Origin of the sequence: Janthinobacterium sp. BJB401, from assembly GCF_013372745.1 — a bacterium.
Taxonomy (GTDB): domain Bacteria; phylum Pseudomonadota; class Gammaproteobacteria; order Burkholderiales; family Burkholderiaceae_D; genus Janthinobacterium; species Janthinobacterium rivuli.
Genome location: NZ_JABXFH010000040.1, coordinates 1 through 57,413, shown reverse-complemented (window position 1 = coordinate 57,413; position 57,413 = coordinate 1). Strand labels below are relative to the sequence as shown.

Here is a 57,413-nt window from a genome sequence, read left to right as displayed (position 1 = left end):
GGCCAGCGGCGAGGTGGTGCCGGAATCGCCGGCAAGCTGCTGCGTGGAACCGCCGCCGCCACCGCCGCAGCCCGTCAGGAGTGCCGCGGCCGAGCCGGCCAATACTGCCAATAATGTTTTCATTCAAAGTCCTTTTTATCCGGCAGCGGTGCGTGCCGTCAACGCGGCCTGATTATAGGAGTATTAATAAGGGGAAAATCTCACCAAATCTATCGCTGAATTGATTTTGATCAAGTCGCGACAATGCGCTGAAATGGTTTGATGGACTGCAGGGGAAATGTGATGTAGCTGCTACGCATTGCGCCGACTGTGCGGCGCAATGGCTAATTCTTGGCTGATTTTATTGTTTTACATAGCGCATATCGAGCACATAAGCACCGTCTTTTTCCATTACGGTAAACAATTCGTTACCGCGCAGGTAAAAGCCACCCTTGCCACTTACTGCCGTTTGTATGCCGGTATCCGGAATGTCCGTGGTGTTGCCATTGCCATCATTGATGTGCCAATGAGGTTTGCCATTCAGCATCACGGTGGTGACGGCCGGACCCGTAATCTGGACGGTGTGGGCTGGAAGCGACGATACGACCTTGTCGATGCGGATGTCCGAAGCCGGGCTGTCCGCCGTCAGCTTGAGCTGAATATTACCTGCGCCATCTGGCGTCGCGGTAATCTTTTCACTCGTGGTTTCCGTAAATTGCACGGGACCGCTGCAATCGGAAGTGGCGAAGGTTTCGCCGTAGGTCGACATTTCCAAAGCGCCACTGCCATCGCCTTTGAGGGCGACGACGAGGCGCTGGCGGTATTGGTCGTCACAAGCGGGTTGCCAAGTGCCAACATAAGCGGCCAGTGCCGGCGGAGGCGGGGGCGCGACCACCACTGGCGGAACGGGAACGGCTACATCACCGCTGGCGCCATTCGCACCGCTATTCGCACCGCTATTGCCATCGCTGCCACCACCGCAGCCGGTCAATGCCACCGTGCCCGATACCATTAATAATGCCAGTACTTTTTTCATGCGTTATTCCTATCAATCTTCAACCGGCTGAAAGCGTGCCGTATGCGCGGCGATATTATAAAGTACATGAGCATCTTATTTTTTTGAAATCTGAAATGGGCCGCAATAAATGGGCCGCAATACTTGGATTGAAAGTGCGGCCATTGAATGGCGGGGAGGAGAAACAGGCGGGTGCCGCGCATGGTAATGCGTGAGGCAGGTATGGAGATGGCAGATTATGAAACGCGTGCCGGCGCCTGAACATGGCGCCGGCCGAAGCCGGAAATGTCCGGCTTAAAACTCTTCCCAGTCATCACCTGCCGGCGCCTTGGCGGGCGCGTGCTGTGTTGCTTGCGGCTTGGCAACATTCAGGCGCTTGGCTGGCGTCGGTGTTTTGGGCGTCGCGGCGCGCGGCGCGGCCGGTGCTGCTGCCAGCGCTGGCTGGCGCGCTTGCTCGCCCAGCTTGAAGACGCTGACCACGTCGGCCAGATGGCTGGCCTGGTCTTGCAGGCTTTCGGCGGCCGCTGCTGCTTCCTCGACGAGGGCCGCGTTTTGCTGCGTCACGCCATCCATTTGCGCCAGCGCCTGGTTGACCTGGGCGATGCCGTCGCTTTGCTCGGTGGTGGCGACGCTGATGTCGGCCATGATGGCGGTGACCTTGCGCACGCTGTCGACCACTTGCTCCATGGTGGCGCCCGCCTCATCGACGAGCTTGCTGCCGGTGGCCACCTTGCCCACGGAATCGTCGATCAGCAGCTTGATTTCCTTGGCCGCCGCGGCCGAGCGTTGTGCCAGGTTGCGTACTTCCGTGGCGACGACGGCGAAACCGCGGCCCTGTTCGCCCGCGCGCGCCGCTTCCACGGCCGCGTTCAGCGCCAGGATATTCGTCTGGAAGGCGATGCCGTCGATGACGCTGATGATGTCGACGATCTTGTTGGACGAGTCGTTAATCGACGTCATCGTTGCTATCACCTTGCCGACCACTTCGCCGCTCTTTTGCGCCACGCTGGAGGCGGAAGCGGCCAGTTGATTGGCCTGGCGCGCATGGTCGGCGTTTTCCTTGACGGTGCCCGTCAGTTCTTCCACCGAGGCGGCCGTTTCTTCCAGCGAGCTGGCTTGCTGTTCCGTGCGGGCCGACAGGTCGTTATTGCCTTGCGCAATTTCCGCGCTGGCACGGGCCACATTGTCGGCACTGGCCTGCACTTGCAGCAGCACGGCGTGGATCTTTTCCACGAAGGCGTTGAAACCCTTGCCGATGACGGCCAGTTCATCCGTGCCCTTGACTTCCAGCTTGACGCGCAGGTCGGCGTCGCCGCTGGACAGGTCCGTCATGGTGCGGCCCAGGGTGCGCAGGGGACGCGTCAGCTGGTTGACGACGAGGATCAAAATTCCGGCCGTGGCCGCCGCGCACAGCAGGGCGACGATCAGGGTGTAAATCATCAGATCGCGCGCCGAGGCGGTGGCCACGCTTTTCGGGAAATTCAGTTCCACGCTCCACGGCGCGATGTCGGGGTGGATCTGCAGCGGCTGCAGCAAGTGGATGTAGCCCTTGTCGTCCTCGTATTCATACGCCTGGCCCTGGCGCACCTTTTCCAGGCCGGCGGCCGGCACGTCGTCCGCCTTCTTGCCCAGCCGTTCAGGCGCGGGATGGCTGGCGTACAGGCCGCCGTTCGAGATCAGGGCCAGCTTGCCGCCTTCGATCACTTTCAGGTCTGCCAGGATTTTCGCCAGGCGTGTGAGCATGAAGTCGGCGCTGGCCGTGCCCTTGAAGCTGCCGTCGATCATGATGGGCGCCACCAGCGAGGCCATCAGCACATCCTTGCCATCGACGGGGTAGATGTACGGTTCCGTAAAGTAAGTCTTGCCCGTGCGCTTGGGCACGTCATACCAGTCGTTGGCGCCCGGTTTCGGGTCGAAGACGATGGGTTCGACTTGCAGCTTGCCGCCGGCACCGCGTGTCCAGTAGGGCATGAAGCGGCCGCTGGCGTCGTAGTTCGGCTTCTGGTTGGCGAAATCCGCATCCTTGCCGTCGAGCGCGTTCGGCTCCCACGTCACGGCCGAGCCCAGCAAGTCTTCCGAGCTGGTCAACGTCGCCTTGGTCAGTTCATTGATCTGCTCGCGCTGCAGGGGCAGGCTGGCGCTTTTGGTGCCGCGCATGGCGCCGGCCAGGCTGGACACGCTGGACAGGTTGCTGGCGATGCGCGCCTGCAGCGCACCGGCCACTTCGCGCGCCGACGTGCGCGCCAGTTCCAGTGCGGCCGCTTCGGCGCTGGCGCTGCTCTTGTAGCCGATCACCGCCGCCGTGACGCCGAGGCTGAGGATGGCGAGCGCGGTGGCGGCGACGCAGATTTTACTGTTCAGTGATAGTTGCATGAGGCTGTTCCTTGATGGGGATAGATATCGGTATCTCGGGCGTCGCGGGTAGCGCGCCTAGAACGTTTTGCTGACGGCCAGCACGAAGGTGGCCGCGGCCGGGTTCGAGGTGTTGAACTGGCCGGCTGCATTCGGGATGCCCAGGGTGTAATGGTCGTAGGCGTCGCTGGCGCCCCAGGCGCGCGTGACGGCGCCGCTGGCGCTCCAGCCGCCGTCGAAGGCCCGGGTGACACCGATCTTGGCGTCGCGCCAGTTCCATATCGCATTGCCCGTGCCCGCCACCCGGCCGTTGCCGGCGTGCAGGTTCAAGGTCCAGGCATTTCCCAGGTCGACATTCGCGCCCACGTCCAGGTAGCCCGTGCCGCGCGCATTGGTGATGCCGAAAAAGTCGCGCGTGACGGTATGGTTGTACTTGGCGTACAGCATGCGGTAGGTCAGGCCCAGCGACAGTTCGCCATAGTCGTATTTCACGCCCGTGGCGCGGTAGATGGCGCCCGGATATTTGTAATAGTAGGCCAGCACGCTGTAACCGAGTTCGCCCAGCGTGCCGCCGTAGCCACCGTACAAGTCCCATTCGATCGTCGCATCCTGAATGTAGCGGTCGCTGACGGTGGACGCCCACGTGCCCAGCGACCAGCCGCTCGGGTGCGCGTAGTCGGCACCCGCCTGCAGGGCCGGCTTGCCCCAGGTCTGGCGAAAACCGCGCGAAATGTATTGCGAAGTGAGGCTGGCATTGGCGCTGAAGGTGGCGGCAGGGCTGTCCGTGGTCTGGGCCTGCACGGGCAGGGCGGCTGCCAGCAGGAAGGCGCAGCCCAGCAACGATGAGGCGGGAAAATGGTGGTTCGATGGCATGGCAGTCAGCTCCGTATTTGCTGGCAGCGGCCGTTCAGGCGCGTTGCCCTGATGGTTGCAATAAAAATGCGGAATGGACTTTTATGGAGGCAAGGCAGCTTGCGGGCATGTTCGCCTGACCATGCACACATTCTCACCAAACGTAACTGAAAGGATAGGGGCTGCGGCTAGTGGAAGTCAACAAAGTTGCGCGACGGAAAGCATAAGTTGTTGTTTCCTGGCACTTTTTCATGCGCCTGTCATATTGCTGGTGCGCCACGGCTGGCTGAATGTTGCAAGCTGGCCAGCAGGTCGGGCAGGGCCACATGCAAGGCTTGCAGGTCGCCAGCATTTAGATCTGCCTGCATTTCCACCAGGCCCGAGGGCTGGCCCCAGACGACCTGTGCGCTGAGCCGGGCGCCGGCGTCGAGGCCCGTGACGCTGACCAGCAGGGCGACTTCTTCCGGGGCATCCTCGGGCACGTCCTCAAGCAGGCAGGAAATGCCGAAATGATAATCCTGGAAGGCGCTGGCCGTGCCGCTGGAAAAGGCGAAGACGGAAGCGAGCGCCTGTGGCGCAGCGGCCGCAAGTGACGGCAGGGCGGCGCGAAACAGGGGCAGCAAGTCGTTTTCCAGCTGGTGTACCAGCGGATGAGTGTGGCTGAGGACGGTCATGGGCGGATGAAAGGAGTGGCGGCGCGCGATGGTAGCAGTTTTCGCCGCCGCCGGGGCCGTCGTCAGGCGGCGTAGCGGCTGGCCATGCTGGCGATGGTGTTTTTCATCTGGTCGCGCAGGGCAGCGGGCGCCAGCACTTCCACGCCATCGCCCAGGCCCAGCAACCACCATTGCAGTTCGCGCGTGCTGGGCACGGTGGCGGTCAGGTGCAGCGAGCCATCGGCGCGTTCCTGCAATTGCTGGTCCGCGCTCAGCGGCGTCTCGTACAGGTGCTCGCCGCTGCGACGGGCAAACACGGCTTCGAGCAGCAGCGGTTCGCCATCGCGGATGCCCATGGCACCCGAAGCAATATATGCATCGATGTCGAAGCCCGGCTGCGCACGCGCGGAAAGGTAAAGCATTTCCGCCTGCTGCACGCGGTGCAGGACCAGGGTGCGCACGTCGTTGTAGTCGGCGAACAGGCAGACCAGGTAGAGCAACTGGCCGCGCTGCACGATGGCCAGCGGATGGACGGCGTCATAGCTGACGGGATTGTCGTTGTCGCGCTTCTTGTAGCTCAGCTTGAGCTGGCGGTTCTGCATCAGCGCTTCATACACGGTGCGCTGGCAAGCTTCGTCGATGTCGGGCGCCAGCAGCCGCTGCATGGGGGCGATGACGCGTATCTTGCCCAGCCAGGCTGACGCGCTGGCGCGCTCGCTGGCCGCGTTCAGGGTCTGGCGCGCCGCGCTGAAATACGGCTGCATGCTGTCGAGCGTGGATGGCGGCAAGGCATGGCGCATGTGCTGTTCCATCAGGGCCAGGGTCAGCGCGGCCGGCGTCGACAGGCCCGGCATGTCCATGCGCGCCGCATTTTCCATCCAGCACCAGCCAAACGGCTTGCTGTCGACTGGATTGGTCAGCGGGAAAATCTCGGCTAGGTCGAGCAAGTCGCGCTGGATGGTGCGGATGCCGATGGCAAAGTCGATGGCCTTGAGCTTGTCGTGCAATTCGGCGACGGTGATGGTGCGTGGCGCCGGCGGTATCAGGCGCAGCATTTGCCATTGGCGCATGATGGTGGAAGGGCGGGGCGCGTGTTCAGACATGGTGGTTCCGTTCTCTTCAGTGGCAGGATGTGTACTGATAAGTACACAAGTTAACGAATGGTAACATTGATTCGATGGCAATTACAGGGCGTCCAGCATGGCTGCCCTGACGCAATTGCGCCCCGCGTGCTTGGCCTGGTATAGCAGGCGGTCGGCGGCATTGACCAGGGCGGGGGCGCCGGGCGCCGGGCTGCCGGGCGTACACGCGAGCGAGGCGACGCCGAAGCTGGCCGTCGTCCCGATGTGCTGTGCCAGGCCGTCGCGCAGGCGTTCGGCCAGGCGCACGCCGCCAGCCAGGTCCGTTTCAGGCAGGATCAGCAGGAATTCCTCGCCGCCGTGGCGCACCACGCTGTCGATGCCACGGCGCGTGGCGTTGCCGAGCAGGGCGGCAAAGTTGCGCAGCGCGGCATCGCCCGCAGCATGGCCGTGGGCGTCGTTGATGCGTTTGAAGTGGTCAAGATCGCACAGGATGGCCGTCAGGCACAGGCCATGGCGTTGTGAGCGCGCAAGCTCGGCGCCCAGCAAGTGCTCGTCGAGGTAGCGGCGGTTGTAGCAGCCGGTCAGGTGGTCGCGCACGGCCTGTTCGGCGAGGATGGCGTGTTGCAGGACGTGCGCGCGGCGCTGGCGCTGCTGGCCATGGCTGGCGCACAGGCCGGTCAGGTTGAGCAGCAGCAAGGTGGCGGCGTTGCCGGCTTGAAAGTCATCCTGCAGGCCGAGCCAGGCCAGGCTCGCCACGATGGCCAGGCCGGCGCCGGCCAGCAGGTGCCGCGTGACGCCGGCATAGGGCGCGACGAGCAGGATGCAAAAGGCGGTCGCGTGCCAGCTCGCGTCGGCTTCGCGCAGTGCATAGCAGAGCAGGAACACGAGCAGGTCCAGCGCCAGCAGCGCGGTGCCGGAGGCGGCGCTGCCAGGCTGTGCAGCGGGTGCGCGCAAGGCCCGCAGCAGCATGGCGAGGATAAGCAGGCAGCAGGCCAGGCCCAGCGGCCAGCCGGCGGGCGGCAGCAGCGCGATAGCAAGGATGGCGCTGGCGCCGGCATGCAGCGCCAGCAAGGGAAGCGGCGCCGGCTTGCGGAGATCGTCAGTTGCATGGTGCAAATGCATGGAAACCTGTCGGATAGCGAATCGGGATCCCATTCTTGCCCGGCCCTGCGACAAGCCGCGACGCATTGCCCACCATGCTGCGTATTGGATTGGTCCTACCAGTGGCCCTTATTCGTCGCTGGTGACGCGCGTGCGCACGAAATCGATGTGGCCTTGCATGGCCGTGCGCGCCTCTTCGGGCTGGCTGGCGCAGATCGCTACGCACAGGGTGCGGTGCTGCGACAGCAGTTGCAGCGAGGTGGCCTCGTCCTGCTGGCGCAAGCCCGTGCCATTGATGGTGATGTGTTCGCGCAGCATGCCGATGATGCTGGTGTGCAAATGCAAAAACATGGTGTTGTGCGACGCCTGCGCGATGACTTCATGCAGGCGGGCATCGGCCTGCGCCTCGCCGTGCTTGTCGTCGCTGGCGCGCGCCTGTTCCAGCTCGGCCAGCAAGGCCATGATCTGCGCGCGCTCGCCGCCGCTGGCCCGCTGCGCCGCAAAGTAGGCCGTCGCCCCTTCCAGCACGCGGCGAAATTCCAGGATGTCGTCGCGCAGGGCGGGGTGGTCGGCCACCAGCTGGCTCCACGGCGACGCCATGCCGGTGCGCAATTGATCCGTCACAAATACACCGGCGCCGCGCCGGCTGCGCACCAGGCCCCGCGCCGCCAGCCGCTGCACGGCTTCGCGCACGGTATTGCGCGAAACCGCATATTGCTGCGCCAGCAGGCGTTCGGCCGGCAGTTGCGCGCCCGCCGGCAAGCTGCCGTCCAGCAGTGCCGTTTCCAGCCTGCGCATCACCATCTCGACCCTGCCCCGCGTTTGCATGCCTGTCGCCATCGCTGTCTTCCGGTGTTGTTTTAAAGTGGTCCGAGCAATTTGAAGTGGCTCGCGGAAGCTGGAATTATGCGTGAACCGGTCATTCTTAACAACACACAGCGGCGCCGCAGCAACACACAGAGCGCCGGGGAGACACACTCATGCAGCCAGACCCGCGCCAGCCACGCCGCTATCCACCCGCACCGCTCCAGGTGTACCTGTTCGCCACTTGCCTGGTCGACCTGTTCGTGCCGCAGGCGGGACTCGACGCTGTGCGCCTGCTGGAGCGGGAAGGCTTGCTGGTGCACTATCCGCGCGGCCAGAGCTGCTGCGGCCAGCCCGCCTACAGCAGCGGCAACCCGGAACAGGCGCGTGCCGTGGCCCGCGCCCAGCTCGACCTGTTTGCGCAGCCGTGGCCCGTGATCGTGCCGTCCGGTTCCTGCGCCGGCATGATGCGCCACCACTGGCCGCAGCTGTTCCACGACGACCCCGTCGCCTGCCCCAAGGCGCTTGAACTGGCCGAACGCGTGTATGAGCTGAGCGAATTTCTCGTCTGCGTGCTGAAACTTGACCTGGCCGGCCTGGCTGCCGCCGGGCAGGCCGATGAAAACGTGGTGCTGCACACCTCGTGCGGGGCGCGCCGCGAGATGGGCACGCGCCTGCACGGCGTGGCCCTGGTCGACGCCTTGCCCGGCGTGACGCGCATCGAACACCAGCGCGAATCGGAATGCTGCGGCTTTGGCGGCACGTTTTCACTGAAACACCCCGATATTTCCGGCGCCATGGTCAGCGACAAGATCGCCTCGGCCTGCGCCACGGGCTGCGACCGGCTCGTCTCGGCCGACTGCGGCTGCCTGCTCAATATCGGCCACGCCGCGCAGCACCAGGGCGCGCCGCTGCCCGTCGAACATATGGCCAGCTTCCTGTGGCGCCGTACGGGAGGCGCGGCATGAGCGCGATCCTGACCGCCCGCGAACGCATGCTGGGGCGCCTGCGCGCCGCGGCCCCCACCGCGCCCGAGACGGTGGACGTCATCGATACGGCCATCGACCAGCACTATCTGGCGCGCCGCGCACAAGCACCGCAGTCACCGCGCCAGCAGCTCGACGCCATGCAGACAGCCTTGCGCGCCGCGCATGCGGAAGTCGACTGCGTCGGTGTAGACACCTGGCCGGCCCTGCTGGCGCTGCGCCTCGGTCAACACGGCGTGCGCCGTTTGCTGCTCGATACCGGCAGCGCCGAAGGGCATGCCCTGCGCGCTGCCTTGCCAGCCGAGGTGGAAGCGTTGTCCTTTGACCGTCCGCTGGTGCAGTGGAAGGGTGAGTTGTTTGACACCGTCGACGCGGGGTTCACCGTCGCCCGTTCCGGCATCGCCGCCACGGGCACCCTCGTCATCGCGCCTGACGCAGCCACGCCGCGCACGGTGTCGCTGGCGCCGCCGCTGCATATCTGCCTCGTGTATGCCAGCACTGTGCATGCGGACTTGCACGCTGCGGCGCGCGCCGAGCGCTGGTGCGATGGCATGCCGGCCAACCTGGTGCTGGTGTCCGGTCCCTCGAAAACGTCCGACATCCAGCAGACGCTGGCCTATGGCGCGCACGGTCCGCGCTGGCTGTGGGTGCTGATTATCGATGATTTATCTGCCCATGCAGGAGGCCAGCCATGAACGCCAAGCCCCTGCAATTCGTCAAGCCGGCCGACTTCCATGCGCGCGCCCGCGCCGCGCTGGACGACCCGAAACTGCGCCAGAGTTTTCGCGGCGCCATGGATTTTTTACAGGACAAGCGTAGCGCCCAGTTCCCCGATGGCGACGAACTGGAACGCCTGCGCGACCTCGGCGCAGCCGTGCGCCGACACGCGCTGGCGCACCTGCCCGATTTGCTGGTGCAGCTGGAAGACAGGCTGACGGCGGCCGGCGTGCAGGTGCACTGGGCCGAGGATGGCGAGCAGGCCAACGCCATCATCCACGCCATCGCGCAGCGTAATCAGGCGACACGCTTCATCAAGGGCAAGTCGATGGCCAGCGAGGAAATCGAGCTCAATCACTACCTGGAAGCGCGCGGCATGACGTGTTTGGAATCAGACATGGGCGAGTACATCGTGCAACTGGCCGGCGAAAAACCGTCGCACATCGTCATGCCGGCCATTCACAAGACCAAGGCAGACATCGCCGGCCTGTTCGCCGAGCACATTCCCGATGCGCCCTACACGGAAGACGTCGACAGCCTGATCCAGACGGGGCGGCGCGCCCTGCGCCAGGCCTTTGTCGAGGCGGACATCGGCCTGTCGGGCGTGAACTTCGCGGCGGCCGACACGGGCACCCTGTGGCTGGTGGAAAACGAAGGCAATGGCCGGCTGACGACCTCCGTGCCGGAGGTGCACATCGCCATCATGGGCATGGAAAAAGTCGTGGCCAAGCTCGAACATATCGTGCCGCTGGCCAGCCTATTGACGCGCTCGGCCACGGGCCAGGCCATCACCACGTATTTCAACCTGATTTCCGGCCCGCGCCGCGCCGGTGAGCTGGATGGCCCGCGCGAAGTGCACCTGGTCTTGCTCGACAACGGCCGCAGCCAGGCCTATGCCGACGAGCAGCTGCGCGCCACCCTGCAATGCATACGCTGCGGCGCCTGCATGAACCACTGTCCCGTCTACACGCGCATCGGCGGTCACGCCTACGGCACCACCTATCCGGGACCGATCGGCAAGATCATCTCGCCCCACTTGCTGGGACTGGCTGCGACGGCGGACCTGGCCACCGCGTCGAGCCTGTGCGGCGCCTGCGGCGAAGTGTGCCCCGTGCGCATTCCGATTCCGCAGCTACTGGTGCGCCTGCGCACGGAGGCGAACCGCAATCCGAACGAGGAAGTGGCGCATCCGCTGCGCGGCCAGGGCGCCAAATTCAGCCGCGGCGAAAGCCTGATCTGGCGCTTCTGGAGCGGCGCCTTCGCGCGTCCCGTCAGCTACCGGCTGTTCCGCTGGGCCGCCACGCGGCTGCGGATGCTGACGCCGCGCGCGCAGCTGGGCTGGACGCAGCACCGCAAGCCCTTGACGCCGGCGCCGCGCAGCCTGGCCGACTTGCTCAATGCACGAGGGCAGGAAGAATAGCGCCGCTCCGCCATACCGCAAAAAACACGCTACACACAATTACATCAAAAGCCGTTTTTTCAATCAACCCGCATCCACCGGAGGAGACCCGACATGCAAACCTGGACCCAACTTTATACACCGCTCGGCAGCTTGTGGCTGTCGTCGCTGGCGGCAGCCATTCCCATCATTTTTTTCTTCATCGCCCTGGCGGCGCTGCGCATCAAGGGGCACGTGGCGGCCGCCGTCACCCTGGCGCTGGCGCTGGCCGTCGCCATCTTCGCTTACGGCATGCCCGTGCCGCAGGCGCTGGCGGCGGCCGGCTACGGCTTTGCATACGGCTTGTGGCCGATCGCCTGGATCATCGTCACGGCCGTCTTCCTGTATAAAATCGTCGTGAAAACAGGGCAGATCGAGATCATCCGCGCCTCCGTGCTGTCGGTCACGGACGACCAGCGTTTGCAGGTGCTCTTGATCGGCTTTGCCTTCGGCGCCTTCCTGGAAGGGGCGGCCGGTTTCGGCGCGCCCGTGGCCATCACGTCGGCCCTGCTGGTGGGCCTGGGCTTCAACCCCCTGTATGCGGCGGGCCTGTGCCTGATCGCCAACACGGCGCCCGTGGCCTTTGGCGCCATGGGCATTCCCATCATCGTGGCGGGCCAGGTAACGGGCATCGATCCGTTCCTGATCGGCGCCATGGCGGGCCGCCAGTTGCCGCTGCTGTCGCTGGCCGTGCCGTTCTGGCTGGTCTTCATGATGGATGGTGTGCGCGGCGTGCGCGAAGTGTGGCCGGCCGCCCTGGTGACGGGCGCCAGCTTCGCCGTCACCCAGTACTTCACGTCGAACCATATCGGCCCTGAACTGCCGGACATCACCTCGGCCCTCGTTAGCCTGGTGTCGCTGACCCTGTTCCTGAAAGTGTGGCAGCCGAAGAATGCCAAGGTGGTCAACGCCGTCGGCGGCGGCGCCGCTGCGCTGTCCGGTTTTGGTGGCGGCGTGGGCAATGCGGACTTGCGCGGCAGCGGCAGCCGCGCCGCCTCGCCCTACACCCTGGCGCAAACGGCGCGCGCCTGGGCGCCTTTCGGCTTGCTGACGGCCATCGTCACCGTCTGGAGCCTGCCCGGCTTCAAGTCCCTGTTCGTCGCCGGCGGCGCGTTGGCCAGCCTGGTCGTCAAGATCCACGTGCCTTACCTCGATAAACTGGTGATCAAGACCATGCCCATCGTGGCGGAGCCGAAGGCGTATGACGCCGTCTTCAAGCTCGATTTGCTGTCGGCCGTGGGTACGGCGATCTTGCTGACGGCCGTGCTGTCGATGTGGATGCTGCGCATGAAGCCGCGCGATGGCCTCAAGGCCTTCGTCGAAACGGTGGTGGAATTGCGCCGTCCCGTGCTGTCGATCGGCCTGGTGCTGGCATTTGCCTTCGTCGCCAATTACTCGGGCATGTCGTCCACCCTGGCCCTGCTGCTGGCCGGCAGCGGCGCCGCCTTCCCGTTCTTCTCGCCGTTCCTGGGCTGGCTGGGTGTGTTCCTGACGGGCTCCGACACGTCGTCGAACGCCTTGTTCTGCTCCCTGCAAAACACCACGGCCCACCAGATCGGCGTGTCCGACACCTTGCTGGTGGCGGCCAATACGACGGGCGGCGTGACGGGCAAGATGATTTCGCCCCAGTCGATCGCCGTCGCCTGCGCCGCCACTGGCCTGGTGGGCAAGGAATCGGACCTGTTCCGCTTTACCCTGAAGCACAGCCTGCTGTTTGCCGTGATCATTGGCATCATCACCATGCTGCAGGCGTACGTGTTCACGGGCATGATCCCGCATTGAGTGGTCCGTAGAAGTACGTAGTAAAACTAGATGAATTGATAGTAAAACGTGCAGAGGGTCATGAAAATGACCTGATGCACTGCAGCATATCGAGGATGGCCCGGCGCAATGCCGGGTCCGCAGCGATGCCGTCGGCATCGAGGCCCGAGCCCAGCAGGGGCAGGCTGATGCAGGCCTCGTCGATCAGCCGCGCCGACATGGTGCGCACCGTTTCGCGCAGCGCCGCCTGTGCATGCGTGGCGCGCGGCGAGGCGTTCAGCATCACCAGCGGCTTGTCGATGAACGATTCATTTCCCACCATCCAGTCCAGCGCATTTTTCATGGGGCCGCTCACGCCGTGCGCATACTCGGGACTGGCCAGCATCAGCACGTCGGCCGCGATGATCGCGTCGCGCAGGCCCGTCACGGCAGGCAAGCTGTCGGCGTCGAGGTCAGGATTGAACAGCGGTAATTGCCCGAGTCCCGGATAAATGCGGATGTCGAATGGCGCTGGCGCAAGCGTGGCGATGGCGCGCAACAGGGCGGTGTTCAGCGAGGCGGCGCGCAGGCTGCCGGCGATGGCGAGGATGGTGATGGGCGTGTGCATCCCGCCTGTATAGCCCATCCTGTGCTCAAGCGCAAGGCGAGCAGGATGGCGCTATCGATGTTGCTACAGCCGTTGAGCGACTGGGGACTGCGGCAATACTGCGTCAATCTTAACGGCTCAGACCGCTCATCCAGCTAGGCTGTGGATTGGCACGGGCCAGTTCGCGCATGCGGTATTCCAGGTCGTAACGGTCGGTCGATTCGGCCAGATACGCTTCTTCGTAAGCGCGTTCGCGGCGGTCGCTGCTTTGGTTCAGCCAGGCGCCGACGCGTTTGGCGGCGTGGACCAGGGTGGCGACGATATTGCTGTTTTGCGTGGTGTGGTAAGTAAATGCGGTAGACATGGCAGACTCCTTATGTGGCGTGCCGCGTTGTGCTGCACTGCAATATAAGTATAGCGGTTTCAAGTTATAAGGCTACTTTTGATTTCGAATGTCAGCTATTCAATTATCGAATAATTTATGTGAAACCTGCGCAATCCGGGGCCTTTCGGGCATAATGCGGCCGCAGCAAGGTAGTTTTACTACGCGCTCGACCTTGCGAAGATGTTGCTTTCAAACACGAGCGCTGCCGCTGCCTGGCGGCGTCCATGCAAACGATGGGCCAGGGCAGGGCACGACAATCTTGGATAGAACAATGGAGAAAGTATGGAACACGTAAAGCAGGGGCTGGACGCATCGCGCGCACAGGCCGGCACGCAAAACAATACAGGCGCCCTGATCATTGTCACGGTGCTGTTTTTCATGTGGGGGCTGCTGACCTCGCTCAATGATGTGCTGATCCCCCATCTGCGTTCGATCTACACCCTGACCTATGTCCAGGCGATGCTGGTGCAGTTCTGCTTCTTTGGCGCTTACGCCATCGTCTCGCTGCCGGCCGGCATGCTGATCAAGAAAATCGGCTACCAGCGCGGCGTCGTCGCCGGCCTGCTGATCGCGGCCGCCGGCTGCGCCATGTTCTACCCGGCGTCCACCGGCAGCTATGCGCTGTTCCTCTTGTCCTTCTTCATCCTGGCGGCCGGCATCACCGTGCTGCAGGTGGCGGCCAACCCGTACGTGACGGAACTGGGCGACCCGCAGACGGCGTCGAGCCGCTTGACCCTGACGCAAGCGTTTAACGCGCTGGGCACCACCGTGGCGCCTGCGCTGGGCGGCATGCTGATTTTGTCGGGCACCGTGCTGACGGTGCAGCAGTTCGACCTGCTGCCGGCCGCCGAGCAACTGGCTTACCGCGCCAAGGAAGCGGCCTCCGTGCAAGGCCCGTATCTGGTGCTGGCCGCCACCCTGGTGATCCTCGCCGTGCTGTTCGCGCTGGCAAAATTGCCGAAGATTTCGCATGCCGATGATGCTGCCGCCCTGGCGCAGGATGGCCATAAAGTCTCGATCTGGTCGCACCGCCACCTGGTGCTGGGCGCGCTGGCCATCTTCCTGTACGTGGGCGGTGAAGTCAGCATCGGCAGCTTCCTGATCAACTTCCTGGGCGAGAGCCATATCGCGGGCCTGAGCCACGCCGACGCCGCCTATTTCGTCAGCTATTACTGGGGTGGCGCCATGCTGGGCCGCTTCGTCGGCTTTGCCGTGATGCGCTACGTCAGCCCGGGCAAGACCCTGGCCTTCAACGCCGCCGTCGTCATCGCGCTGATCCTCGTCGCCGTGTTCTCCAGCGGTCACACGGCCATGTGGGCATTGATCGCCGTCGGCCTGTTCAACTCCATCATGTTCCCGACCATCTTCAGCATGGCCTTGAACAAGCTGGGCGCGCAAACGGGACAAGGTTCGGGCATCCTGTGCATGGCCATCGTCGGCGGCGCCATCGTGCCGTTCATCCAGGGCTTCCTGGCCGACCACATCAACCTGCAACTGTCCTTCCTCGTGCCGGCCGTGTGCTACACCTTCATTCTGTACTTCGGCTGGAAGTACGCCAGCATGTACAACGACGACGCCAAGTAAGCAAGGTGGCGTGATCAAGCAAAAGGGTGGCCTCGGCCACCCTTTTTTACGTCAGTGCGCGAACGGCGTACCGAGCACGTCCTGGCATACCTCGAGCCAGGCGCGCGCCGCATGCGACAGATAACGCCCGCTCCAGATATGCGCCACCTGCCATGCCACTTCCGGCTCGACGATGCGCACCGCCTCCAGCGGCTCGCCTGCCAGGCGATGGATGAAGGGCTCGGGCAGCAGGGCCACGCCCAGGCCCGCCGAGGCCATCGCCACCAGCCAGTCCCACTGGCCGCTCTGGGCCGCGATGGTCGGCGCGAAGCCCGCTTGCGCGAAATGCTGGCGCAGGCTGCGCGTGAGGGCGAAATCATCTTTTAACAGCACCAGCGGCAAGTCGGCCAGCGCCTTGAAGGGCAAGGTCGTGCGGTTTTTCTGGAAGGTGCCCGGTTCGGCCAGGGCCCAGATCGGGTAGCTGGCCACTTCCACGGCCACGAGATCGAGTTCCGGGTCGGCAGGCAGCACCGTCATGCCGATTTCCAGCTCGCCGGCCGCCACCTGGCGTTCGATCTGCTGGCCCGTGTCTTCCTGCAGGGTCAGGCTGATATGCGGATGGCGCGCGCGGAACGCTTTTAATACGGGTGTGAACAGCACATTGATCATGGGCGGGATGCCGACCGTCAGGCTGCCGCGCTGCAAGGTTTGCGTGTCGCGCACTTCCAGGGTCAGCTGGCGCATGTTCGCCAGCATTTCCTGGCCGTGCTGGTAGACGATGCGGCCCGTATCCGTCAGGGTCAGCTTGCGCCCGTCGCGCACCAGCAGCTGCGCGCCCACTTCATCTTCCAGCTGGCGCACCATCTTGCTGATGGTCGACTGGGTCAGGTGCAGCGATTCGGCCGCCTGCGTAAAGCTCGACAGGCGCACGGTTTCGACGAAATAGCGCAGGGAACGGATATCCAAGAGGAGGCTCGGCGTTGGCAAAGCATGAAAATATCGACTGGATATGACGAAATTAATTCATGCCATGCATGTAGACAGGATTTTATACTGAATCCACTTATGGGGCTGGTGTATGACAGCCATCCAGTTTGAGAATATGAAGAAGATCAGGAGCATCAGATGTACGAAGACCGTATCCGCCACCCAGGCTTGCTCGGCAAAATCATGAGCGCCGATGAGGCAGCCAAATTGTTCCACAACGGCATGCGTGTCGGCATGAGCGGTTTTACCCGTGCCGGCGATGCCAAGGCTTTGCCGCGCGCGCTGGCCGAGCGCGCCCTGCAAGACCCGCTGAGCCTGACCCTGATCACGGGCGCGTCGCTGGGCAATGGCAGCGACGGCCTGATGGCCGAAGCGGGCGTGCTGGCGCGCCGCATGCCGTTCCAGGTCGACCCTGTGCTGCGCGGCAAGATCAACAACGGTGAAGTCATGTTCATCGACCAGCATCTGTCGGAAACGGCGGAGCAACTGCGCTCGGGCAACCTGGCCGCCGTCGATATCGCCGTCATCGAAGCAACAGCCATCACGGCCGCTGGCGCCATCATCCCGACCATGTCGGTGGGTAACTCCGCCGCCTTTGCCCAGCAGGCCACGCAGGTGATCATCGAGATCAACCTGTCCACGCCGCTGGCGCTGGAAGGCTTGCACGACATCTATATTCCGCAAAATTTGCCGGGGCGCGAACCGATTCCCCTCACGCGCGTGGACCAGCGCCTGGGCAGCACGGCGATTGCCATCGACCCGGCCCGCATCGCCGCCATCGTCATCACGGACAGCCCCGACAGCCCGTCGAACGCCTTGCCGCCCGACGAAGAAACGCAAGCCATTGCCGGCCACGTGATCGCCTTCCTGGAGGGCGAAGTGGCGGCCGGACGCATGGGGCCGGAATTGCTGCCCCTGCAGGCGGGCATCGGCACCATCGCCAACGCCGTGCTGCATGGCCTGATCGGCTCGCCTTTCCGCAATATGATCATGTATTCGGAAGTGTTGCAGGACAGCGCCATTGAGCTGCTCGATTCGGGCCAGCTGGCGTTCGCCTCGGCCTCGTCGATCACCCTGTCGGCCGCCGTGCATCAAAAGCTGATGGACAATATCGACCATTACCGCTCAAAAATCGTGCTGCGCCCGCAAGAGATCAGCAATCATCCGGAAATCGTGCGCCGCCTGGGCATCATCGCCCTGAATACGGCGCTGGAATTCGATATCTACGGCAACGTCAATTCCACGCATGTGTGCGGCACACACATGATGAACGGCATCGGCGGCTCGGGCGACTTCGCGCGCAATGGGCAAGTGTCGATGTTCGTGTCGAAATCGGCGGCCAAGGGCGGACGCATTTCCAGCGTCGTGCCGATGGTCTCGCATGTGGACCATACGGAGCATGACGTCGACGTGCTGGTGACGGAATGGGGTTTTGCCGACTTGCGTGGCCTGGCGCCGCGCGAACGGGCGCCGCTGATCATCGAGCGCTGCACCCATCCCGCTTACCGCGCGCAGCTGCGTGCCTATTACGACGCGGCATGCCAGCGCGGCGGCCACACGCCGCACATCCTGGAACAGGCGCTGTCGTGGCATACGCGCTATCAGGAAACGCAGAGCATGCTGGCAGCGCAGTAACTCTTCGTCAGCGCAAAGACAGGGCAGGGCGGTGCGGCACCGCGCCTGCCTTTACTTTTTCTCAGTACATGTGCAGCGCCTTGGCGCCCAGGCCCAGCAAAGCAAACGTGGTGGTGGCCTGTATGCCCATGAACCACAGGAAATGGGTGTGCATGTGCTTGCGGATGTCGCCCAGTTCCGTGCGCAGGGCGTGGCAGTCGCCGCGCAAGTCGCCGCGAAATTGCGTCAGGTCGGCACGCAGCAGCTGTGATTCGTCGTGCAATTCCGTGCGTACCTTATCGAGGCCGTCGCCAAGACGCTGTTCCAGCGTCTTGAACCATTGCCGGTCATGTTCCCGATCCGTTTCCAGTTTTGTCAGGCGCGCTTCCATGCGTACAGCATTGTTCGCGCTTTGCTGTTTGTCAAGCCGGTCCGTGGCATAGGCTTCGTTCATCTCGCACTCCTTCGCGTGCCAGCCGCGCTGCATCGGCGCAGGCGGCTTCACTTCACTGTCCGCTTTTTTGACGGGTGCAGTTTGCGCTGGATCAAACGTCAGGAGAGCGGCGCAAAGCGCAGGCGGATGCCTGTCGTGACGACGGCCAGCAAGTCGTCGATATGTGCGTTCATTTCCGGGTGCGGCGTCCATGGGTCGCCCGCATCCATGACGATGCGCAGCGACACGAGGCCGTGCAGCGATTGCCAGAAGATTTGCGTCATCGTGTGCAGTGCCGGCGGATCCTGGCGTACCTGGCCCGCTTGCGCCAGTTCGGTAAACAGGTGCAGCGCATAGGCGTACGGGTCTTGCTCGATATTGCCGTGCTCCACTTCGACGGCGTCGACTTCCGCGTGCGGACGCAGCTCCATGAAGATCAGCGAATACTCGTCGGGATGCTGGAAGCCGTACTCGATGTAGGCGCGGCCGATCAGGCTGATGCGTTCCCATGGGTCCATGCTGGTGGCGCAGGCCGTGCGCATGGCGCGCACCAGTTCCAGCAAATCCTTGTCCATGGCCTGGGCGATCAGGGTGGCCTTGTCGCGGAACAGGGCGTACACGACGGTGGTGGAAAAGCCGGCCGCCTCGGCCACCTTGCGGATGGAGACGGCGCGCGCGCCACCCTTCTTGATGAGATCTTTGACGACGTCGATGATGTGCTCGCGCCGCGCCTGCGCCTCGCGTAACTTTCTTTCCTGGATGTTAGTTAACTTCTTGTCCACGACTCTTTCCTGGCGACTCTATGAAAGCAAGAATTATAGGGGGGCGGCCCGGCGCTAATGTGTCAGCGGCTGTTACAAAGCAGTTTTTTGTCCGGTAGATGCAACAGCTCACCGATTTTTCGTGCTTTTGCCCGGCACTTTTCCATCGATGCCCCGGATTGGTGCATAAATCACCAGACCAGGCTTTGCGAACGGTGCCAAAGGGCGGAAAATAGCGGGATAGCTTACACTGCGTTTTTTAGCGCGACGGCGGAGCCCACGAGGCAACGCCGTAACACTTACATTCGGACGGGATCATTACATGACCATTAAAATCAGCCAGAACTTCGACTCGGGCGCCATCGACGTGGTGAGCGCCAACAGTGCCGGCGCCATCGACCTGAACTTGCGCAAGGATAGCCACGCCGACATCCACCAGTGGTTCCACTTCCGCCTGCAGGGCGCGCGGGGCCAGGCATGCACGATGCGCTTCCTGAACGCGGGCCAGGCCACCTATCCTGCCGGCTATGAAGACTACCAGGCCGTGGCCAGCTACGACAGCGAAAACTGGTTCCGCGTACCGACGGCGTTCGATGGCCAGGTCATGACGATCTCGCACACGCCTGAACTCGACAGCGTGTACTACGCCTACTTCGAGCCGTATTCGTGGGAACGCCATTTGCGCCTGCTGGGTGAAGTGGCCGAGCATCCGCTGGCGCGCGTGTCCGACCTGGGCAGCACGGTCGACGGCCGCGACATGAACATGGTTACCATCGGCAACCCGCAGGCGGAAAAGAAAATCTGGGTCATCGCACGCCAGCATCCGGGCGAATCGATGGCCGAATGGTTCGTCGAAGGCCTGATCGACTCGCTGCTCGACGACGCCAATCCGATCGCGCGCAAACTGTTGCAGCGCGCCGTGTTCCACATCGTGCCGAACATGAATCCGGACGGCTCCATCCGCGGCAACCTGCGCACGAATGCGGCAGGCGCCAACCTGAACCGCGAATGGATGACGCCTTCGCTGGAGTCCAGCCCGGAAGTGCTGTGCGTGAAAAACAAGATCCACGAAACGGGCGTCGACATGTTCTTCGACATCCACGGCGATGAAGCGCTGCCGTACAACTTTGTGGCCGGCAATGAAATGCTGGAAAACTTCACCCCGGCGCAAGCGGCGCACCAGAAAGCCTTCATCGAGCGCTACAAGCAGGCCAGCCCCGACTTCCAGGACAAGTTCGGCTACGCGGCCAGCAAGTACAAGTCGGACATGCTGACCCTGGCGTCGAAATACATCGGCCACCACTTCGGCTGCCTGGCGCTGACCCTGGAAATGCCGTTCAAGGAAAACGCCGACTTGCCGGATCCAGCCGTCGGCTGGAACGGCGCGCGCAGCGCGGCCCTGGGCGCGGCCATGCTGCAGCCTATCCTGCTGTCGCTGGATTGAACGGCGTTGTTCATGGGTATCGAGATCGAGCGTAAATTTTTGCTGGCCGGCGACGCCTGGCGCGGCCTGGGCCAGCCGGTCCTGCTGCGCCAGGGCTATCTGTCGTCCGCGCGCGAGCGCGTGGTGCGCGTGCGCATCGAGGGCGGGCAAGCGATGCTGACCATCAAGGGCGCGAACGTGGGTGCAACACGCGGCGAGTGGGAGTATCCGATTCCGCTGGCCGACGCGGCCGAACTGCTCGACGGCCTGTGCGAACAGCCGCTGATCGAAAAGTATCGCCACCGCATCGAACACGCGGGCATGGTGTGGGAAGTCGACGAGTTCCTGGGCGCCAATGCGGGCCTGGTGGTGGCCGAGATCGAACTGGCCTCGGAAGACCAGGCCTTCGAAAAACCGGAGTGGATCGGCGCGGAAGTGTCGGGCGATGTTCGCTATTACAACGCGAATCTGATTCGCCATCCGTTTTCACAGTGGTGATGGTGTTGTAAATGACGTTGCAATGAAAAAGGCGGAACCGAGGTTCCGCCTTTTTTATGCGCCAACGCTGTTGTCGGATTACGCCGTGCCGGCTAATCCGACCTACGGCTTATGACAGCAGCGTAGGTCGGATTAGCGCGCAGCGCGTAATCCGACAAGCCTGCATTAATGGAAGTGCTCTGTACCTTGCGGCGTATCTTCCGGCATTTCCGCATGCGCCAGCTCGCCGACAGGATCGGCAAACAGGGGCGCGCCGCAATCGTCGCAGTATTCACCGACAAAACGTTCCGCGTGGCGCTTGATCTGCGTCACGCCGGCGGCGTTCAGGTGCTCGATGATTTCATCGACGGGCGTCTTTTGCTTGTCCAGCGCGGCGATGCCGACCTGGATCAGGCCTTCGATCGGCGTGCCATCCTCGTCTTCCTGGCCGTACAAAGGCCAGACGATGCCGTAGATGACGTCCGGCGCCTGGCGCAGGGTGAAGGCGATGCGGTACTCGTCCACCTGGCCATCGGCCGCCTCCTCGCCGAAGCCGGCGATGACGGCGCGCAGCTCCGACGGCTCGATGGCCAGCGTATGCGTCAGGTAGTGCACGGCGGCGCGCACGGAGACGGGGCGTATCAGCTTGTCCGCTTCGCGGCAGGCCACGTAGTACGCTTCCGGCAGCAGCAATTCCAGGCCGCAGCCAGGCAGCAGGCGGGCGAACGTCGGCGTCGCCTGCGTGCGCCATTGTTCCAGGGCGGCGCTGCGTTCGGCGATGAAGTCGAGCTGGCTCGAAGGCGTCTGCCAGCGGAACAGCGGCGCGCCCGCAGGGGCCACCACGGCCACCAGCAGGTAGCGCGTGTCGGCCAGGAAGGGCGCCGTTTCCGCTTCTTTGCCTGACGGCTTGACGGCCGTGCCTTTCAGCGCGGCCAGTGCCAGCTTCTGCGTCTTGGCATAGGTCTCGACGTGGCTGCGCGGCAGCTGGTCGATCGAGTAGAGCGTTGGCGCCATGGCCATCTTCGTGCCATCGGCCAGCAGGTGGGCGGCGAAATGCGCCGACAGTACACCGTGCGCGTCGCCGGCCATGGGGCCGGAGGCGATGGAAAAGCGCGTCCACGCGAGGATGGGCACGGCGACGAGCAGGGCGTCGTAGCGCACGTCTTCATGCGTGACGACGGTCGATTCGCTGACGGCTTCAACGCAGTCCATCAGCACGTCATAGGCGTTCAAGTCATCCTTGAACAGGCTGCCCAGGGTGTTGTCGATGGTGTCCTGGTGGCCGGTTTTGAGTAATTTCTGGAGCTGCGTATCCAGGCTGTGTTCCCAGGACCGCTCTTCGAGACGGCTGGCTGCCTGTACGATCGCCTGGGCAAAGGTGACCAGGCGCTGGCTGTCGGCAGTCAGTTTATGGGATGAATCTTTGGAAGGACGACGCATAGCGGGATAAGAGTCTCGGAAAGTGAAAAAAATGGATCAGTCAAACAATGATAAACCCTTATAACCGTATTGTAGAGGATTCAGCCGCACGCAATACGTAAGCTGTCCTTAGATCATGCCAATAGTCGAAATTTCAAGTCGGAACGGGATGCAGGGACGAAAAAAAGCGCCGGTCGGAACCGGCGCTTTGATCTTGCCTCACAGCTGGGCTGATTACTCGGCCAGCAATTGACGCAGCACGAATGGCAGGATACCGCCATGCTTGTAGTAATCGACTTCGATCGGCGTATCGATGCGCAGCAGGACTTTGACTTCCTGGCTGCTGCCGTCAGCGCGGTGGATCACCAGGGTAGCCAGTTGCTGTGGCTTGATTTCGCCTTCGAGGCCTTTCAGGTCGAAGGTTTCCTTGCCGGTGATGCCCAGGGTTTGCACGCTGTCGTCGCCGATGAATTGCAGCGGCAACACGCCCATGCCCACCAGGTTCGAGCGGTGAATACGCTCGAACGAACGGGTGATCACGGCTTTCACACCCAGCAGCTGGGTGCCCTTGGCTGCCCAGTCGCGCGACGAGCCCGTACCGTACTCTTCGCCGCCGAAGACCATGGTTGGCGTGCCTTCAGCAACATATTTCATTGCTGCGTCGTAGATCGACATTTCTTCGCCGGAAGGCTGGTGGATCGTGATGCCGCCTTCGACCGCCGAACCGTCTGCTTTGGCAGGGATCATGCGGTTTTTGATGCGCACGTTGGCGAACGTGCCGCGCATCATGATTTCATGGTTGCCGCGACGCGAGCCGTAGGAGTTGAAGTCCGCTTTCAGGACGCCGTTTTCCTTCAGCCATTTGCCTGCAGGACCGTTTTCCTGGATCGAGCCGGCTGGCGAGATGTGGTCGGTGGTGATGGAATCGCCGAACACGCCCAGTGCGCGCGCGCCTTCGATGCCGGTGGCCACTGCCGCTGGCGTCATCGAGAAGTTGTCGAAGAACGGTGGTTCCGCGATGTAGGTCGATTTTGGCCAGTTGTAGACTTGACCGGACACGGTCGTGACTTTTTCCCACAGCTTGCCTGGTGCGCCCTTGACGTCGGCGTAGTTGTCCTTGAACACCTTGGCGTTCATGGCGAACTTCATCATGGCCGACACTTCAGCCGAGGTTGGCCAGATGTCGCCCAGGTAGATGTCCTTGCCGCCCTTGCCCTTGCCGACTGGTTCCGTCATCAGGTCGCGCGTCATGTTGCCGGCGATGGCGTAAGCGACGACCAGCGGTGGCGAAGCGAGGAAGTTCGAGCGGATGTTCGGGTGAATACGCGCTTCGAAGTTACGGTTACCCGACAGCACGGCCGACGCGACGATATCGTGCGTGGCGATCGCTGCGTTCAGCTCGGGCGTCAGGTCGCCCGCATTGCCGATACAGGTGGTGCAGCCGTAGGCGGTCACGCCGAAGCCCAGTTTTTCCAGGTAAGGCAGCAGGCCGGCAGCGGTCAGGTACTCGGTCACGACGCGCGAGCCAGGGGCCAGCGAGGTCTTGATGTGCGGCGCGACTTTCAGGCCGGCTTCGACGGCTTTCTTGGCCAGCAGGCCGGCAGCCAGCATCACGCTCGGGTTCGAGGTGTTGGTGCACGAGGTGATCGCGGCGATCAGCACGTCGCCGTTCGACACTTTCACGTTGTTGGTGGTCTCGTACACGGCGTTCAGGTCGGCCGGGTTCTTGTTGAAGCCGTTTTCCGAGGTTGGCTTGGCGAACAGTTCGGCGAAGTTCGCTTTCACATTGCCGATTTCGATACGGTCTTGCGGGCGTTTCGGGCCGGCCAGCGACGGAGCAACCGATGCCAGGTCCAGTTCCACCACGCGGGTGTAGTCGATGTCGCCGGCTTTTGGCACGCCGAACAGGTTCTGCGCCTTGAAGTAGCCTTCGAATGCGGCGATTTCAGCCTTGCTGCGGCCGGTGCCCTTGAAGTAGTCGATGGTCGCTTCGTCGACCGGGAAGAAGCCCATGGTCGCGCCGTATTCCGGTGCCATGTTGGCGATCGTCGCGCGGTCGGTCAGGGTCAAGGATTCGGTGCCATCGCCGAAGAATTCGACGAACTTGCCGACGACTTTTTCTTTGCGCAGCAGTTCGGTGATGGTCAGTACCAGGTCGGTGGCGGTGCAGCCTTCGCGCAATGCGCCCGACAGGTTCACGCCGATGACGTCTGGCGTCAGGAAGTAGACCGGTTGGCCCAGCATGCCGGCTTCCGCCTCGATGCCGCCCACGCCCCAGCCGACCACGCCGATGCCGTTGATCATGGTGGTGTGCGAGTCGGTGCCGACCAGGGTGTCAGGGTAGTACACGTCGCCGGCTTTTTTGCCTGCGTGGTGCACGCCGCGCGCCAGGTATTCCAGGTTGACCTGGTGGACGATGCCGAAGCCTGGTGGCACGACGCCGAAGGTGTCGAATGCCTGCATGCCCCATTTCATGAACTGGTAACGCTCGTTGTTACGCGAGAATTCCAGTTTCATGTTCAGGTCCAGCGCTTTCTTTTCGCGGTAGTGATCGATGGTCACCGAGTGGTCGACCACCAGGTCGACCGGTACCAAAGGTTCGATCTTCTTGGCGTTGATGCCCATCTTGGCGGCCACGTTGCGCATCGCTGCCAGGTCGGCCAGCAATGGTACGCCGGTGAAGTCCTGCAGCACGACGCGCGCCACTACGAACGGGATCTCGTCGGTGCGCTCGGCGGTCGGGCCCCAGCTCGCCAATTGCTTGACGTGTTCTTCGGTGACTTTTTTGCCGTCGCAGTTGCGCAATACCGATTCGAGCACGATACGAATCGACACTGGCAGGCGGGAGACATTGATGCCCAGGCTTTTTTCCAGCGCAGGCAGGGAGTACAGCTTGCCCTTCTTGCTATCCGAAATATTAAAGTCCTTGAGCGTGTTCAGAGTGTTGCGGGACATGACCTCTCCTTGTTGGGTATCGTCTATTTATTGATTATTCAAATTACAAAACATGACTGAGCCCCCGAAGAGGCCCTTGCTGCTCACATCAGCCGCCGGTTGCCGGCAGCACGCCCAGCGATGGCGCGGCTTCCACCACTGCCGCCGGCTTGGCTTGCTCCGCATCCTTGCATTCATTGGCCAGCTGGCGGCCCTGCTTGGAATCGAGCAGCATGCCTTTGGCCGGGATGCCGATCCACACGAGACCGTACAGACGGTTCTCGAAGCGGTTGGCGCCGGTGGTGGTGCCAACGCGGCTCAGGCGGTGCAGGCGCTTCTTCCAGCGCAGGGCGATGTGTTTGTCGTCAGTCGCATTGGTGTAGATGGTAATTTTATTACCAAGTTCACAATTGAAATCGGTGGAGGCCGAGCCCGCGGTGTCCGGTTCGTCGGATTCTTCCTTGTCGGCGACTGACATGGCGAGCGGATGGGCTTCCTTGGCGGCTGCCTTGGCCTTGGTGGTCTTGGCTTTTGGCTTGGCCTTGGCAGCCTTCACGGCCTTGGGATTTGCCTCTGCCGTGGCGGCGAAGCTGGCTGGCGCCAGCGTGAGGGTCATGGCGCCCAGCGCGACGCTGCAGGCAATGGCTAATTTGGAGAGGGACATCGTGTAATTCCTGTCAGTTTTCAGTGGTGCTGGAAGAGGGGGTGTTGAGTAATGCAGCGGCCGCCTCGGGCAGGCCGAGGCCCGCCAGTTTGGCGCGTTGCAAAACGGTCCAATAATATCGGTAGCTGGCGCGGTCGTGCAAGCGGCCATTTTGCGCAATCGGTCCCCAGTTGGCGCGCAGCGCTTCATTGAGGATGTTGCTGGCCTCGTTGACTTCGGACAGGCGCGGCGTGAAGGCCTTGATGATGGGCTTGATCTGGTCCGGGTGGATGCTCCACATGCGCGTGTAGCCGAACTCGGCTGTCGCGCGCTGGGCGTCATTCGCCACCACGGCCGAATCGCGCACGTCCGTCGTCACGTTATGCGACGGCACCTTGCCGTGCGCGTGGCAGGCGGCCGCCACTTCCAGCTTGGCGCGCACCACCAGCGGGTGCGTGAACTGGCCCGGCGTGCGCATGGCGGCGGCGGGAATGGCGCCGTAGTGGGCCGAAACGAAATCCATGATGCCGAAGGACAGGCATTCGACCTGGGGCAGGGCGGCGATCGCATAGGCGTCGCGCAGCGCGCCATGCGTCTCGATCAGGATGTGCACGGGCAGGTTGTTGCGGCCGGCGCGGCGCGCGTGCAGGTTGATCAGGTCGATGGCCAGCATGGCATCCTGCACGCCGCCCACCTTGGGCACGGCGATGTAGGCCAGGCGGGACGCGGCGGTGCAGATGATTTCCACATCGCGCGCGAAAAACGGGCTGTCGACGTCGTGCACGCGCACGCCGATGCGGTTGAACTGGTTCTCGTCGCTGGCCAGCAGACCGGCGATCATCAGGGCGTGGGCTTCTTCATTGCCGGCGCTGGCGCCGTCTTCGCAGTCGAACGTGATGTCGAACAGGGGGCCAAGCTCTTGTTGCAAAGCAATCGATTTACGCATCAGCTTTTCGGAGCCGGCGTAGTGGTCGCAAGCGGCGAGCAACAGCGGCTGGCGTTTGCCTTGGAATAAAACCTCGGAAGGGTGCATGCTTAAGGCATTTCTGCAGGTAAAAACTACTTGGGAAAACAGCCGCGCCGCGAATCTCGCGGGGCGGCCTTCTTTGGCGGGCGGCGCATTGCCGCGCCGCCAAAACTGGACTTAGGCCAGCAGGTGTTTCACGCCTTCGCGCTCTTCGGTCAGTTCTTTCAGGGTCAGGTTGATGCGCTCTTGCGAGAATGCATCGATTTCCAGACCTTGAACGATGGTGTACTCACCGTTGTCGGTGGTGACCGGGAAGCCGAACACGGTGCCTTCAGGAATGCCATACGAGCCATCCGAAGGAACGCCCATGGTGGTCCACTTGCCAGCCGTGCCCAGCATCCAGTCATGGATGTGGTCGATGGCGGCGTTCGCTGCCGACGCTGCCGACGACAGGCCGCGCGCTTCGATGATGGCCGCGCCGCGCTTGCCGACGGTCGGCAGGAAGGTGTTGGCGTTCCATTCCTGGTCGTTGATCAGGTCTTTCACAGCCTTGCCGTTGACGGTGGCGAAGCGGTAGTCGGCGTACATCGTTGGCGAGTGGTTGCCCCACACGGTCAGCTTCTCGATATCCTTGACGGCGGTGCCGGTCTTGGCAGCGACTTGCGACAGCGCGCGGTTGTGGTCCAGGCGCAGCATGGCGGTGAAGTTTTTCGCTGGCAGCGATGGCGCCGATTTCATGGCGATGTAGGCGTTGGTGTTGGCAGGGTTGCCGACTACCAGTACTTTGACATTGCGCGAAGCGACGGCGTCGAGCGCCTTGCCTTGCACCGTGAAGATCTGGGCGTTTGCTTCCAGCAGGTCCTTGCGTTCCATGCCTGGGCCGCGTGGACGCGCGCCAACCAGGACGGCCACGTCGACATCCTTGAAGGCGGTCAGCGGATCGGAGTGGGCGGTCATTTCCGTCAGCAGCGGGAATGCGCAGTCGTCGATTTCCATCATCACGCCCTTGAGCGCCTTCTGGGCTTTTTCGTCCGGGATTTCAAGCAGTTGCAAGATGACAGGCTGGTCTTTGCCGAGCATGTCGCCATTGGCGATGCGGAACAACAGGGCGTAGCCGATCTGGCCGGCGGCGCCGGTCACTGCAACACGCATTGGGGTTTTAGCCATGATGAATCTCCAAAAATGGGAAAGAAAACGGGCTTGAAGCTGGGCTTACGCTTATCCGGAAAAACTATAATGATACCAAAACCGGCCCGCGCCACCGAAATGCTGGTGTACGCTGCCGTCACGCTTGTGCTGCACGAGGCCAGAGTGGCTGGCCAACAACATAAAACGCTGGCTCACAAGTTTTATCGAGGGCAGTTTAGGCCTCCGATCCCTATCTGTCAATCATATCTTATGTCTTATATAAGACAGATAACTACGAGTCTTTTACTGGACGCGGGCAGTGATTTGTGTTGAAATGTCGGACTATGAATTCCGCCTCGTCCAATCTGACCAACAATGCCACTGCTGCAAGCGGGGCGGTCAGTCCGACCGCGGGCACCCCGGCCACGCCCGTTGCCGCAGCCGGCAGCCCCGCCGCCCCCCCTGTTGCCAGCGTCAATACCACTGCCTCCACAGTCGTGGCCGCGCCTGCCGCAACTGCCTCGCCCACCTTCAGTCCCCTGTACCAGCAGATCAAGGCGCTCATCACGCAGAGCCTGCAATCGGGCGAATGGAAGCCGGGCGAGCTGATTCCCAGCGAAGTCGAGCTGGCAGGGCGCTTCAAGGTCAGCCAGGGCACGGTGCGCAAGGCCATCGATGAACTGGCCGCCGAGAATCTCGTCATGCGCCGCCAGGGCAAGGGTACCTTCGTTTCCACCCACCATGAGGCGCGCGCGCATTTCCGCTTCCTGCGCCTGGTGCCGGACGAAGGCGTGCCGCATTATCCCGAAAGCAAGTTTATCGAAGTCAAGCGCGTGCGCGCGCCAGCCGACGTGGCGCGCCTGATGGACCTGAAGTCCGGCGACGCCGTCATCTTCATCAAGCGTGTGCAGTATTTCGACGGCGTGCCGACCATCGTCGAAGAGCTGTGGCTGCCTGGCCTGATCTTCAAGGGCCTGACGGCCGAGCGCCTGGTGGAATACAAGGGCCCCATGTACGGCCTGTTCGAAACGGAATTTGGCACGCGCATGATACGCGCGTCCGAACAGATCCGCGCCGTGTGCGCCGACGCGGGCGCCGCCCAATTGTTAAATATCGACCTCGGCACGCCCTTGCTCAGTTCCGAGCGCGTGTCGTTTACCTACGGCGACAAGCCGGTTGAACTGCGCCGGGGCCTGTACCTGACCAGTCGCCATCATTATCAGAATGAACTCAGCTGAAGCGGCGGGGCACCCTTGGGTGCCCGAACAAGCAGCAAGGCTGAAGTGCATCGCTTGCAAGATGCCTGCCGCAAGGCGGGCAACGGAGACAGCGGAAAGCGCAGCGACAGCATGGCCCGCCCCGGCGGGCCGTGTTTTGCCGGCGATTCTGTAATTAAATTACGTGAACTACGGAAAGTAGCGCGGTATTTTGTAGTAAAAAACCATTTTGGTTATATGTAACAATAGATATTGGTATGGGTTGCGAAAATCGGCGAAAATCGCGGCTTCAATATTTAGTTGAAATTCAAAGGGGAGGTTTTTGTTATGTCTGAAGCCGTAAGAGAAGTACCAAAAAAAGAACGGCCGCAATTCCGTAACATTCATGTTACCGAATTGTCGAACTACCGCATGGCTGTCGGCGCCATCGTCTCGATCCTGCATCGCATCAGCGGTTTCATCATTTTCGCCTTGCTGCCATGCATACTGTACATGCTGGAACTGAGCCTGCGTTCCGAAATGTCCTACGCCTACTTCCAGGGCATCGCCTCGCACTGGTTCGTCAAGCTGATCACCCTGGGTCTGGTCTGGGCCTTCCTGCACCACTTCTGCGCCGGTATCCGTCACCTGTTCATGGACGTGCACGTTGCCATCGAAAAAGATTCGGCACGCAAGACCGCCTCGTCCGTGCTGGTCGTGAGCCTGGTGTTAACGGCTCTGGTCGCTTTGAAACTGTTTGGAGTATTTTAAACATGGCAGACAATAATATCGGACCGAAACGCCTCGTCGTCGGTGCCCATTACGGCTTGCGCGATTGGCTGGCGCAACGCGTTACCGCCATCGTCATGGTGGCCTATGTGGCCATCCTGCTTATTTCTTTCCTGACCGGCAGCAACTTCAGCTATGAAGGCTGGGCTGGTCTGTTCGCACAGCAGTGGTTTAAATTGTTCAGCCTGGTGACCTTCGTCGCCCTGTTCTACCACGCATGGGTCGGCGTACGCGACATCTGGATGGACTACGTGAAAAGCGCTGGCCTCCGTCTGACCCTGCAAATTGCCACCATGCTGTGGTTGATCGCTTGTGCCGGCTGGACGGTACAGATACTCTGGAGTGTGTAATCGTGGCAGCATATAAATCTGCAATCCCTACCCGCCGCTTTGATGCGGTCATCGTTGGCGCCGGCGGTTCCGGCATGCGCGCGTCGTTGCAACTGGCTGAAGCCGGTCTGAACGTCGCTGTTTTGTCGAAAGTTTTCCCGACCCGCTCGCACACCGTGGCGGCGCAGGGCGGTATCGGCGCGTCGCTCGGCAACATGGCCGAAGACAACTGGTTCTGGCACATGTTCGACACCGTCAAGGGTGGCGACTATCTGGGCGACCAGGATGCCATCGAATTCATGTGCCGCGAAGCACCGAAGGTCGTGTACGAACTGGAACACTTCGGCATGCCATTCGACCGCAACCCTGACGGCACCATCTATCAGCGTCCATTCGGCGGCCACACGGCCCACTTCGGCGAAAAGCCGGTGCAGCGCGCTTGCGCGGCAGCCGACCGTACCGGTCACGCCCTGTTGCACACGCTGTACCAGCGCAACGTCCGCGCCCGTACGCACTTCTTCGTCGAATGGATGGCGCTTGATCTGATCCGTGACGCCGAAGGCGACGTGATCGGTGTGGTCGCGCTGGAAATGGAAACCGGCGAATGCATGATCCTGGAAGCAAAAACGACGGTCATGGCAACGGGCGGCGCAGGCCGTATCTTCGCCGCATCGACGAATGCCTTCATCAACACGGGCGACGGCATGGGCATGGCGGCACGCGCCGGCTTGCCGCTGCAAGACATGGAATTCTGGCAGTTCCACCCGACCGGCGTGGCCGGCGCGGGCGTATTGATCACTGAAGGCGTGCGCGGCGAAGGCGGCATCCTGATCAATAGCGAAGGCGAACGCTTCATGGAGCGCTATGCGCCGACCTTGAAGGATCTGGCGCCGCGCGACTTCGTCTCGCGTTCGATGGACCAGGAAATCAAGGAAGGCCGCGGCTGCGGTCCTAACAAGGATCACGTGATGCTGGACCTGCGCCATATCGGCGCCGACACCATCGCCAAGCGCTTGCCGTCGATTCTGGAAATCGGCCACAAGTTCGCCAACGTCGACGCCACCAAGGAACCGATTCCTGTCGTGCCGACGATTCACTACCAGATGGGCGGCATCCCGACGAACATCCATGGCCAGGTCGTCACCCCGACCGGTCCGGATAATTCGGCCAAGGTTGTCAACGGTCTGTACGCGATCGGCGAATGCGCCTGCGTGTCCGTGCACGGCGCCAACCGCCTGGGCACGAACTCGCTGCTCGACCTGGTGGTCTTCGGCCGCGCGGCCGGTAACCACATCGTCAACAGCGGCCTGAAAGCCAAGGAAAACAAGCCTTTGCCAGCCGATGCCGCCGAATTTGCCATGGGCCGCCTGGCGCGCCTGGAAAACTCGACCGGCACGGAAACCGTGCAGGGCGTGGCGAACGACATCCGCGCAACGATGCAGAAGTACTGCGGCGTGTTCCGTACCGACGAGATGCTGAACAAGGGCGTCGAAGAAATCATGAAGCTCGACGAGCGCCGCAAGCACGTCTCCTTCAAGGATAAATCGATGGTCTTCAACACGGCCCGCGTGGAAGCGCTGGAGCTGGACAATCTGATCGAAACGGCGAAAGCGACCATCGTTTCGGCGGCAGCCCGCAAAGAATCGCGCGGCGCCCATGCCCAGGACGACCATCCGCAACGTGACGACGACAACTGGATGAAGCACACTCTGTGGTATTCGGAAGGCAACCGACTGGAATACAAGCCAGTCGTGACCAAGCCGCTGACGGTTGATACCTTCAAACCGAAACCACGTACTTTCTAAGGCTATACCATGGCACGCACTCTTAAATTCAAAATCTACCGCTACGATCCTGACCAGGATGCCAAGCCGTACATGCAAGACCTGACGGTCGAACTGAAAGACACCGACAAGATGCTGCTCGACGCACTGCAGCGCATCAAGGCGGACGTCGATGACTCGCTGGCCCTGCGCCGCTCGTGCCGCGAAGGCGTGTGCGGTTCGGACGCGATGAACATCAACGGCAAGAACGGCCTGGCATGCACCACCAACCTGAACGAACTGTCGGAGCCTATCGTGCTGCGTCCGTTGCCAGGCTTGCCAGTCATCCGCGACCTGATCGTCGACATGACGCAATTTTTCAAGCAGTACGATTCGATCAAGCCTTTCCTGATCAACGATTCGATCCCGCCTGAAAAAGAGCGCCTGCAGTCGCCGGAACAGCGCGAAGAACTCGATGGCCTGTACGAGTGCATCCTGTGCGCATGCTGCTCCACGTCGTGCCCGTCGTTCTGGTGGAATCCGGACAAATTCGTCGGCCCGGCTGGCCTGCTGCAAGCCTACCGCTTCATCGCCGATTCGCGCGACGAAGCCACCGGCGCGCGTCTGGACAACCTGGAAGACCCGTACCGCCTGTTCCGCTGCCATTCGATCATGAACTGCGTCGACGTCTGCCCGAAAGGGTTGAACCCGAACAAGGCGATCGGCAAGATCAAGGAATTGATGGTCCGCCGCGCGATCTGATCCCCCTGATCGCATCCGCCGGGCGCCGTTTGCGGGAAGAGGGTATCCTCTCTTGCCTGCAGGCGGCGCCTGCAAAGCAGCACCGTGCCGCAAGGCACACGTAAAGTGGTAAACCAAATGACAGAATCAATTTTGTCCTCGCATCAGGCCGACCCGGCCAACCGCGCCCGCCTGCGCTGGCGTTCACGCCGTGGCCTGCTGGAAAACGACATTATCCTGACCCGTTTTCTCGATGCGTATGAAACCGAATTGACCGATGAAGAAGTTGACGCGCTGACGCGTTTGCTGGATTTATCGGACAATGCGTTAATGGATCTGGTACTGGCCCGTAAAGAGCCGGAAGGCGAAGTCGATCTGCCGCATGTGCGCGCACTGCTGCAACGACTGCGCATTGCCTAGACGCCTGGGCGATATATTGCAAACGGTGCGAGTGGCGCGCTGTAGCACTGCCGAATGCGGTGCGAATTGCAGCCAGAATTTTTGATTTTAATTTCGACTCACTCCCGAGAAGGAAGAGCCCATGAATATCTCTGACACAAAAGCTACCCTGTCGTTCTCCGATGGCAGCCCATCGCTTGAATTTCCAATCTACAAAGGCACGGTTGGCCCGGACGTCATCGACATCCGCAAACTGTACGCCGGTAGCGGCAAGTTCACCTACGACCCAGGCTTTATGTCGACGGCCGCCTGTAACTCGTCGATCACCTACATCGACGGCGACAAGGGCGAGCTGCTGTACCGTGGTTACCCGATCGAACAGTTGGCCGTCAACGCCGACTTCATGGAATCGTGCTACCTGCTGCTGAACGGCGAACTGCCGAACGCGGCCCAGAAAGCCAAGTTCGTCGACACCGTCACCAAGCACACGATGGTGCACGAACAGATGCAATTCTTCTTCCGTGGCTTCCGCCGCGACGCGCATCCGATGTCGGTCCTGGTGGGCACCGTTGGCGCGCTGGCATCGTTCTACCATGATTCGCTGGACATCAACGACCCGCGTCACCGCGAAGTGTCGGCCATCCGCCTGATCGCCAAGATGCCAACCCTGGTCGCCATGACCTACAAGTACTCGGTCGGCCAGCCGTTCGTGTACCCACGCAACGACCTGTCGTACAGCGCCAACTTCATGCACATGATGTTCGCCAATCCGTGCGAAGAGTACAAGGTCAACGACGTGCTGGTGCGCGCCCTGGACCGCATCCTGATCCTGCACGCGGACCACGAGCAAAACGCATCGACATCGACCGTCCGTCTGGCCGGTTCGTCGGGCGCCAATCCGTTCGCCTGTATCGCTGCCGGTATCGCCTGCCTGTGGGGCCCTGCCCACGGCGGCGCCAACGAAGCGGCACTCAACATGCTGAAAGAAATCGGCACCGTCGAGAACATCCCTGCCTTCATCGAGCAAGTCAAGGACAAGAACTCCGGCGTCAAGCTGATGGGCTTTGGCCACCGCGTGTACAAGAACTTCGATCCACGCGCCAAGCTGATGCGTGAAACCTGCTACGAAGTGTTGCAAGAACTGGGTCTGCAAGACGACCCGCTGTTCAAGCTGGCGATGGAACTGGAAAAGATTGCACTGAACGACGAATACTTCGTGTCGCGCAAACTGTACCCGAACGTCGACTTCTACTCGGGCATCGTGCAATCGGCGCTGGGCATCCCTGTGTCGCTGTTCACCGGTATCTTCGCTATGGCCCGTACGATCGGCTGGATCGCCCAGTGGAACGAAATGATCGCCGACCCAGAGCAAAAAATCGGCCGTCCGCGCCAGCTGTTCGTCGGTTCGACCACGCGTGAAGTACTGCCACTGGACAAGCGTTAATCCAGAGCGGTATCGAGCAAACAAAAACGGGCTTCGGCCCGTTTTTTTATGCCGGGCTGTTATGCTCGGGCCCTGGATCCACAGGAAATACAACGCGATGAATGAAGACACCTGCGCCCCCGGCGGCGTGGCCCTCGGCGATACGGCCTTCGGCTACACCTTGTCGCTGATCGGCGGCAAGTACAAGATGCTGATCCTGTATGCGCTGGCGGAAAACACCGTGCTGCGGCATAACGAACTCAAGCGCCATCTCGGCGGCATCGCCTTCAAGACCCTCAGCGTCGTGCTGAAGGAGCTGGAAGCGGATGCGCTGATCGTGCGCAAGGAATATCCGCAAGTGCCGCCCAAGGTGGAATATTCGCTCTCCAGCAAGGGCGCCTCGCTGATCCCCGTGTTGCATACCCTGTGCGAATGGGGTGAGCGGCACCAGCCAGTTTGACTCGGATGCGCATGCCCAAGGGGCTTTGCATGGCCAAGTAACTTACTTTTCCTCCTGTATGGTTAGTTAATGTGCGTACTTGTGAAAAGTACTCGCGATGGTTATGCTGTTTTTGCCTCTGCTGGCGCACGGTCATGTGCCATGCGCCATGCGCCACGGGGCAGGGTACCGGCTTGCCTGCTTTTCTGTGAACGCGGGGCCGGTGCATCCACCCATTTTCAGGAAAGCAGCATGATGAAAACTCTCGTTATCGTCTTCCATCCCTCCATCGGCACGTCGGTCGCCAACAAGCGCTGGCTGCAGGAGTTGGCGCAGTATCCCGACCGCTACACCATCCACGACGTGCACCAGGCTTACCCTGATGGAAATATCGACGTGGCGCGCGAGCAGGCGCTGGTGGAGGCGCACGCCAACGTGGTCTTGCAGTTCCCCGTGTACTGGTTCAACTGCCCGCCCATGCTCAAGCAATGGCTCGACGAGGTGCTGGCGTATGGCTGGGCCTATGGCATGGGCGGCGATGCCTTCAAGGGGAGAAAAGTGGCGCTGGCTGTGACGGCCGGCATCCGCGAGGACGATTTCACGCCGGAAGGCAAGTGGCACGTCACCGTGGCGCAGCTGCTGGTGCCGTTCGATGTGACCCTGGCGTACATCGGCGCCGACAACCGCCGCTTCTTTGCCTTCTATGGCGCGGAAGACGGGCCGAAGGAGCCGGACTATGCCGGGCGGCTGGCGCGCAGCGCGCAAGCGTATGAGCGCTTCCTGGCTACCTTGTAAGGGCACTGCTCCAGCTTCAGTTCAATGCCGCTGGCCGGTCGTGGCGATGGTGTGCGCTAACTGCGCCGCATCGGAAAGGTTGCCCGGGTGCGGGAGGAGGCGGGCGGCGCGTGCAAACATATTATTCTTTCGACCAGGCGCGACAAATAGGGTAGATTGCAATACTTAGTTGCATGGATCGGACGAATCAAGGGAGTACCGCATGGACCGTATCACCGCCGCACAAGTATTCGTCGCCATCGCCGAGCGTGGCAGCATGGTGGCCGCCAGCGAGGCGCTCGACATGTCGCGCGCCATGGTGACGCGCTATCTGGCCGAGATGGAAGCGTGGGCGGGGGCGCGCCTGTTGCATCGCACCACCCGCCGTCTGAGTCTGACGGATGCGGGCGAGACCACCTTGGCGCGCTGCCGGCAGATGCTGGAAGTGGCCGGCGCCATGGCCGTCACTTCGCCCGAGGGCCTCGACACGCCGCACGGTTTGCTGCGCATCACCTGCTCGCAATCCTTGGCGCAGACGGCGCTCGCTGGCGCAGTAACCGCTTACCTGCGGCGCTACCCGCGCGCCGCCGTCGACCTGCAGATGGAGAACCGCGCCGTCAACCTGGTGGAGCAGCGCATCGACCTGGCGATCCGCATCACCAACGCGCTCGAGCCGAATCTGATCGCGCGCCAGCTGGCCAGCTGCGCCTCGGTGGTGTGCGCCGCACCATCGTACCTCGCGGCGCACGGCACGCCGCGCCGGGCGGAGGACCTGGCCCTGCACAACTGCCTGACGTACACGTATTTCGGCAAGAGCCTGTGGCAATTTACACATGACGGGGAAGCGCTCACTGTCCCCGTCAGCGGCCGCCTGTCGGCGAATGAATCGCTGGTGTTGCTGGTGGCCACGGTGGCGGGGGCGGGCATCGCCATGCAGCCGCGCTTTTCGGCCGCGCCGCTGATCGCCAGCGGGCAACTGGTGGAGCTGCTGCCCGCGTACCAGCCGCAGGACATGGGCATCTACGGCGTCTACACCTCGCGCCAGCACATGTCGCCCCTGCTGCGCACCATGCTCGACTTTCTGGTGGAGTGGTTTGCCGGCGATGCCGATTGGCTTGCGGCCATCGCGGCGGCACCGTTGCCGGGCAGACCAGTTGGGCGCAAGCGGCACGCCGGCAGGGTCGCCGATGTGTTGTAAGCATAACAGTGACAGGCTTGCAAGCCCGGGAAAATCAACAACACAGCTTACATTTGCTTGCCAAATAAAATTCAACTAGTCGTTGTTGCGTTACAATACCGCGTGCTATTCTAAATGACGGTATGCAGAATGCTGGTGCAATATAAAAGCCCTTCCCCACAACTTGATGTGCAATCCGCTAACCGGTCAGGCCGTGTCGCGGAAGGTTAGATTAACCCGCTAATTCCTCGCGAAGCGCGAAGAAAGGTGAGCAATATATGCAGCAATTAACGACCAACTCCTACCTGTTCGGTGGGAATGCTCCGTACGTGGAAGACCTGTACGAGGCGTATCTGAACAACCCAGGCTCGGTACCCGATAACTGGCGTTCCTACTTCGACGCAATGCAGCACGTGCCTGCCGTCGATGGCACCAACAAGCCTGACGTGGCGCATGCCTCCGTCGTCGCCTCGTTCGCCGAGCGCGCAAAAGCTGGTCCGATCCGCACAGTAACCGCTTCCTTCGATGCCGAAATGGGCCGCAAGCGCGTCGCCGCCACGCAGCTGATCGCCGCTTACCGCTACCTCGGTTCGCACTGGGCCAATCTGGATCCGCTGCAACGCCAGGAACGTCCGATGATCCCGGAACTGGAGCCGAGCTTCTACGGTTTCACCGACGCGGACATGGACACCGTGTTCAACATCAGCAATACCTATTTTGGCCCCGAGACCGCCACCCTGCGCGATCTGCTGAATTATCTGCGCGATACCTACACGCGTTCGATCGGCGCCGAATTCATGTACATCTCCGACCCGGCCGAAAAGCGCTGGCTGCAAGAGAAACTGGAATCGATCCGCTCCACCCCGAATTTCACCCCAGAGAAAAAAATCCACATCCTCGACCGCCTGACCGCGGCTGAAGGCCTGGAACGCTATCTGCACACCCGCTACGTGGGCCAGAAGCGCTTCTCCCTGGAAGGCGGCGAAACCTTCATCGCCTCGATGGATGAAACCATCCAGCGCGCCGGCGAAAAAGGCGTGCAGGAAATCGTCATCGGCATGGCCCACCGCGGCCGCCTGAACGTGCTGGTGAACACCTTGGGCAAAGCGCCGCAGGAACTGTTCGAAGAATTCGAAGGCAAGCATGGCGACGACCTGCCTGCCGGCGACGTGAAATACCATCAAGGCTTCTCGTCGGACATCTCCACCGCGGGCGGCCCGGTCCACCTGTCGCTGGCGTTCAACCCGTCGCACCTGGAAATCGTCAACCCTGTGGTCGAAGGTTCCGTCAAGGCCCGCATGGATCGCCGCGGCGATGCGCAGGGCGCGCAAGTGCTGCCTATCCTGGTGCACGGCGATGCCGCTTTCGCCGGCCAGGGCGTGGTCATGGAAACGCTGAATCTGGCGCAAACCCGTGGCTACCATACCGGCGGCACGGTGCATATCGTGATCAACAACCAGATCGGTTTCACCACCTCGGATCCGCGCGATGCCCGCTCGACCCTGTACTGCTCGGACGTCGTCAAGATGATCGAAGCACCGGTCCTGCACATCAACGCCGATGATCCGGAAGCCGTGGTGCTGGCGACGCAGATCGCGCTCGACTACCGCATGGAATTCAAGAAGGACATCGTCCTCGACATCATCTGCTACCGCAAGCTTGGCCACAACGAGCAAGACACGCCGGCACTGACGCAGCCACTGATGTACAAGAAGATCGGCCAGCATCCAGGCACCCGCAAGCTGTACGCGGACAAGCTGGTGGCGCAAGGCGTGATCCCTGCCGATGGCGGCGACAAGATGGTGGCCGCCTTCCGCGACGCCATGGACGCCGGCAAGCATACCGTCGATCCGGTCATCTCGAACTTCAAGAACAAGTACGCCGTCGACTGGCTGCCGTTCCTGAACAAGAAATGGACCGATTCGGCCGACACCGCCGTGCCGATGACGGAACTGAAACGCCTGGCCACCCGCATCACCACCGTGCCGGAAGACTTCAAGGTCCACTCGCTGGTTGAAAAAGTACTGGGCGACCGCGGCACCATGGGCCGTGGCGAAATGAACCTGGACTGGGGCATGGGCGAACACCTGGCCTACGCCTCGCTGGTATCGTCCGGCTACGCCATCCGCCTGACGGGCCAGGATGCCGGCCGGGGCACCTTCGTGCACCGCCACGCCGTCTTGCACGATCAAAACCGCGAGCGTTGGGATGCAGGTACCTACATTCCGCTGCAAAACGTGTCGGACAACCAGGCGCCGTTCACCGTCATCGACTCGGTGCTGTCCGAAGAAGCCGTACTGGCCTTCGAATACGGCTACTCGACCGCTGAACCGAACACGCTGACGATCTGGGAAGCCCAGTTCGGCGACTTCGCCAACGGCGCGCAAGTGGTGATCGACCAATTCATCAGCTCCGGCGAAGTGAAGTGGGGCCGCGCTTCGGGCCTGGTCATGATGCTGCCGCACGGTTACGAAGGCCAGGGTCCTGAGCACTCGTCCGCGCGTCCTGAGCGTTTCCTGCAGCTGTGCGCAGACAACAACATGCAAGTAGTGCAGCCGACGACGGCTTCGCAGATCTTCCATTTGCTGCGCCGCCAGATGGTGCGCCAGTTCCGCAAGCCGCTGGTCATCCTGACGCCGAAGTCGCTGTTGCGCAACAAGGATGCCGGTTCGCCGCTGACCGACCTGGCCAAGGGTGGTTTCCAGACCGTCATCGGCGAAGTCGACGACAAAATCGACGCCAAGAAAGTCAAGCGCGTGGTCGCCTGCTCGGGCAAGGTCTACTACGACCTGGTCAACGCACGCAAGACCCGTGGCCAGACCGACACGGCCATCGTGCGCCTGGAACAGCTGTATCCGTTCCCGCACAAGTCGTTCGCTGCTGAACTGAAGAAGTTCCCGAACCTGGTCGAAGTCGTCTGGGCGCAGGACGAGCCGCAAAACCAGGGCGCCTGGTTCCAGATCCAGCACAACATCTTCGAAGGCCTGGAATCGGGTCAGCGTCTGGCCTACGCCGGCCGTCCTGCTTCGGCGTCGCCTGCTGTCGGTTACTATGACAAGCACTACGCCCAGCAAAAAGATCTGCTGGAAACGGCATTCTCGAAGCTGAAGGGTTTTATCCTGACCAAGTAAGTGGCAGGATAAGGGCGCCGTGCACATGCATGGCGCCTGCTTGCATACATCATGACGGAGCGCCGCCCTTGCTACGCAGGGGCGGCGCCGCAATAACAAAATAAACGGAGTTTTACATGGCACAAATCGAAGTCAAAGTTCCCCAGTTGTCGGAATCGGTTGCAGAAGCGACCTTGCTGGCATGGCACAAGAAAGTCGGCGAAGCAGTTGCGCGCGACGAAAACATGATCGATATCGAAACCGACAAAGTCGTGCTGGAACTGCCGGCGCCTGCCGCTGGCGTGATCGTGCAAATCATCAAGGCTGACGGCGCCACCGTCGTTGCCGGCGAAGTCATCGCCATCATCGACACCGACGGCTCGGCCAAGGTCAGCCCGATGGAAGTGTCGGCCGTGCCTGCACCAGCCCTGGCTGCCGCTGCGCAAGACGCATCGACCGCTTCGGCGCCAGCCGCCGCGACCAAAGGTGATGTCGCCATGCCTGCCGCTGCCAAGATCCTGTCCGAAAAAGGCCTGTCCGCTGGCGACGTCGCCGGTTCGGGCAAAGACGGCCGCGTGACCAAGGGCGACGCCCTGGCCGCTTCCGCCAAGCCAGCTGTCGCGCCACTGGCGCCAGCCGCTGCCAAGCCAGCGCTGCAACAAGTTGCCACGCCGTCGGCCGCCAGCCTGGGCGACCGCCCTGAAGAGCGCGTGCCGATGAGCCGCCTGCGCGCACGTATCGCCGAGCGCCTGCTGCAATCGCAATCGACGAACGCCATCCTGACCACGTTCAATGAAGTGAACATGCAGCCGGTCATCGACCTGCGCAACAAGTACAAGGACAAGTTCGAGAAAGAGCACGGCGTCAAGCTGGGCTTCATGTCCTTCTTCGTCAAGGCCGCCGTCGCCGCCCTGAAAAAGTACCCGATCATCAATGCCTCCGTTGATGGCAACGACATCGTTTACCACGGCTACTTCGACATCGGTATCGCTGTCGGTTCGCCACGCGGCCTGGTCGTGCCTATCATCCGCAACGCGGACCAGCTGTCGATCGCCGACATCGAGAAAAAAATCGGTGAATTCGGCGCGAAAGCCAAGGAAGGCAAGCTGACCCTGGACGACCTGACGGGCGGCACGTTCTCGATCTCGAACGGCGGCACCTTCGGCTCCATGCTGTCGACCCCGATCATCAACCCGCCACAATCGGCCATCCTGGGCGTGCATGCGACCAAGGACCGCGCTGTTGTTGAAAACGGCCAGATCGTGGTGCGTCCGATGAACTACCTGGCCATGTCCTACGACCACCGCATCATCGACGGCCGCGAAGCCGTCCTGGGTCTGGTGGCGATGAAAGAAGCGCTGGAAGATCCTGCACGCCTGCTGCTGGACCTGTAAGCACCGTAGTCCCCCGGTGTCGCCGCCGGGGCAATGTAGCTGATACCCCTTGCCAGAAGACGCAGCTGGCTGATCTCAATGAAAGAGGATTCCCATGAACGTCTCTGAAGAAATCAAGCGTCTGCACGAGTTGCACCTGGCGGGCGCCCTGAGCGACGCGGAATTCGCGCAAGCGAAAGCCAAGCTCCTGAGCAATATCAACCTGGACAAGCCGGACAACGCGTCCGGCGCCGATGCGGCCCCCGGCCCGTCGAACGACCTGGTGCAGGAATTCAACCGCCTGCGCCGTTCGCGCAACGACCGCTGGCTCGGCGGCGTCTGCGGCGGCCTGGGACGCGCTTCCGGCATGGAAGCGTGGATCTGGCGCCTCGTCTTCGTCCTGTTTACATTGACCTTCGGCTTCGGCGTGGTGATTTACCTTCTATTGTGGATTTTCGTACCAGACGAAGAGATTGGAATAACAAAACATGAGTACTAAACAATTTGACGTAGTTGTCATCGGTGCGGGCCCTGGCGGCTACATCGCCGCCATCCGCGCAGCGCAGCTGGGCTTTTCCGTCGCTTGCGTCGACGAGTGGTCGAACGCCAAGGGCGGCGCCGCGCCTGGCGGTACCTGCACCAACGTCGGCTGCATCCCGTCGAAAGCGCTGCTGCAATCGTCCGAGCATTTCGAACACGCGGGCCACAGCTTCGCCGAGCACGGTATCGACGTCGCCGGCCTGAAGCTGAACCTGGGCCAGATGCTCAAGCGTAAAGACACCGTCGTCAAGCAAAACAACGACGGCATCCTGTACCTGTTCAAGAAGAACAAGATCGCCTTCTTCCACGGCCGCGCCGCTTTTGCCGCCGCCGCCGCTGGCGCGTATGAGATCAGCGTGACGGGCGAAGCCAACGAAACCCTGAGCGCCAAGCACGTGGTCATCGCCACGGGTTCGAACGCACGCGAACTGCCGGGCGCACCATTCGACGAGAAACTGATCCTGTCGAACACGGGCGCACTGGCCATCGACGCCGTACCAGCCAAGCTGGGCGTCATCGGCGCCGGCGTGATCGGCCTGGAAATGGGTAGCGTATGGCGCCGCCTGGGTTCCGACGTCACCGTGCTCGAAGGCCTGCCGGTCTTCCTGGGCGCCGTCGACGAGCAGATCGCCAAGGAAGCGTCGAAGCTGTTCACCAAGCAAGGCTTGAAGATCAACCTCGGTTGCAAGATCGGTGCGATCACGCCAGGCAAGAAAGACGTCACCGTGGAATTCGTTGACGCCAAGGGCGAAGCGCAAAAAGCCGTGTTCGACAAACTGATCATCTCGATCGGCCGCACGCCGAACACGAACGGCCTGGGCGCCGATAAAGTCGGCCTGCAGCTGGACGAACGCGGCTTCATCGCCGTCGATGGCGACTGCAAGACCAACCTGCCGAACGTCTGGGCGGTGGGTGACGTTGTGCGCGGCCCGATGCTGGCGCACAAGGCCGAAGAAGAAGGCGTTGCCGTGGCCGAGCGTATCGCCGGCCAGCATGGCCACACCAACTTCAACACGATTCCTTGGGTGATCTACACTTCGCCGGAAATCGCGTGGGTCGGCAAGACCGAGCAAACCCTGAAGGCCGAAGGCATCGCCTACAAGGCCGGCACCTTCCCGTTCATGGCCAACGGCCGTGCGCGCGCGCTGGGCGACACCTCGGGCATGGTGAAATTCCTGGCCGATGCGACCACCGATGAAATCCTCGGCGTGCACATCGTCGGCCCGATGGCCTCCGAACTGATTTCTGAAGCCGTCGTGGCGATGGAATTCAAGGCCTCGGCCGAAGACATCGCGCGCATCTGCCACGCTCACCCATCCCTGTCGGAAGCGACCAAGGAAGCGGCACTGGCGGTTGACAAGCGCACGTTGAACTTTTAATTGTAGTTAGTCCAGCAGGGGCGCTCGCGGATTTTTTCCGCCGGCGCCCTTGTGCGTTAAAGCGAATCCCATGAACGTAGAAGAGTTTTACCAGCACGCGTTGCAGAAGCGTGATTTCAAGGCCGATGCCGCCCAGCGGCGCGCGGTCGACCGCCTGCAGCTGTGCTATGACGAGTGGGTGGCCTACAAGGGCCAGCGATCGAGCACCTTCAAGCGCCTGCTGAACCGTCCTGCCGTGCCGAAAGGCGTGTACATGTGGGGTGGGGTAGGGCGCGGCAAATCGTTCCTGATGGACAGTTTTTACTCGGTCGTGCCCCTGGTGCGCAAGACGCGCTTGCACTTCCATGAATTCATGCGCGGCGTGCACCAGCAGCTCGATGAATTGAAAGGCGTGGCCGACCCGCTCGACGAGGTCGCCAAGCGCATCGCCAAGAAATACCGCCTCATCTGTTTCGATGAATTCCACGTCTCGGACATCGCCGACGCGATGATCCTGTACAACCTGCTGTCGGCCCTGTTCGCCAACGGCGTGTCCTTCATCATGACCTCGAATTACGATCCGGACTTGCTGTATCCGGATGGCCTGCACCGCGACCGCATGCTGCCGACCATCGCACTGCTCAAGGACAAGCTCGACGTGATGAACGTCGACGCCGGCGTCGATTACCGCGGCCGCGCGCTGGAACAGGTGGAAAGTTACTATACCCCGCTGGGAGCCGATACCGACAAGGCCCTGCGCGACGCCTACACGCGCATCGCCGAAACGGCCGACGAAGACGCGCGCATCCGCATCGAGAGCCGCGAAATCCATTGCCTGCGCCGCGCCGGCGGCATCATCTGGTTCGACTTCGCCACCCTGTGCGGCGGTCCCCGTTCGCAAAATGATTATCTGGAAATCGCCAGCCGCTTCCATACGGTGATATTGTCCGGCATACCGGCCATGTCGGCGGCGCAGTCGTCCGAGGCGCGCCGCTTCACCTGGCTGATCGACGTGTTTTACGACCAGAAGGTCAAGCTGATCATGTCGGCCGAAGTGGCGCCTGATGAGCTGTACACGAACGGCATGCTGGCCAACGAGTTTCACCGCACCGTTTCGCGTATCATCGAGATGCAATCGCGCGAATACATGGAAAAAGAACAGCGCGGCGCGGCCGACGCGATCGTTTGAGGCAGGGATAAGGAACATGATGGCAAATACACTATACAAGCTGGGTGCGGCGCTGGGCCTGGTCCTGGCGTTGTCCGCCTGCGCCCACCAGGGTGCTCCGGCATTGGATGAAGTCGGCGCGCCGCAGGTGCCAGCCACCTTGTCGGTGGACGAGGCGGACGCCAAGCTGAAGCAGGTCGCCAGCGAGCGCGCGGCGGCGGAAAACGAGTTTGCCGTGCGCGAACTGGAGTGCTACGACAAGTTTTTCGTCAATAACTGCCTGGACACGGCCAAGGAAAAGCGCCGTTTGATCCTCGTGCGCCTGCGCGCCGTCGAAGCGGAAGCGAACTACTTCAAGCGCGCCGAGTCCGTGCGCCTGCGCGATATCGATTTGGCCCGCACGCAGGAAAGCGCGCGCCTCGATGCCGAGCAGCGCGCCGCGGCCGTGCCCAAGCCCGTGAAAGTGGTCACGCCCGAGCCGGCGCCGCCCAAGCCGCAAGGCAAGAGCGTTGCCGAGCGCGAAGCCGAGCATGCGGCGAAGGTGGCGAAACAGGCCGCCGCCGACGCTGCCGATGCGCCGCACCGCGCGGCCCGTGAAGCGCAATATGCGAAAAAACAGGCTGACGCCGTGGCGCGCCAGAAGCGGGTGGCGCAACGCCTGGCCGAGCGCCAGGCCGAAGCGCAGGCCAAGGCTGCCAAGGCGGCCGCCGCTGCCAGCACGCCGGCCGTTGCTGCGCCTGTGCCTGTGCCGCCGGCCAAATAAGCCTTCCCGCGCAGGGGCACGCCGGAAATGGCGTGCCCTAAGGCGCGCGGCAGGTTAAACTACGCACGATGGCTGCCTGCGTACGCTGCGCGCGCCGGTTTCCCAACACTGTCACCAACACTGCCTGGAACGCAACACATGAGCGATGCACAGCAAATAGAGCGGCGCCTGATTGAACTCAACGTGGAACACCGCGACCTCGATGCCGTCATCGAGTTGCTGATACTCGATGGCCACCATGACGAGTTGCAGCTGCGCCGCCTGAAAAAGCGCAAATTGCAATTGAAGGATCACATCACCTTGCTGAAAATGCAGTTGGTGCCCGACGTTCCCGCCTGAGGGGCGCCAGTAGCGTCCAGTCCAGCCTTCACCTAAGTATATTTTGACCGATCACAATTTATTGCCAGTAAACCCAGATGGCCAGCCTGCTGCCTTGCCAGCCGATGTGCCAGCCGAACCGCAGGCGGCGCCCGGCAAGCACGATGCCGACATCGAGCGCCTGTTTGGCGCCGGTGGCCCGCTCGGTCCGGCCGTGGGCAGCTACAAGCCGCGCCGTTCGCAAACGGAAATGGCGAAAGCCATCGCCAGCGCCATCGACAGCCAGACGACCCTGATCGCCGAGGCGGGCACGGGCACCGGTAAAACCTTCGCCTACCTGGTGCCGGCCCTGATGTGGGGCGGCAAGACTATTGTTTCCACCGGGACGAAGAACTTGCAGGATCAATTGTTCCTGCGCGACATTCCCACCGTGCGCGCCGCGCTGCAGGCGCCCGTTTCCGTTGCCCTGCTGAAAGGCCGCTCGAACTACGTCTGTCACTATCACCTGGAACGCACGCTGCAAAACGGCCGCATGACGTCGCGCGACGACGTGGGCCATTTGCGTGAAATCTCGCGTTTCATCAAGATGACCAGCTCCGGCGACAAGGCCGAGCTGGCCAAGGTGCCGGAAAACGCCATGATCTGGAACCTGGTGACGTCCACGCGCGACACCTGCATGGGCGCCGAATGCCAGTATTACCAGGATTGTTTTGTGATGAAGGCCCGCAAGGAAGCCCAGCAGGCCGACGTGGTGGTGGTCAACCATCACTTGTTCTTTGCCGACGTGGCCCTGAAAGACACGGGCGTGGCGGAATTGCTGCCCTCGGCCAACACCATCATCTTCGATGAGGCGCACCAGTTGCCCGATACGGCCACCTTGTTCTTTGGTAACACGGTGTCGACCTCGCAAATCCTGGAACTGTGCCGCGACGTGCTGGCCGAGGGCCTCGCGCACGCGCGCGGCATCGACTGGGCCAAGACCGTCACGGTGGTGGAAAAGGCGGCGCGCGACCTGCGGCTGACCTTCCCGCAGGATATCGTGCGCATGTCCTTGCCGCAAATCGCCCCGTCGAGCGACTTCTTCCCCGCGCTCGACACCCTCAAGGATGAGCTTGACGGCATGGTGGCCGTGCTGGAAACCCAGGCGGAACGGGCGGAAACGCTGGAACAGTGCAGAGTGCGCGGCGTCGAGCTGGCGCAGCAGCTGAGCGGCTGGAAGTTCGATCCGAAGGCCAAAGTGACGGCTGGCGAGGAAGCCGTGTTCTGGGTGGAAGCGTTTTCCAGCTCCCTACAATTGCATAAAACGCCATTGTCGATCGCGCCGATCTTCAACAACCAGCGCGAAGGCACGCCGCGCAGCTGGATTTTCACGTCCGCCACCCTGGCCGTGAAAAACGATTTCAAGCATTTTTCCGAACAGATGGGTTTGACGGGCGAACCGTCGCATACGTGGCCGAGTCCGTTCGACTATGGCCAGCAAGGCTTGCTGTTCGTGCCGCAAAACCTGCCGCAGCCGAACTCGCTGGGCTACACGGACGCCGTCATCGATTGCGCCCTGCCCATCATCGAGGCGGCCGGCGGACGCACCTTCTTCCTGTGCACCACCTTGCGCGCAGTCAAGCGCGCGGCCGAGCGCCTGGCCGATGAATTCAAGCAGCGCGGCCTGAACTTCCCCCTGTTCGTGCAGGGAGAAAAAGGCCGCACGGAATTGCTCGATCAGTTCCGCGCGGCCGGCAATGGCGTGCTGATCGGTAGCCAGAGCTTCTGGGAAGGCGTCGACGTGCGCGGCGATGCGCTGTCGCTCGTCATCATCGACAAGCTGCCGTTCGCGCCGCCCGACGATCCCGTACTGGCCGCGCGCATCGAAGTGATGGAAAAGCAGGGCAAGAACGGTTTCATGCACCATTCGCTGCCGGAAGCCATCATCAACCTGAAGCAGGGCGCGGGCCGGCTGATCCGCGACGAGGGCGACCGGGGCGTACTGATGATCTGCGATCCGCGCCTGATCTCCAAGCCGTATGGCAAGCGCATCTGGCAAAGCCTGCCGCCGTTCAAGCGCACGCGCGACACCGCCGAAGTGGTCGAGTTCTTCCGCAACCTGCCCGCCAAGGGCGCTTAAGTCCCGCTTGCCGGCGCCCTCCGCGCGCCGGCATATTTCCCTTTGTTATCAAGCGAGTAGCGTTGTTCACGCGGCGCCCGCTTGCGCGCCTGGCATGCCAGAAATCGGCGTGATCGCGCCAGTTTCTGGCTTTCTTGCGAATGTCCAGGACGCCAGACACATCTTTGCGCCAGCGCAAACAGGCCGTTGCTCAGCGGTCTACAGTGACTTCATGCCTTGTGGGATCAAGGCGCGGCGATGGCAGGGCCGCACGGGGAACAGGGGGATGCCATGGAGATCCGCTACGGCTGTTTCTTGAGCTACGCGCACGGCCAATATGCGTTCATGAACAAGTTCAAGAATGACCTCATCGAGGCGCTGGCTTGCTATCTGGAGCCGCACCTGGACCGCGAGGAAGTCCTGTTCATCGACAGCGAACAACTGGGCGGCGGCGACGATATCGACCTGCGCGTGGCGCGCGCCATGTGCCAGAGTGTCTGCATGATCGTGCTGTACACGCCCAAATATGAAGCGCACGGCTACACGCGGCGCGAATTTGCCGCCATGCAGCTGATCGAGCAGGAGCGGCGCGCCTGGTACGACTTGCCCAGCCATCTGATCATCCCCATCATCATGACGCGCCATCCGGATGGCTTGCCGCCGCAGATCACGGAATCGGGCCTGTACGTCGATTTTTCCGGTTACACCCTGGCCAGCGGTGACCTGAAGTCGAACCCGCAATACCTGCCCGACATCGAACGCATCGTGCAGCGCATTGCCACGCATTACCACTTGCTCAAGCGGTCAACACCGCCCGGCCACGATTGCAGCCGTTTCGTGTTGCCCGCTATTCCACCGGAATGGCGCGCCATTCCGCCTCCCCACTTTCCGCGTTAATCACGTAAAAGGTCCTGTCATGGAATGCCAACGCCTCTCCCTGCCGCCTTTGAGCGCCCCTGGCGAAGTCGTCACTTTCTATTCCTACAAGGGCGGTACCGGCCGCACCATGGCCCTGTCGAACATCGCCGTCCTGCTGGCGCGCCGTGAAAACGCCAGCGTGCCCGTGCTGATGCTGGACTGGGACATGGAAGCGCCGGGCCTGCACCATTATTTCGAGCAGCATGAGGAGCGACCGGGCGTGCTGGAATTCTTTGAAGCGTGCCGCCAGCAGCTCGAGCGCCTCAGTCTGGAGACGGGTGGCAAGCGCGGCTCGGGCGCCGACGATGCCGCCCTGGCCCAGCGCGTGCTCGACGCCATCGACTGGCAGCAGTACGTGGTGCGCGTCGATCAGGGCAGTCCGCTGTACCTGATGCGCGCGGGGCGCTTCGACGCCAGCTACAGCGAGCGCCTGGCGCAGATGCGCTGGGATCAGCTGTTCGACAGCTGCCCGGCCCTGTTCCGCTGCTTCGCCGATACCCTGGCCCAGCATTTCCGCTATGTGCTGGTCGACTCGCGCACGGGGCGCACGGACAGCGCCGGCATCTGCACCACCTTGCTGCCAAAAAAACTGGTGGTGGTCTTCACGCCGAACCGGCAAAGCCTCGAAGGCGTCGATGCGCTCGTCACGCGGGCCATCGAGTACCGCCGCAGCCATGAGGACGAACAGCGTCCGCTGCTCGTCTACCCCTTGCCCTCGCGCATAGAGATGGGCGACGGGGCGCAGCGCGCCGAGTGGCGCCGCGGCGATGCGCACAAGGGCATCGCCGGCTTCCAGCCCATGTTCGAGCGCCTGCTGCGCACTTCCTACGGCTTGCCGCAGATCGCCCTCGACAGCTATTTCGACGAAGTCCAGCTGCAGCAGACGAAAACCTTTGCGTATGGCGAGCAATTGGCCGTGCGCATAGACCAGGGCGGCGACCGTTTTTCCCTCACGCGCACCTTCGAAGCCTTTTTGCAGTGGCTGACGGGCGGCTACTTTCCCTGGCAATCGAGCCGTGAAATCGCCTTGCTGGGCGCCATCGGCGAGGCGCGCCAGGCCTTGCAGGCTGAGCCTGGCCGCGCCGTGGCCCTGCCGCTGGCGCGCGACCTGGCCCGCCTGGGCGAGCTGTATCGCAAGGATGGGCGCAGCGCGCTGGCGCTCGACGCCTTCCGCCAGAGCGTCGAGATCCGCGTGCGCCTGCTGGGCGAGGAGCATCCCGACAGCCTGGCGTGCAAGAGCGGCATGGCGCGGCTGCTGCGCCAGCTGGGCAAGCTCGAGGAAGCCCGCTTCCTGGAAGAGGACGTGCTCGACGTGCGCGAGCGCGTGCTGGGCAGCGAGCATCCCGACACCCTGGCCGCCCGCGCCTGCCTGGCGAAAACCCTGTTGCTGCAGGGGGAACTGGCGGCGGCCCTGTTGCTGCAGGATGCGGTGCTGGCAAGCTATGCGCGCCAGCTGGGCGGCGAGCATCCGCTAACCTTGGAAGCGATGGATGGCCGCGCCGCCACCTTGCTGCGCATCGGCCGGCTGGCGCAGGCGCAGCAAGTGCTGGTCACGGTGGTGGCGGCGCGCGAGCGCCTGTTCGGCGCCGAGCATGGCGATACCTTGCGCAGCAAGCTGGCCCTGGCGCAGGCGCTGGGGCGCGAAGGCGACCTGGAAGGCGCGCGGCGCCTGTTCGTCGCCGTGCTGCAGGCGCAGGAGCGGCGCCTTGGCAGCGACCATGCGGCCACCCTGGCCACGCGCGATTTGCTGGCCGACATCGTGGCCGGACAGGGCGACTGGGCCGGCGCGCGCCAGTTGCACGAAGACCAGGTGGCGGCGCGCGAGCGCACGCATGGGCTCGATCATCCGGAAACCCTGATGAGCCAGCGCAAGCTGGCCGAGGCCCTGCTACGGCGCGGTGAACTCGATGCGGCGCGCAGCGTGCAGGAGCAGGTGCTGGAAGTGCATGCGCGCCTGCTGGGCGAAGACCACCTCGATACCTTGCACAGCAAGACGCAATTGGCCGGCACCTTGCAGCAGCAGGGCGACAGCGAGGCGGCGCGCCTGCTGGAAGACGCCGTGCTCAGCGGCAGTGACCGGCTCTTGAACGCCCCCGTCACCGGGCATGCGGACAGCGTGCTGGACGGTGCGCGGCATTTGCAGGAAACTATCCTGGCCGGCCGCGCCAACGGGCACGAAGGGGCCGAGCCGGACACCCTGGCCAGCATGATCTCGATGTTGCAAGGCATGATCGAGCGCGAACAGTATGCGCAGGCGGGCGAACTGGCTGAACATTTGAAGTCCTGCCTGCTGCGTCCGGGCGTGCCGGGCAAGCTGCGCCGGCGCGGCATGGCGCAGCTGAAGAGAATGTACAAATTGCAAGGCGATTTGAATGCCTTGCTGGCCTTGCAGGAGGATGAAGTGCAGGCGCTGGAGGGAGCCTTGTCGGAAGCGCGCATCGAGCAGCGCTGATGCCGCGCCCCATGTCCACGCGGCGGCACAAATAATGCGGTCTATCGGCGTGCGGCATGCGCAGTGTTGGCATTGCTTCGGGTAAAATCCCGTTATGAGAATTCTTATCAGTAACGACGACGGTTACCTGGCGCCTGGCCTGGCGGCCCTGGCCGACGCGCTCGCCCCCATTGCCGACATCGTCGTGGTGGCGCCCGACAGCAACCGTTCGGGCGCGTCCAATTCGCTGTCCCTGGACCGGCCCTTGTCCGTGCACAAGGCCGCCAACGGCTTTTATTTTGTCAACGGCACGCCCACCGACTGCGTGCACGTGGCGCTGACGGGCATGCTCATCGAGCGCCCCGACCTGGTGGTGTCCGGCATCAACAACGGCCCCAACATGGGCGACGACACGCTGTATTCGGGCACCGTCGCGGCCGCCACGGAAGGCTATCTGTTCGGCATTCCCGCCATTGCCTTTTCCCAGTCGCAGTTTGGCTGGGCCAACCTGGACGCGGCCGCCCGCGTGGCCAGGGAAATCGTCGAGCGCCAGTTTGACGCCCTGCAGAAACCGTATCTGCTGAACGTGAACATTCCCGCCATTCCTTACGAGCAAATGCAGGGTGTGGTGGCCACGCGCCTGGGCAAGCGTCATTCGGCCGAGTCCGTGATCCGCGCGCTCGACCCGCGTGGCCGTGAAATCTTCTGGATCGGCCCGGCCGGCGCGGCCAAGGAAGGCGGTCCGGGCACGGACTTCCACGCTGTTGAACATGGACAAGTATCGATCACGCCGCTGCAGATCGACCTGACCCATACCACCCAACTCGATGCACTGGCGAAAGGCCTGGCATGACCGCTCACTATGACTGACAAGCCGCGCACCTTCCCCCTGACCCTCGATTCGCTGGCCGGCAAGCCCGCCAGGCCGGGCGGGGGGCAGTCGCTGGCCCAGTCCCGGATCGCCACGCCGCAGACGGCCACGCAGAATGCGGCGCAAAACGCGGCGCGCGGCGTGGCGCAGCCGTATGGCGCGCATGCGGCCATTGCGCCGTCGCGCGCCCAGGCCATCGCCAATGAGCGGGCGCAGCCGGCGGTGGTGTCGCCGCCACGGCAAAATCCGCTCGTCTCGGAAGCCGTGCGCCGGGCCATGGTGGCCCGCGTGGCGAAACAGGGCGTCAAGGACCAGGTGGTGCTCGACGCCATGCAAGCCGTGCCGCGCCACATGTTCATGGACGAGGCGCTGGCCTCGCAGGCGTATATCGACGCCTCGCTCCCCATCGGCCACCACCAGACCATCTCGCAGCCATACATCGTGGCGCGCATGATCGAAGTGATGCGCCAGGGCGGCAGCCTGCAGTGCGTGCTGGAAATCGGCACGGGCTGCGGCTACCAGGCGGCGGTGCTGTCACTGGTGGCGAAAGAGGTGTATTCGATCGAGCGCATCCGGCCTCTGCACGAGCTGGCAAAGGCCAATCTGCGCCCGCTGCGCGTGTCGAATCTGCGCTTGCAGTACGGAGATGGTATGCTTGGCCTGCCGCAGGCGGCGCCCTTCGACGGGATCATCCTTGCCGCAGCCGGCCTGGAAGTCCCGCAAGCCCTGTTGGAACAGCTGGCGCCCGGCGGGCGTCTGGTTGCGCCGGTGGGGGCTAAATTGCAACACTTACAACTCATTACCCGGGTGGGGAAAATGGAATGGACCAGCCAGACCCTGGAAGACTGCCATTTCGTGCCTTTGCGCCCGGGCACCATATGATCCCCGGATCAGCTAGCAAGCAGGACATACAATTACATGCGAATGATTAAGAAAAGTAACATACTTCTATGTAGCATCACCTTGGCCGCGCTGTTGAGCGGTTGCGGCACGACCGGCGTCCAGGCACCCGTCGTGGAGCGCCACCCATCGAGCAGCAGCGCCGCCGCCAGCGATCCGCGCGACCGCGACCCGGCCTATTACACGGTCAAGCGCGGCGACACCCTGCTGCGCATCGCCCTCGAGCATGGCCAGAATTACCGCGACCTGGTGGTCTGGAATGACTTGAGCAACCCGAACGACATCAAGGTCGACCAGGTGCTGCGCGTGCTGCCGCCGACTGGCGACACGGGCGGCGCACAAACGTCGGCCATCGTCATGCCGCCGGTGACGGAAGTCAAGCCGGCCGCGCCTGTCGTGCCGAAGAAATCGGGTCCGCGCGGCGAGAAGCGCGCGTATTCCGACGCCACCCTGGCCGAGCTGCGCGCCGATGGCGGCGCCGGCGACGTCAAGCCTGCGCCAGCGCCGGCCGCCGCCGCACCGGCCGCCGCCGCGGCAGCCCCTGCGGCCTCGGCGCCTGGCGACGAGAAGATCAGCTGGATGTGGCCTTCCGAAGGCAAGGTCATCGGCACTTTCGACGAAGGCAAGAACAAGGGCGTCGATATCGCCGGCAAGGCGGGCCAGCAGGTGGTGGCCGCCGGCGCGGGAAAAGTCATGTATGCCGGGAGCGGAATCCGTGGTTATGGTAATCTTGTCATCGTGAAGCACAGTAATAGTTTATTGTCGGCGTATGCGCATAACCGCAGCATCCTGGTGAAGGAAGGGCAGAACGTCAACAAAGGCCAGGCCATCGCCGAAATGGGCGATTCCGATGCCGACCGCGTGAAGCTGCACTTTGAAATCCGCCAGCAGGGCAAGCCTGTCGACCCTTCGAAATTCCTGCCTAACCGTTAGGTAAAGCAATGACACACGCGCCGCACGACCAGCTGGACGATGACCCGGAACTGCCGGAAGACGGGGCAGACGAAGTCGTGACGGACGATGCAGGCGAACTCGACGGCATTGACGCCGTCGACGCGGGCGAGGGCGGCGAGGTGGCCAGCGTCAGCGTGCTGGTCGAAAGTGTCGATGAACTGAAAAAAGTGCTGGCGGCCGAGCTGTCGACCGATACCACGCAGCACTATCTGAACCAGATCGGCACGCGGCCATTGCTGACGGCGCCGCAAGAGGTGCATTACGCCACCCTGGCCAAGCAGGGCAATTTCGAAGCCCGGCAAACCATGATCGAGCACAACCTGCGCCTCGTCGTGTCGATCGCCAAGCATTACATCAACCGCGGCGTGGTCTTGCTCGACATGATCGAGGAGGGCAACATCGGCCTGATGCGCGCCATCGACAAGTTCGAGCCCGAACGCGGTTTCCGCTTTTCCACCTACGCCACCTGGTGGATACGCCAGAGCATCGAGCGCGCCATCATGAACCAGGCGCGCACGGTGCGCCTGCCCGTGCACATGGTGCGCGAACTGAACCAGATCCTGCGCGGAAAATACCACCTGGAAGCCCAGCACCACGATGGCAAGGATGCCACCGCGGAAGACATCGCCCACCTGGTGGGCCGTCCCGTGGAAGAGGTGCAGGATATCCTGGCCCTGTCCGAGCACGCCACCTCGCTCGACGCGCCGCTCGACAACGACCCGCAGTCGTCGCTGATGGACATGCTGCCCGGCGCCAGCGAAGACAGCCCCGACGCGCGCGCGGAACACCATGAAATGACGGTGCTGGTGCGCGACTGGCTGACCAAGCTGCCCGACAAGCAGCGCGTGGTGATCATGCGCCGTTTCGGCCTCGATAACGACGACCCGGCCACCCTGGAAACCCTGGCCGAGGAAATGGGCGTGACGCGCGAGAGAGTTCGCCAGATCCAGCAGGAAGCCTTGATTAAACTCAAACGCGCCATGGCGGCGCGCGGCGTCGTGCGCGACTCCCTTTTGTAGCGTGCCCGATAAAACGCACATGGCGGCGTTGCAATGCCTCGCCGTACTAGCGTACTGTCTTCGGCAATGCGCCTTGCCCTGCACATTTTCTCAGGCACGCTGAATCGGCGCAGCTGCGCTGCGGACTTAAGCTAGCCCGCATCTGCTATCATACGCCCCGCTCGCGGCGCCTGACCTTTCCCCCATTCTTTCAAGTTCCAGCGCGGCCCTGCGTCCTGGCCCACTCTTACCTATTGATCGCTATGCAAGAAAATATCATCGAAATCAAATCGCTCGACATGGACGCCCGTGGCGTTGGCCATATTGAAAACGAAGACGGCTCGCCGGGCAAGGTCGTGTTTGTCGAAGGCGCATTGCCGGGCGAGCGCGTCAGCTTTGTGACGTTCAAGAAAAAGAAGAACTGGGAAATGGCCCGCATGACGGCGCTGCACCGCGAATCGGCCATGCGCGTGACGCCCAAGTGCAAGTATTTCGACAATTGCGGCGGCTGCTCGATGCAGCACCTGGAACCGTCGGCGCAGGTGGCGATCAAGCAGCGCGTGCTGGAAGATAACTTGTGGCATATCGGCAAGGTGCGTCCGCAAAGCATCATGCGCCCCATGTATGGACCGACGTGGGGCTACCGCTACCGCGCGCGCCTGTCCGTGCGCCACGTCAAGAAGAAAGATGCCGTGCTGGTGGGCTTCCATGAAAAGAAATCGGCTTTCGTTGCCGACATGGATAGCTGCGAAATCCTGCCGCCGCACATCTCCGCCATGCTGCTGCCGCTGCGTGGCTTGATCGCTTCGCTGTCCATCTTCGACCAGATGCCGCAGATCGAGCTGGCCGTGGGCGAAGACGTTACCGCCATGGTCTTGCGCATCATGGCGCCGTTGACGGCGGACGATGAAACCAAATTGAAGGCCTTTGCCGACGAATACGGCGTGCAATGGTGGTTGCAGGTCAAGGGGCCGGAAACGGCCGTGCCGTTCTATCCGCTCGACAAGCAATTGCACTACCTGCTGCCGGAATTCGGCGTCAAGATGCCGTTCAAGCCTGTCGATTTCACGCAGGTGAACCACCACATCAACCGCGTGCTGGTATCAAAAGCCCTGCGTTTGCTGGAAGTGCAGCCGACGGACCGCGTGGCCGACCTGTTCTGCGGCCTGGGCAATTTCACCTTGCCGCTGGCCACGCAGGGCAGCGAAGTGGTCGGTATCGAAGGCAGCATCACCCTGACGGAGCGGGCCCTGGAAAACGCCCTGGCCAATGGCCTGGCGGAAAAAACCTCGTTCTCGACGCGCAACCTGTTCGAAGTGACGACGGACGACCTGATCGCGCTGGGCAAGTTTGACCGCATCCTCGTCGACCCGCCGCGCGATGGCGCCATGGCCCTGTGCCAGGCGCTGGTCGGCCTGTCGCAAGTGCGTCCGGACCTGCTGCCGAAGCGCATCGTGTACGTCTCGTGCAGCCCGTCGACGCTGGCGCGCGACGCCGGCATCCTGGCGCTGGAAGCAGGCTATGTGCTGAGCAAGGCGGGCGTGGTGAACATGTTCCCGCACACGTCGCATGTGGAATCGATGGCGGTCTTTGATCTGCCGCAATAAGTCTGCCTGACACGGCGGGTGGCCAGGCAGGCACCCGCCGTTGCCGCATTCAGCGGCGCAGCAAGCTGTCGCAATACCACTTACAGCGTGTTATAAAACTGGTCTGTCTTTTCCTGCTCCAGCGTCTTTTTTCATCCTCCCTCTGCCGTTTTTTCATTGTCCAGTAGGACAACACGCCGTTTGCACCTTCCGCTACGCTTTCTGCACGAAGTGGTATTGGCCACTTTGAGGCCACTTCAAAACCACTTGACCGCCTATTTTTTCAGCAGCATGCTGTTCTTGCAACTGCAAAAAACAAAATCACAGGTAGCTTTTTATTGAAGCAGAGTGGTATTTCCGCAAACCTGAACAGGAGACAACGTGGAAAATTTAATACTCAAAAAAACGATCAGGAATATGATGGTATGTCTGGCCAGCGGTGGCGTGCTGGCGGCATGCGGCGGTGGCGGCGGTGACGCCGGTGCGCCGGCTGGCTCGCAATTGCTGGCGGCCAGCACGGTCGTCGCCTGCGTGCCTTGGCAAGAGGGCGGCACGTATAACGCGGGCACGGTGGTCACTTACCTGGGCGCCAACTACACGGCCCTGGTGACGCAGACGGATCACGTGGGCTCGGGCTGGAACCCCGTTTCCACGCCGAGCCTGTGGAGCGCCGGCGGTACCTGCGATGGCGGCACCACGCCAACCCCGACGCCAACTCCGACCCCAACCCCGACGCCGACTCCTGCGCCAACACCGAATCCGACGCCTACCCCGACGCCAACGCCAACCGGCGGCACCTGCGCGCTGGCCTGGGTGGCCGGCACGGCTTACAGCGCGGGCGCCACCGTCAGCTATGCGGGCACGAATTACCGCGCCAACTACTGGACGCAGGGCGACAACCCGTCGACCAGCAGCGGCGCCGCCGGCACGGGCAAGC

The 57,413-nt window shown here is 62.5% G+C and carries 52 protein-coding genes (1 of these 52 running past the window's edge); 34 read left to right on the top strand and 18 right to left on the bottom strand.

Annotation, left to right across the window (positions count from 1 at the left end; translation table 11 throughout):
- The 8 genes from HWE17_RS21800 to HWE17_RS21765 form a co-directional block, all read right to left on the bottom strand.
- On the bottom strand, positions 1–123 hold the 5' portion of the coding sequence (locus HWE17_RS21800; protein ID WP_176390204.1) for a hypothetical protein. Its footprint begins 498 nt before the window's first position; the window shows 123 of its 621 coding nt (coding positions 1–123); its start codon is at positions 121–123; its stop codon lies off the left edge, out of view.
- A 217-nt stretch (positions 124–340) separates the two neighbouring features.
- The gene (locus HWE17_RS21795) at positions 341–1,015 is read right to left on the bottom strand and encodes a hypothetical protein (protein ID WP_176390203.1); all 675 of its coding nucleotides are present in this window, start codon (positions 1,013–1,015) and stop codon (positions 341–343) included.
- A 273-nt stretch (positions 1,016–1,288) separates the two neighbouring features.
- A complete protein-coding gene (locus HWE17_RS21790; RefSeq protein WP_176390202.1) occupies positions 1,289–3,367 on the bottom strand; it encodes a methyl-accepting chemotaxis protein in 2,079 nt (692 codons plus the stop codon).
- A 57-nt stretch (positions 3,368–3,424) separates the two neighbouring features.
- Positions 3,425–4,219 (bottom strand): TorF family putative porin, encoded by a 795-nt coding sequence (locus HWE17_RS21785; protein WP_176390201.1) that lies wholly within the window; start codon positions 4,217–4,219, stop codon positions 3,425–3,427.
- A 239-nt stretch (positions 4,220–4,458) separates the two neighbouring features.
- Positions 4,459–4,872, bottom strand: coding sequence for a hypothetical protein (locus tag HWE17_RS21780; protein ID WP_176390200.1), 414 nt, complete (start codon positions 4,870–4,872; stop codon positions 4,459–4,461).
- 62 nt (positions 4,873–4,934) lie between these two features.
- Positions 4,935–5,954: a YafY family protein gene (locus HWE17_RS21775; RefSeq protein WP_051958896.1), complete on the bottom strand. Its 1,020-nt coding sequence runs from the start codon at positions 5,952–5,954 to the stop codon at positions 4,935–4,937.
- Positions 5,955–6,035: 81 nt separating this feature from the next.
- Positions 6,036–7,055, bottom strand: coding sequence for a diguanylate cyclase (locus HWE17_RS21770; RefSeq protein WP_176390199.1), 1,020 nt, complete (start codon positions 7,053–7,055; stop codon positions 6,036–6,038).
- A 108-nt stretch (positions 7,056–7,163) separates the two neighbouring features.
- Positions 7,164–7,862 carry a FadR/GntR family transcriptional regulator gene (locus HWE17_RS21765; RefSeq protein WP_255206344.1) on the bottom strand — a complete coding sequence of 233 codons (699 nt, stop codon included), beginning with the start codon at positions 7,860–7,862 and terminating at the stop codon, positions 7,164–7,166.
- Positions 7,863–8,014: 152 nt separating this feature from the next.
- Between HWE17_RS21765 and HWE17_RS21760 the strand changes: the two genes are divergently transcribed.
- From HWE17_RS21760 to HWE17_RS21745, 4 genes are all read left to right on the top strand, one after another.
- Positions 8,015–8,806, top strand: coding sequence for a (Fe-S)-binding protein (locus HWE17_RS21760; RefSeq protein ID WP_176390197.1), 792 nt, complete (start codon positions 8,015–8,017; stop codon positions 8,804–8,806).
- Positions 8,803–9,519, top strand: a complete 717-nt coding sequence (locus HWE17_RS21755; RefSeq protein WP_176390196.1) for an LUD domain-containing protein — start codon at positions 8,803–8,805, stop codon at positions 9,517–9,519. Before HWE17_RS21760 ends, HWE17_RS21755 begins: the two co-directional genes overlap by 4 nt.
- Positions 9,516–10,961, top strand: coding sequence for a LutB/LldF family L-lactate oxidation iron-sulfur protein (locus tag HWE17_RS21750; RefSeq protein WP_176390195.1), 1,446 nt, complete (start codon positions 9,516–9,518; stop codon positions 10,959–10,961). Before HWE17_RS21755 ends, HWE17_RS21750 begins: the two co-directional genes overlap by 4 nt.
- A gap of 93 nt (positions 10,962–11,054) precedes the next feature.
- Positions 11,055–12,761 carry a lactate permease LctP family transporter gene (locus tag HWE17_RS21745; protein WP_176390194.1) on the top strand — a complete coding sequence of 569 codons (1,707 nt, stop codon included), beginning with the start codon at positions 11,055–11,057 and terminating at the stop codon, positions 12,759–12,761.
- Between the two features lie 58 nt (positions 12,762–12,819).
- Here the strand turns inward: HWE17_RS21745 and HWE17_RS21740 are convergent, their stop codons facing one another.
- Together HWE17_RS21740 and HWE17_RS21735 are read right to left on the bottom strand one after the other, a co-directional pair.
- A complete protein-coding gene (locus HWE17_RS21740; RefSeq protein ID WP_176390193.1) occupies positions 12,820–13,347 on the bottom strand; it encodes an NADPH-dependent FMN reductase in 528 nt (175 codons plus the stop codon).
- Between the two features lie 109 nt (positions 13,348–13,456).
- Positions 13,457–13,690, bottom strand: a complete 234-nt coding sequence (locus HWE17_RS21735; protein WP_080698581.1) for a DUF3563 family protein — start codon at positions 13,688–13,690, stop codon at positions 13,457–13,459.
- A 303-nt stretch (positions 13,691–13,993) separates the two neighbouring features.
- Here HWE17_RS21735 and fucP point away from each other — a divergent pair, with 303 nt between their 5' ends.
- A complete protein-coding gene (gene fucP, locus HWE17_RS21730; RefSeq protein ID WP_035820787.1) occupies positions 13,994–15,295 on the top strand; it encodes an L-fucose:H+ symporter permease in 1,302 nt (433 codons plus the stop codon).
- A 51-nt stretch (positions 15,296–15,346) separates the two neighbouring features.
- Here fucP and HWE17_RS21725 read toward each other — a convergent pair whose 3' ends face one another.
- A complete protein-coding gene (locus HWE17_RS21725) occupies positions 15,347–16,240 on the bottom strand; it encodes a LysR substrate-binding domain-containing protein (RefSeq protein WP_176390192.1) in 894 nt (297 codons plus the stop codon).
- A 159-nt stretch (positions 16,241–16,399) separates the two neighbouring features.
- Here HWE17_RS21725 and HWE17_RS21720 point away from each other — a divergent pair, with 159 nt between their 5' ends.
- Positions 16,400–17,896, top strand: coding sequence for a succinate CoA transferase (locus HWE17_RS21720; protein ID WP_176390191.1), 1,497 nt, complete (start codon positions 16,400–16,402; stop codon positions 17,894–17,896).
- Positions 17,897–17,957: 61 nt separating this feature from the next.
- On the opposite strand, the gene HWE17_RS21715 is transcribed toward HWE17_RS21720, so the two are convergent.
- Both HWE17_RS21715 and HWE17_RS28985 read right to left on the bottom strand, forming a co-directional pair.
- On the bottom strand, positions 17,958–18,329 hold the full coding sequence (locus HWE17_RS21715; protein WP_176390190.1) for a hypothetical protein: 372 nt from the start codon (positions 18,327–18,329) through the stop codon (positions 17,958–17,960).
- A gap of 98 nt (positions 18,330–18,427) precedes the next feature.
- The gene (locus tag HWE17_RS28985) at positions 18,428–19,090 is read right to left on the bottom strand and encodes a TetR/AcrR family transcriptional regulator (protein WP_176390189.1); all 663 of its coding nucleotides are present in this window, start codon (positions 19,088–19,090) and stop codon (positions 18,428–18,430) included.
- A 301-nt stretch (positions 19,091–19,391) separates the two neighbouring features.
- Here HWE17_RS28985 and HWE17_RS21705 point away from each other — a divergent pair, with 301 nt between their 5' ends.
- Both HWE17_RS21705 and HWE17_RS21700 read left to right on the top strand, forming a co-directional pair.
- Positions 19,392–20,513 (top strand): carboxypeptidase family protein, encoded by a 1,122-nt coding sequence (locus HWE17_RS21705; protein ID WP_176390188.1) that lies wholly within the window; start codon positions 19,392–19,394, stop codon positions 20,511–20,513.
- A 12-nt stretch (positions 20,514–20,525) separates the two neighbouring features.
- A complete protein-coding gene (locus HWE17_RS21700) occupies positions 20,526–20,990 on the top strand; it encodes a CYTH domain-containing protein (protein WP_035827883.1) in 465 nt (154 codons plus the stop codon).
- A gap of 165 nt (positions 20,991–21,155) precedes the next feature.
- Here the strand turns inward: HWE17_RS21700 and HWE17_RS21695 are convergent, their stop codons facing one another.
- From HWE17_RS21695 to HWE17_RS21675, 5 genes are all read right to left on the bottom strand, one after another.
- Positions 21,156–22,409, bottom strand: coding sequence for a DUF2863 family protein (locus tag HWE17_RS21695; RefSeq protein ID WP_099400293.1), 1,254 nt, complete (start codon positions 22,407–22,409; stop codon positions 21,156–21,158).
- A gap of 213 nt (positions 22,410–22,622) precedes the next feature.
- A complete protein-coding gene (gene acnA / locus HWE17_RS21690) occupies positions 22,623–25,343 on the bottom strand; it encodes an aconitate hydratase AcnA (protein WP_176390187.1) in 2,721 nt (906 codons plus the stop codon).
- Positions 25,344–25,431: 88 nt separating this feature from the next.
- The gene (locus HWE17_RS21685) at positions 25,432–25,986 is read right to left on the bottom strand and encodes a hypothetical protein (RefSeq protein WP_035820768.1); all 555 of its coding nucleotides are present in this window, start codon (positions 25,984–25,986) and stop codon (positions 25,432–25,434) included.
- A gap of 13 nt (positions 25,987–25,999) precedes the next feature.
- A complete protein-coding gene (locus HWE17_RS21680; protein WP_176390186.1) occupies positions 26,000–26,998 on the bottom strand; it encodes a CoA ester lyase in 999 nt (332 codons plus the stop codon).
- Between the two features lie 111 nt (positions 26,999–27,109).
- The gene (locus HWE17_RS21675) at positions 27,110–28,099 is read right to left on the bottom strand and encodes a malate dehydrogenase (protein WP_034789110.1); all 990 of its coding nucleotides are present in this window, start codon (positions 28,097–28,099) and stop codon (positions 27,110–27,112) included.
- 305 nt (positions 28,100–28,404) lie between these two features.
- On the opposite strand from HWE17_RS21675, the gene HWE17_RS21670 reads away from it, so the two are divergent.
- The 26 genes from HWE17_RS21670 to HWE17_RS21545 form a co-directional block, all read left to right on the top strand.
- Complete coding sequence (locus HWE17_RS21670; protein WP_176390185.1) at positions 28,405–29,298, top strand: GntR family transcriptional regulator; 894 nt, start codon at positions 28,405–28,407, stop codon at positions 29,296–29,298.
- A gap of 306 nt (positions 29,299–29,604) precedes the next feature.
- Positions 29,605–30,027 (top strand): succinate dehydrogenase, cytochrome b556 subunit, encoded by a 423-nt coding sequence (sdhC, locus tag HWE17_RS21665; RefSeq protein ID WP_034752080.1) that lies wholly within the window; start codon positions 29,605–29,607, stop codon positions 30,025–30,027.
- Positions 30,028–30,029: 2 nt separating this feature from the next.
- Entirely contained in the window at positions 30,030–30,395 is a 366-nt protein-coding gene (gene sdhD, locus HWE17_RS21660; protein ID WP_034752078.1) for a succinate dehydrogenase, hydrophobic membrane anchor protein, read from the top strand.
- A gap of 2 nt (positions 30,396–30,397) precedes the next feature.
- Complete coding sequence (gene sdhA / locus HWE17_RS21655) at positions 30,398–32,179, top strand: succinate dehydrogenase flavoprotein subunit (RefSeq protein WP_035820761.1); 1,782 nt, start codon at positions 30,398–30,400, stop codon at positions 32,177–32,179.
- Positions 32,180–32,188: 9 nt separating this feature from the next.
- A complete protein-coding gene (locus HWE17_RS21650; protein WP_034752075.1) occupies positions 32,189–32,899 on the top strand; it encodes a succinate dehydrogenase iron-sulfur subunit in 711 nt (236 codons plus the stop codon).
- Positions 32,900–33,016: 117 nt separating this feature from the next.
- Positions 33,017–33,298 carry a succinate dehydrogenase assembly factor 2 gene (locus HWE17_RS21645; RefSeq protein WP_034752073.1) on the top strand — a complete coding sequence of 94 codons (282 nt, stop codon included), beginning with the start codon at positions 33,017–33,019 and terminating at the stop codon, positions 33,296–33,298.
- Between the two features lie 121 nt (positions 33,299–33,419).
- Positions 33,420–34,721: a citrate synthase gene (gltA, locus tag HWE17_RS21640; protein WP_035820759.1), complete on the top strand. Its 1,302-nt coding sequence runs from the start codon at positions 33,420–33,422 to the stop codon at positions 34,719–34,721.
- Positions 34,722–34,818: 97 nt separating this feature from the next.
- Complete coding sequence (locus HWE17_RS21635) at positions 34,819–35,160, top strand: helix-turn-helix domain-containing protein (RefSeq protein WP_035820757.1); 342 nt, start codon at positions 34,819–34,821, stop codon at positions 35,158–35,160.
- Positions 35,161–35,391: 231 nt separating this feature from the next.
- A complete protein-coding gene (locus HWE17_RS21630) occupies positions 35,392–35,934 on the top strand; it encodes an NAD(P)H-dependent oxidoreductase (protein WP_255206343.1) in 543 nt (180 codons plus the stop codon).
- A 202-nt stretch (positions 35,935–36,136) separates the two neighbouring features.
- Entirely contained in the window at positions 36,137–37,111 is a 975-nt protein-coding gene (locus HWE17_RS21625; RefSeq protein WP_176390184.1) for a LysR family transcriptional regulator, read from the top strand.
- A gap of 257 nt (positions 37,112–37,368) precedes the next feature.
- The gene (locus HWE17_RS21620; protein ID WP_034752063.1) at positions 37,369–40,221 is read left to right on the top strand and encodes a 2-oxoglutarate dehydrogenase E1 component; all 2,853 of its coding nucleotides are present in this window, start codon (positions 37,369–37,371) and stop codon (positions 40,219–40,221) included.
- 116 nt (positions 40,222–40,337) lie between these two features.
- Positions 40,338–41,594, top strand: coding sequence for a 2-oxoglutarate dehydrogenase complex dihydrolipoyllysine-residue succinyltransferase (gene odhB / locus HWE17_RS21615; protein ID WP_099400300.1), 1,257 nt, complete (start codon positions 40,338–40,340; stop codon positions 41,592–41,594).
- A 94-nt stretch (positions 41,595–41,688) separates the two neighbouring features.
- Entirely contained in the window at positions 41,689–42,072 is a 384-nt protein-coding gene (locus tag HWE17_RS21610; protein ID WP_176390183.1) for a PspC domain-containing protein, read from the top strand.
- Entirely contained in the window at positions 42,062–43,492 is a 1,431-nt protein-coding gene (gene lpdA, locus HWE17_RS21605) for a dihydrolipoyl dehydrogenase (RefSeq protein ID WP_035820749.1), read from the top strand. Before HWE17_RS21610 ends, lpdA begins: the two co-directional genes overlap by 11 nt.
- 70 nt (positions 43,493–43,562) lie before the next feature.
- Positions 43,563–44,660, top strand: coding sequence for a cell division protein ZapE (gene zapE / locus HWE17_RS21600; RefSeq protein ID WP_035820745.1), 1,098 nt, complete (start codon positions 43,563–43,565; stop codon positions 44,658–44,660).
- Between the two features lie 16 nt (positions 44,661–44,676).
- Positions 44,677–45,402: a hypothetical protein gene (locus HWE17_RS21595; RefSeq protein WP_035820743.1), complete on the top strand. Its 726-nt coding sequence runs from the start codon at positions 44,677–44,679 to the stop codon at positions 45,400–45,402.
- Between the two features lie 138 nt (positions 45,403–45,540).
- Positions 45,541–45,741, top strand: a complete 201-nt coding sequence (locus HWE17_RS21590; RefSeq protein WP_034752051.1) for a YdcH family protein — start codon at positions 45,541–45,543, stop codon at positions 45,739–45,741.
- Between the two features lie 94 nt (positions 45,742–45,835).
- On the top strand, positions 45,836–47,839 hold the full coding sequence (locus HWE17_RS21585) for an ATP-dependent DNA helicase (protein ID WP_176390206.1): 2,004 nt from the start codon (positions 45,836–45,838) through the stop codon (positions 47,837–47,839).
- A 270-nt stretch (positions 47,840–48,109) separates the two neighbouring features.
- The gene (locus tag HWE17_RS21580) at positions 48,110–48,715 is read left to right on the top strand and encodes a toll/interleukin-1 receptor domain-containing protein (protein ID WP_035820738.1); all 606 of its coding nucleotides are present in this window, start codon (positions 48,110–48,112) and stop codon (positions 48,713–48,715) included.
- Positions 48,716–48,734: 19 nt separating this feature from the next.
- Positions 48,735–51,188, top strand: a complete 2,454-nt coding sequence (locus HWE17_RS21575; RefSeq protein WP_158299986.1) for a tetratricopeptide repeat protein — start codon at positions 48,735–48,737, stop codon at positions 51,186–51,188.
- Positions 51,189–51,282: 94 nt separating this feature from the next.
- Positions 51,283–52,020, top strand: coding sequence for a 5'/3'-nucleotidase SurE (gene surE, locus HWE17_RS21570; protein WP_176390182.1), 738 nt, complete (start codon positions 51,283–51,285; stop codon positions 52,018–52,020).
- A 9-nt stretch (positions 52,021–52,029) separates the two neighbouring features.
- Positions 52,030–52,920 carry a protein-L-isoaspartate(D-aspartate) O-methyltransferase gene (locus HWE17_RS21565; RefSeq protein WP_176390181.1) on the top strand — a complete coding sequence of 297 codons (891 nt, stop codon included), beginning with the start codon at positions 52,030–52,032 and terminating at the stop codon, positions 52,918–52,920.
- A gap of 42 nt (positions 52,921–52,962) precedes the next feature.
- Positions 52,963–53,871 (top strand): peptidoglycan DD-metalloendopeptidase family protein, encoded by a 909-nt coding sequence (locus tag HWE17_RS21560; RefSeq protein WP_176390205.1) that lies wholly within the window; start codon positions 52,963–52,965, stop codon positions 53,869–53,871.
- An 8-nt stretch (positions 53,872–53,879) separates the two neighbouring features.
- Positions 53,880–54,911 (top strand): RNA polymerase sigma factor RpoS, encoded by a 1,032-nt coding sequence (gene rpoS, locus HWE17_RS21555; protein WP_035820730.1) that lies wholly within the window; start codon positions 53,880–53,882, stop codon positions 54,909–54,911.
- Positions 54,912–55,153: 242 nt separating this feature from the next.
- The gene (gene rlmD, locus HWE17_RS21550; protein ID WP_176390180.1) at positions 55,154–56,497 is read left to right on the top strand and encodes a 23S rRNA (uracil(1939)-C(5))-methyltransferase RlmD; all 1,344 of its coding nucleotides are present in this window, start codon (positions 55,154–55,156) and stop codon (positions 56,495–56,497) included.
- Positions 56,498–56,893: 396 nt separating this feature from the next.
- A partial coding sequence (locus tag HWE17_RS21545) for a carbohydrate-binding protein (protein WP_255206342.1) occupies positions 56,894–57,413 on the top strand: 520 nt, incomplete at its 3' end.

Excerpts from the sequence above, each read along its gene's own strand:
- HWE17_RS21795 (WP_176390203.1), bottom strand. The coding sequence starts at position 1,015 with ATGAAAAAAGTACTGGCATTATTAATGGTATCGGGCACGGTGGCATTG.
- HWE17_RS21790 (WP_176390202.1), bottom strand. The coding sequence starts at position 3,367 with ATGCAACTATCACTGAACAGTAAAATCTGCGTCGCCGCCACCGCGCTC.
- HWE17_RS21785 (WP_176390201.1), bottom strand. The coding sequence starts at position 4,219 with ATGCCATCGAACCACCATTTTCCCGCCTCATCGTTGCTGGGCTGCGCC.
- HWE17_RS21780 (WP_176390200.1), bottom strand. The coding sequence starts at position 4,872 with ATGACCGTCCTCAGCCACACTCATCCGCTGGTACACCAGCTGGAAAAC.
- HWE17_RS21775 (WP_051958896.1), bottom strand. The coding sequence starts at position 5,954 with ATGTCTGAACACGCGCCCCGCCCTTCCACCATCATGCGCCAATGGCAA.
- HWE17_RS21770 (WP_176390199.1), bottom strand. The coding sequence starts at position 7,055 with ATGCATTTGCACCATGCAACTGACGATCTCCGCAAGCCGGCGCCGCTT.
- HWE17_RS21765 (WP_255206344.1), bottom strand. The coding sequence starts at position 7,862 with ATGCAAACGCGGGGCAGGGTCGAGATGGTGATGCGCAGGCTGGAAACG.
- HWE17_RS21760 (WP_176390197.1), top strand. The coding sequence starts at position 8,015 with ATGCAGCCAGACCCGCGCCAGCCACGCCGCTATCCACCCGCACCGCTC.
- HWE17_RS21755 (WP_176390196.1), top strand. The coding sequence starts at position 8,803 with ATGAGCGCGATCCTGACCGCCCGCGAACGCATGCTGGGGCGCCTGCGC.
- HWE17_RS21750 (WP_176390195.1), top strand. The coding sequence starts at position 9,516 with ATGAACGCCAAGCCCCTGCAATTCGTCAAGCCGGCCGACTTCCATGCG.
- HWE17_RS21745 (WP_176390194.1), top strand. The coding sequence starts at position 11,055 with ATGCAAACCTGGACCCAACTTTATACACCGCTCGGCAGCTTGTGGCTG.
- HWE17_RS21740 (WP_176390193.1), bottom strand. The coding sequence starts at position 13,347 with ATGCACACGCCCATCACCATCCTCGCCATCGCCGGCAGCCTGCGCGCC.
- HWE17_RS21735 (WP_080698581.1), bottom strand. The coding sequence starts at position 13,690 with ATGTCTACCGCATTTACTTACCACACCACGCAAAACAGCAATATCGTC.
- fucP (WP_035820787.1), top strand. The coding sequence starts at position 13,994 with ATGGAACACGTAAAGCAGGGGCTGGACGCATCGCGCGCACAGGCCGGC.
- HWE17_RS21720 (WP_176390191.1), top strand. The coding sequence starts at position 16,400 with ATGTACGAAGACCGTATCCGCCACCCAGGCTTGCTCGGCAAAATCATG.
- HWE17_RS21715 (WP_176390190.1), bottom strand. The coding sequence starts at position 18,329 with ATGAACGAAGCCTATGCCACGGACCGGCTTGACAAACAGCAAAGCGCG.
- HWE17_RS21705 (WP_176390188.1), top strand. The coding sequence starts at position 19,392 with ATGACCATTAAAATCAGCCAGAACTTCGACTCGGGCGCCATCGACGTG.
- HWE17_RS21700 (WP_035827883.1), top strand. The coding sequence starts at position 20,526 with ATGGGTATCGAGATCGAGCGTAAATTTTTGCTGGCCGGCGACGCCTGG.
- HWE17_RS21695 (WP_099400293.1), bottom strand. The coding sequence starts at position 22,409 with ATGCGTCGTCCTTCCAAAGATTCATCCCATAAACTGACTGCCGACAGC.
- acnA (WP_176390187.1), bottom strand. The coding sequence starts at position 25,343 with ATGTCCCGCAACACTCTGAACACGCTCAAGGACTTTAATATTTCGGAT.
- HWE17_RS21685 (WP_035820768.1), bottom strand. The coding sequence starts at position 25,986 with ATGTCCCTCTCCAAATTAGCCATTGCCTGCAGCGTCGCGCTGGGCGCC.
- HWE17_RS21680 (WP_176390186.1), bottom strand. The coding sequence starts at position 26,998 with ATGCACCCTTCCGAGGTTTTATTCCAAGGCAAACGCCAGCCGCTGTTG.
- HWE17_RS21675 (WP_034789110.1), bottom strand. The coding sequence starts at position 28,099 with ATGGCTAAAACCCCAATGCGTGTTGCAGTGACCGGCGCCGCCGGCCAG.
- HWE17_RS21670 (WP_176390185.1), top strand. The coding sequence starts at position 28,405 with ATGAATTCCGCCTCGTCCAATCTGACCAACAATGCCACTGCTGCAAGC.
- sdhC (WP_034752080.1), top strand. The coding sequence starts at position 29,605 with ATGTCTGAAGCCGTAAGAGAAGTACCAAAAAAAGAACGGCCGCAATTC.
- sdhD (WP_034752078.1), top strand. The coding sequence starts at position 30,030 with ATGGCAGACAATAATATCGGACCGAAACGCCTCGTCGTCGGTGCCCAT.
- HWE17_RS21650 (WP_034752075.1), top strand. The coding sequence starts at position 32,189 with ATGGCACGCACTCTTAAATTCAAAATCTACCGCTACGATCCTGACCAG.
- HWE17_RS21645 (WP_034752073.1), top strand. The coding sequence starts at position 33,017 with ATGACAGAATCAATTTTGTCCTCGCATCAGGCCGACCCGGCCAACCGC.
- gltA (WP_035820759.1), top strand. The coding sequence starts at position 33,420 with ATGAATATCTCTGACACAAAAGCTACCCTGTCGTTCTCCGATGGCAGC.
- HWE17_RS21635 (WP_035820757.1), top strand. The coding sequence starts at position 34,819 with ATGAATGAAGACACCTGCGCCCCCGGCGGCGTGGCCCTCGGCGATACG.
- HWE17_RS21630 (WP_255206343.1), top strand. The coding sequence starts at position 35,392 with ATGATGAAAACTCTCGTTATCGTCTTCCATCCCTCCATCGGCACGTCG.
- HWE17_RS21625 (WP_176390184.1), top strand. The coding sequence starts at position 36,137 with ATGGACCGTATCACCGCCGCACAAGTATTCGTCGCCATCGCCGAGCGT.
- HWE17_RS21620 (WP_034752063.1), top strand. The coding sequence starts at position 37,369 with ATGCAGCAATTAACGACCAACTCCTACCTGTTCGGTGGGAATGCTCCG.
- odhB (WP_099400300.1), top strand. The coding sequence starts at position 40,338 with ATGGCACAAATCGAAGTCAAAGTTCCCCAGTTGTCGGAATCGGTTGCA.
- HWE17_RS21610 (WP_176390183.1), top strand. The coding sequence starts at position 41,689 with ATGAACGTCTCTGAAGAAATCAAGCGTCTGCACGAGTTGCACCTGGCG.
- lpdA (WP_035820749.1), top strand. The coding sequence starts at position 42,062 with ATGAGTACTAAACAATTTGACGTAGTTGTCATCGGTGCGGGCCCTGGC.
- zapE (WP_035820745.1), top strand. The coding sequence starts at position 43,563 with ATGAACGTAGAAGAGTTTTACCAGCACGCGTTGCAGAAGCGTGATTTC.
- HWE17_RS21595 (WP_035820743.1), top strand. The coding sequence starts at position 44,677 with ATGATGGCAAATACACTATACAAGCTGGGTGCGGCGCTGGGCCTGGTC.
- HWE17_RS21590 (WP_034752051.1), top strand. The coding sequence starts at position 45,541 with ATGAGCGATGCACAGCAAATAGAGCGGCGCCTGATTGAACTCAACGTG.
- HWE17_RS21580 (WP_035820738.1), top strand. The coding sequence starts at position 48,110 with ATGGAGATCCGCTACGGCTGTTTCTTGAGCTACGCGCACGGCCAATAT.
- HWE17_RS21575 (WP_158299986.1), top strand. The coding sequence starts at position 48,735 with ATGGAATGCCAACGCCTCTCCCTGCCGCCTTTGAGCGCCCCTGGCGAA.
- surE (WP_176390182.1), top strand. The coding sequence starts at position 51,283 with ATGAGAATTCTTATCAGTAACGACGACGGTTACCTGGCGCCTGGCCTG.
- HWE17_RS21565 (WP_176390181.1), top strand. The coding sequence starts at position 52,030 with ATGACTGACAAGCCGCGCACCTTCCCCCTGACCCTCGATTCGCTGGCC.
- HWE17_RS21560 (WP_176390205.1), top strand. The coding sequence starts at position 52,963 with ATGATTAAGAAAAGTAACATACTTCTATGTAGCATCACCTTGGCCGCG.
- rpoS (WP_035820730.1), top strand. The coding sequence starts at position 53,880 with ATGACACACGCGCCGCACGACCAGCTGGACGATGACCCGGAACTGCCG.
- rlmD (WP_176390180.1), top strand. The coding sequence starts at position 55,154 with ATGCAAGAAAATATCATCGAAATCAAATCGCTCGACATGGACGCCCGT.